Raw genomic sequence first — 56588 nt, 5'->3', positions numbered from 1 at the left:
CGGACGTAATGGATATTCGGCATTATTTGCTGCAAATTACGCAACAGTCTGTGTCCAGGGGGGCCGCCATATCGGATCGATTGTCCGCGTTGCCTGCTGTGAATATTGGAATTCAATCTGACAGGCTGCTCAGGTGCCGGGCCGGCGCCGTTGCCCTGCCGGGCCTCAATCCCGGCCAGCCGCCAGGTATGCGCGCGGCGTCATTCCGGTATAGCGGCGGAACAAGGCGATAAAACTGCTGACGCTGGCGTAGCCGAGGCCGAGCGCCACGGCGGTGACGCTTTCCCCGGCGGCCAGGCGTTCCATGGCCGTGAGCATGCGCAGTTGCTGGCGCCATTGCGTCAGGCTCCAGCCAGTGTCGGCCTGGAAGCGGCGGGTCAGGGTGCGGCGGGCCATGCCGATGCGCCCGGCCCAGCCGTCCAGGCCGGTGTTGTCGTCGGGGGTGGCGAGCAGCGCAGTGGCCATGCGCAGCAGCCGGGGTTCCTGCGGCATGGGCAGGAACAGCGTCTGCGCCGGCTGGCGGGTGAAGTCGTCGGCAAAGACCGCCAGGTAGTGCTCGCGCGCCGGCCCGGCGGGCGGCTCGGCCCGGGCCAGCGTATCGAGCAAGGCGGCCAGCAACGGCGACAGGCGCACCACCTTGAGAGCGGCCGGCATCGAGGCGCGGCTCCACGTTTCGGTGAAGTACAGGCTCATGCCGGCCATCGATCCGTGCATGTGGGCACCGTGGGCTTCGTACGGTGGGACCCAGCCGATGCAGCCGGTCGGCATCAGCCAGCGGCCGCCGCCGGCCTCGATGCTGACCACGCCGGATTTCACCGTGAACAGCTGCCCCTGCGCATGCTGGTGCGGCACTTGTTCGCGCGAGGCGGGATGCGCGATCGGGCGGATTTCCAGTAGCGACATCGGGATGGCCCATTTGAATCATAAATTGGCATTCTATCGTTAGCAGGCAATCGGGCACATGCATAGACTGGCTACACCCATCACCCCAGGAGCGATCCATCGTGAATGCCAGATCAGATACCCCGACCCTCCCGGCCCGCTTCGGGCAGCCGCTGGCCGCCGTGCTCGACACGCTGACCGCCCTGCTTGCCGAACAGGGAGGACGGTTGCGCGCGCAGCAGCCGCGCAGCGCGCCGGCCGATTTCGAGGCGCTGCGCGTTGGCTTCGACCACCACAGCGGCGCCGTGGGCAAGGTACTGAAACAGACCCTGCTGGAGCGCTGGCCGGAGATCCCGTTTTCCGACAAGGAACTGGAGAGCGGCACGCGGCAGGCCTCGGAATACGCGGACGCCTACTGGGTTTGCGACCCGATCGACGGCGCGCTGCATTACCTCAGCGGCATGCCGGGCTGGACCATTGCGCTGTGCCTGGTGGTGCAGGGCAAGCCGGCGCTGTCGCTGGTGCACGACCCGGCCACCGGGCGCACCTATCGCGCGGTGGCCGGCCAGGGCGCCGATTGCGATGGGCAGCCACTGCGGGTCAATGCGCGCGGCAGGCTGGCATCGGCAATGATTGCCACCGCTCACCCGAACTGGCCGGGCCAGGTGCGCGAGGACACCGCGGACTTTCTCAGCCGCTTTGGGCGCCTGCTGCCGCAGGTGTTCGGGCTGCGCGTCCATGGGCCCACGTCCCTGTTGCTGGCGCTGGTGGCCGGCGGTGCGATCGATGGCTACTGGGAATGCGCACAGGACTATTACGACTGGCTGCCGGGCGCGCTGCTGGTGAGCGAGGCCGGCGGCACCGTGACGGCGCTCGACGGCAAGCCGTTTGGCTGGGGCTGCCAGGGCATTGTCGCGGCCGGTCCGGCCATGCATGGTGTGCTCGGTGCCGCGCTGAAGGGAGAGGATGCATGAAGCCGGAAGCCTTGTTGCCCGATGGCGTCGATACTGTCCAGGCCAACGGACTGGCCGTGCGCAAAGGCAGCGTCGGCGCGCTGCTGGCGAGCTGGCGCGTGCTGAGCGATGCACGGCACGACGACGCCAGCCGCGCGGCGGCCGAAGCGGATTTGCTGGCCTTGTTGCCGGGCCTGGCCGCGCTCGGGCTGTTCGATGTGTTCGCAGCGCGCGATCCACGCCTGGCGGCACTGATTGCGCGGCAGCAAGCCGGCAAGCTGGAATCGTGACCGTGACCGTGACCGTGACCGGCTGGCGCAGCGCAGCCGAAGCAAGGCGGTGCTGATCAGGCTGCCGGCAATGCGCCTGGCACCGGCACCACCTGGCCCGACCAGCGGCCCGCTTCGCGCGTTGCCTTCACCAGCACATTGCCGGGACCGGGCGCGGCCACCACGGCGCGCCCGCCTTCGGCCCAGATGGCGCTGCGTCCGACCGCTTCCCAGCCGCCGGTGGCGCCGCCATGATTCGCCATCAGCACCGCCATATCGTGATCGGCCGCATATCCCGCGAGCAACCCGGTCTCCGGCGCATGGCCGGCTTCGGTGAGCAGCATCCCCGCCGCATAGATCCCGGCGCCGGCTTGCGCGGCCATGCGTGCATGGTCCGGTTGCGTGATTTCGGCGCAAATTGCCAGCGCGGCCTGATGTCCCGCGACGTTGACGGCCTGGCCGCCGCGACCAGGCACAAATGCGGCTTCCTCTCCTGGATGCAGATGCTGCTTTGTGTAGGTGCCGATCTCGCCGTTGGTTTGCAGCACAAGCGCGCCGATGTATACGCCGGCGCCGTTATCGGCGCGCACCGGTATACCCACCACCGCGATCATGCCGCTATGCTGTGCGAATTCGCGCAAGGGGTGCAGCACCGCGTCGTCCGGCCGGATGGCCAGCGCGCGCGCCAGCGTTCGCTCGTAGCCGGTCAGCGACAGTTCGGGAAACACCAGGAACTGTACGCCATGATCCGCCGCGGTCTGCATGAAGCGAAGATGCCGGGCGATATTTGCCTGGATATCGCCGGCAATGGAAGTGGTCTGTGCTGCGGCTATGGTCAGGGTTGTCATGGCGTCGGGGAGGGCGGGGAGTGCTTGCGTAGTGCGCAGTGTGACATGGGGTTGCTGCGACATGGCGATCCCTGTCGCGGGGGCGCGCGGATGCTACGCAGAAACGGGTACGCTTTGTCGCGCCCCTGTCCTGGAACCGGCCGTGGCTCGACCTGCTCTTCGGCCACCCCGAGGCGATGCCCGGCTGGCCGCGCCGATCGCCGGGCACGATGGCGGCTTGTTCCCGCCGGCTTGAGCAGGTACTGCCGCAAGCACTGCCGCCCCGGCTGGCTCAGGCGGCCCCGCCGTCGCGATAGCGGTCGCGCAATCCGCGCCGGTTCAGCTTGCCCACCGCGGTCTTGGGCAGCTCCGTGGCAAACAGCACGTGGCGCGGCTTCTTGTATGAGGCCAGCCGCGCAGCCAGGTGTTCGACCAGCTCGGCCGCCAGCGCATCGCTCGCCGCCTGCCCGGCGTGCAGCACGATCACGGCGGTGACTGCCTCGACCCACTTCTCGTCGGGCAGGCCGATCACCGCGCATTCGCGCACGGCTGGATGCGTCAGCAGCGCGTTCTCGACTTCGCCGGGATACACGTTGTAGCCGCCGCTGACGATCATGTCGGAGGTGCGGTCCTTCAGGTGCAGGAAGCCGTCGGCATCGAACACGCCGATATCGCGCGTGCGCACCCAGCCGTCGGGCAGGAAGGTCTGCGCGGTGAGTTCGGGGGCGTCGTGATAGCCGGCCACGCTGGACGGCGCGCGTACCGCGATCTCGCCCGGCTGGCCGGGCGGCACGTCGTTGCCGGCTTCGTCCAGCAGACGCAGTTCCACGTCCAGCGCCACCTGGCCGCAAGCGCCGAGCCGCTCGCCGTGATGGTCCTCCGGGCGCAGGACGGCGAGGCACAGGGGCACCTCGGTCTGGCCGTAGTACTGCCAGAAACGGTGCTGGCCCCAGATCGCCATGGCGCGCTCGATCACCGGGCGTGGCATCGGCGACGCGCCGTAGATGACGTAGCGCAGCGCGTCGGCCTTGCAGGTAGCCATGGCCGGCAAGCTCACCAGCATCTGCAGCATGGTCGGCACCAGGTTGATGGCGGTGACGCGTTCGCGCTCGATCGCCGCGAGGAAGCTCGCGGGCTCGAAGCCGGGCAGGATCACGGTCTTGCCGCCGCGCAGCCAGAACGGCAGCACGAACACGCCGCTGGCATGGATCAGCGAGGCGGCATGCAGCATCGCGTCGTCGGGCGCGGCGGGCAGCAGGTTGAGCAGCACGTTGCGGCAGATCGCCGCGTAGGAGGCTTGCGTATGCCGGGCGGCCTTGAGGGTGCCGGTGGTGCCCGAGGTAAACAAGGTCAGGATGACGTCGTCCTCGGCGACCTGCACCGGAGGATCGGTGGCGGGCCGCGACTGCGCCGCGGCGAGCAGATCGATGCCGCCATCCAGGCTCGCACCCAGGCCATGGCAGGCGAGTTCCGGCAAAGCCTGGCGCAGCGCTTGTGCACGCTCGGCGAGATCGGGGCCGAATACCAGCATCCGGCAGCCGGTGTCCAGCAACATGCGCTGGTGCTCGGCCAATGACAGGCGCGCGTTCAGCGGCACGCGGTTGAGCGCGGCCTTGACGCAGGCGAAGTCCAGCGGGATGCTGTGCAGGCCGTTATTGAGCAGCAGCGCGACGCGCTCGCCCGGGCCAGCGCCGGCCGCCTGCAGCGCGTGGGCAAGGCGCGCGCTAAGCGCATCGACTTCGCCAAAGGTCAGGCTTTGCCCGCCGAAGACGATGGCGGTGCGGGGGCCGTGCTGGGCCGCGCCGCGGCGGATCAACGCAAGCGTGGTGGGTGCCATGGTGCTGTCTCTCCCTGGTTTTTTCTTACGCAGAAACGGGTACGCTTTGATGGTCCGGGGTGCGTTCGCCCCGGATTGGCGCGAGCTCCGGCGAGCGCTTCAGCCGGAGAAATCGCCATGCCGCCCGGCGCCGCCGACAAAGCGGGCGGCGCCCTGGATGCCTTCCTCGAACACGACCGGGGTGCCATTGGCGCCCTCGGCGCGCAGGGCGTCGGCCAGCGGCAGGTCCCACTGCCCGTAGGCGGAGGCACGGTCGGCCAGCATGCAACGCTGGGGAAACGCCGCCAGCTCATGCGCCAGCGCCTCGGCGGCAGCGCGGGCCTGGCCCGGCTCGACCACGCGGTTGGCCAGGCCCATCGCCAGCGCCTCTCCGGCGGCTACCGCGCGGCCGCTCAGGATCATGTCGAGCGCACGGCTCATGCCGACGATGCGCGGCAACCGTACCGTGCCGCCGTCGATCAGCGGCACGCCCCAGCGCCGGCAGAAGACCCCGAACACCGCGTCGCGCTCGGCCACGCGCAGGTCCGCCAGCAGCGCCAGTTCCAGCCCGCCCGCCACCGCATAGCCGCTGACCGCGGCAATCAGCGGCTTGGACAAGGCCATCCGGCTAGGCCCCATCGGCCCCGCGCCGCCGCCTTGCGGATCGAGTTCGTGGCGGCGCGCGGGGTCGCCCACCGCTGACAGGTCCGCGCCGCCGCAGAAGTGCCCGCCAGCGCCCCACAGCACTGCCACTCGCAGCGCGGGGTCGGACTCGAACTGCGTAAAGGCCGTCCGCAGCGCCAGCGCCATGGGGCCGTCCACGGCGTTGCGCTTGTCGGCGCGGTCCAGAATGATGGTATATACCGGGCCGGTGGTTTCGGTCCTGACATATGGGTTGGGCAGATTGTCCATGATCGTGGTCGCGTCGTTGGTGGGCAGGCTGGTTTCGGTTTGCCTGGGGTTGCCCTGGCTCACCGGGGTGTTCGCCTAGGTGTTCGCCTAGGTGTTTCTCCAAATACCGGAATATTTCACCAAATGATATATATGTGTCATGAAAAGAAATATTTCTCGTTTACCCTTCACCGAACTGACTGGACGCCCCGCGTCGTTTCCCGTTCCCAGGCTGCCCACGGTGCCCCCCGGCGTCACCCATGCACGACATTGAGATCCGCGAGCCTTCCGCCACCGACCTGGTGCTCGACCTGCTCTTCGGCCACCCCGAGCGAGCCCTGCCGGTGCAACTGCTGGCGCGCGGTGCCGAGGTGATGGGCATCGGCACGCCGAGCGTGCGCGTGGCCCTGACGCGGCTGCAGCGGCAAGGCCGCATCGTCAAGACCGAGCGCGGCTGCTACGCGGTGGTGCCGGAAGGCAATCCGGTCTACGACGAAGTCGAGCACTGGTTCGAAAAGGAAAGCCGGCTGGAGCAGTGGAGCGGAAACTGGCTGGTGGTGCAGGACGCCGCCGTGGCGCGCAGCGCAAAGACCGCATGGCGGCACCATGAGCGCGCGCTGGCGCTGTCCGGCTTTCGCCCGCTCGCGGCCGGCATCAATGTCCGCCCCGACAATCTCGCCGGCGGTGCCCCGGCCATGCGCGCGACGCTGTCCCGGCTCGGCATGGCCGGCGCGAGCCTGCTCTTCGTCGGGCGCGAGTTCGATGCGGATACCGCCGCGCGCATGGCGCGGCTATGGGACGTGCCGACGCTGCAATCGACCTATCGCCGCGCGCTGGCCCAGCTCGAGCGCAGCCGCGCAAAAGTGGCGCGCATGGCGCCGGACGCCGGCGCGCGCGAAACCATGCTGGTGGTGCGCGCCATCATCCGCGCCATTGTGCGCGATCCGCTGCTGCCCGAGGCCATCATGGACCCGGCGCCCCGCCGCGCCCTGATCGAGGCCACCCGTGCCTATCAGCTGCAGGCGCGCACGCTGTGGGTGGGGCTGCTCGGCGGCTAGTCCCTGCACGGGAGCAGGCGCCCGTTCGCCGCCGGCTGGTGCCGGCCACGCCTCGCCAAGCGGCGGCGACTCACGTAAACTGGCTGGAACTTATGCGACGCATCGCGCCCTCAGTAGAGTGACGCGCGCCGGTTGATTCGGGGCCCTCCGGGACCTTGCGCCGTATTCACGCTGGCCAAGACAAGGAGTACAGGGTGAGCATGCCCGATTTCGACATGGTGCTGTTCGGCGGCACCGGGGACCTGGCGCGGCGCAAGCTGCTGCCGGCGCTGTTCGATGCGCATCGCGCGGGATTGCTGCACCCCGCCGCCCGCATTCTTGCCACCGGCAGCCATCCGCTTTCCACCGGGGACTATGTCGGCTCGCTGGAGCAAAGCGTGCGTCCCGGCCTCGAGCATGCGCCGCCGGAGGCCTGGGCCAGCTTCCTGGCCCGCGTCAGCTACGTGCAGGCCGATGCGCGCGAGCCTGCGCATTTCGACGCGCTGGCGCGCAAGGTGCTGGAGCGGGCGCCCGCGGTGGTCGTCTGCTATCTCGCCACCGCGCCGCATATTTTTGTGCCCATCTGCGAGCAACTGGCGCGTACGGGCCTCAATCATCCCAATGTCCGCATCGTGCTGGAAAAGCCGCTGGGGCATGACCTGCCTTCTTCCGACGCGATCAACTCGGCCGTGGCCCAGTTCTTCGCGGAAGACCAGATCTACCGGATCGATCACTATCTCGGCAAGGAGTCGGTGCAGAACCTGATGGCGATCCGCTTCGGCAATGCGCTGTTCGAGCCGCTCTGGCGCCGCGAATGGGTGCAGGATGTGCAGATCACCATCGCCGAGGAACTCGGCGTGGAAACGCGCGGCGACTTCTACGACCGCACCGGCGCGCTGCGCGACATGGTGCAGAACCACCTGCTGCAACTGCTGTGCATGGTGGCGATGGAGCCGCCCACCAGCCTGTCCGAAGACGCCATCCGCGACGAGAAGATCAAGATACTGAAGGCGCTCAAGCCCATCACGCCGCAGGACGTGGCCGAGAAGACCGTGCGTGGCCAGTATCGCGCCGGCGCCGTGGGCGGCAAGCCGGTGCCGGGCTACCTGGACGAGAAGGGTATTGCGGCCGACAGCCATACCGAGACCTTCGTCGCGATCAAGGCCGAGATCGCCAACTGGCGCTGGTCGGGCGTGCCGTTCTACCTGCGCACGGGCAAGCGCATGCAGTCGCGCGTGGCGGAGATCGTGATCCACTTCCGCGATGTGCCGCATGCGATCTTCCCGCGCCCGCTGACGCTGTCGCCGCAGAACCGCCTGGTGATCCGGCTGCAGCCCGAGGAGAGCATCCGCCTGTACTTCCTGGTCAAGCAGCCGGGCGACACCGTGGCGCTCGCGCCCACTTCGCTCGACCTGGACTTCGCCAACTCCTTCAAGGTGCGCCGCGCGGGCGCCTACGAGCGCCTGCTGCTCGACGTCATCCGCGGCCGGCTCGGCTTGTTCGTGCGCCGGGACGAGCAGGCGCAGGCCTGGCGCTGGGTGGAGCCCATCCTCGACACCTGGGGCCAGAGCACCGTGCCGCCCAAGCCGTACACCGCCGGCACCTGGGGGCCGGCCGCATCGTCCGCGCTGATGTCGCGCGACGGTTCGCTCTGGCACGAAGAGGTGTAGGCCGCGCCGGCGCAGGATTTCCTGGCAACCCTTGCCACCTATCACCCTACCCTTACCCTGACAGGAGACAGAGCCATGCGACGCTACGAACATACCTCCGAGGCGGAACTGGCCGAAGCGATGGCGATCTCGGTGGGCCATGCGCTCGCGCTTGCCATCGGCGTGAACGGCTGGGCCGTGCTGGCGGTGTCCGGCGGCCGCTCGCCGGTGGCGTTGTTCGAGCGCCTGCGCCACCGCACTGTTCGCTGGGAGGCCGTCACCATCACGCTGGTCGACGAGCGCGTGGTGCCGCCGGACCATGAGGACAGCAACGGCGCGCTGGTGCGCCGGCACCTGCTGCGCGACGCCGCAGCCAAGGCGGCCTTTGTGCCGCTGGTGGCCGATGCCGCCGAGGTGGCCGATCCGGCCGGCGCCGTCGCGCGGCTGAACGCGGCCTGGCGCCAGCCCGACGTGGTGGTGCTCGGCATGGGCGAGGACGGCCACACCGCCTCGCTGTTCCCGGAGGCGCCGGAGCTGGAGCGGGCCCTGTCCGATACGCAGCCAGGCTACCTGGTGACGCATCCGCGAGAGGCGCCGCATGCGCGCGTCACGCTCAACCTGGCGGCGCTGCTGGCTGCCGATCGCGTCTTCCTGTCGTTCGCGGGCGCGGTCAAGGCCGCGGTGTTCGCGCGCGCCTGCAAGGGCCCGACCCCGGCGTTGCCGGTCAGCCTGGTGATGAGCCGCCATCGCCACGGCACCGATGTCTTCTCGGCCTGACGCCATGCCTGGCTATCCACGCTTGCTTGGCGACGTCGGCGGCACCAATGTGCGCTTTGCACTGGAAACCGCGCCGCAGCGCATCGGGCCGGTCACCGCGTTCAAGGTGGCCGACTACCCTTCGCTGGAGGCCGCCATTCGCCATTACCTGGCGGCGCTGCCGAGCGGCGGCGCGCGGCCGCGCTACGCGGCGGTGGGGCTTGCCAATCCGGTGACCGGCGACCGCGTGAAGCTGACCAACCACGCCTGGGCCTTTTCCATCTCGGAGATGCAGCGCGCGCTCGGGCTGGACCTGCTGCTGGCCATCAACGATTTCACCGCGCTGGCGCTGGGTTTGCCGCATCTCGGCAAAGGCGGCCTGACGCTGCTGCGCGAAGGTACCGCCGTGGCCGGCGCGCCGATGGCGCTGGTCGGGCCCGGCACCGGGCTGGGCGTGTCCGGCCTGGTGCCGGCACGCAGCGGCCCGGCGGTGGCGCTGGCCGGCGAGGGCGGCCATATCGAGCTGATGCCCGACACCGACGATGAATGGATTGCCTGGCGCGCGGCGCACAAGGCCTTTGGCCGGGTCTCGGCCGAGCGTCTTCTGTCGGGCATGGGACTATCGCTGATCCACGCGGCGCTGCACGCAGAAACGGGTACGCCCCTGGCGCGGCCGCTTGCGCCGGCGCAGGTCACCGAGGGTGCCATCCGGGACGCCGACCCGATATGCCAGCGCGCGTTCGCCGTATTCTGTGGCCTGCTCGGCTCCGTGGCGGCCGATATTGCATTGGTGCTGGGCGCGCGCGGTGGCGTTTACCTGGGCGGCGGCATCGTGCCGCGCTTCGTGCCCGCGCTGCAGGCCTCCGCATTCAACGCGCGGTTTACGGCGAAGGGCCGTATGGCCGCCTACCTGGAAAGCTTGCCCGTCCATGTCATCACGGCGCAGTTCCCCTCCCTGCCCGGGCTGGCGCAGGCGCTGGCCGAAGCGCTCGCCCACGGCGGGCAAAACCGCTACGTTTCACCCTTCTCCACTTAACCGCTTAACCATCAAGCTGACCCCGGACCTGACCATGCGAGTATTGCTGGTGGAAGACGACGCCATGATCGGCGATAGCGTGAAGACCGCGCTGCGCCAGGAGGGCTTTGCAGTCGACTGGGTGCAGGACGGCGAGGCTGGCCTGGCGGCCGCCACCCCGTCCGGCGGCCCGGACGGCGAGCCCTGCTACGCGCTGATCCTGCTCGATCTCGGTTTGCCGCGCCGCTCGGGGCTGGAGGTGCTGGCCGCGCTGCGCGCGCGCGGCGTGAACACGCCAGTGCTGATCCTGACCGCGCGCGACGCCGTGGCCGATCGCGTGGCGGGCCTCAACGCCGGTGCCGACGATTACCTGGTCAAGCCTTTCGACCTGCAGGAGCTGGCGGCGCGCATGCACGCGCTGGCGCGCCGCGCCGAAGGGCGTGCCGAGCCGCTGCTGCGCTACGGCGCCATCGTGATCAATCCGGCCACGCGCGAGGTCGCCCTCGACGGCGAGCCGGTGAAACTCTCCGCGCGCGAGTTCGGCCTGCTGTCGGCGCTGCTGGCGCGGCCCGGCAAGGTGTGGTCGGTGCCGCAACTGGAAGAGCGCCTGTACGGCTGGGGCGACGAAGTGGGCAGCAATACGGTGGAGGTGTATATCCATGCGCTGCGCAAGAAGTTCGGCGCGCCGCTGATCCGCAATATCCGCGGCGTGGGTTATGTCGTGCCCAAGCTGGACGATAGCGCGCCTGCCTCGCCCGGGAGTGCGGGCTGATGCGTTCGATCCAGAGAACCCTGCTGTGGTGGCTGGCGCTGGGTTTGCTGGCCGGCATCGCCATCGCCACCGCGCTGATCTTCGGCCAGGCCCGGCAGGAAGCCAATGCGCTGTTCGACTACCAGATGAAGCAGGTGGCGGCGGCGCTGCCCAGCCAGTTCGCCAATCCGGTCATGCCGTCGTTCGGGCCGGTGGAGCCGCCAGGCGCAGCAGTGGCGCCGGGCGACAGCTTGTTCCATTCCGACGAAGACGTGGTGATCCATATCTGGGACGGATCGGGCCGCAGCCTTTACCTTTCGCACGCGCATCCGTCGCTGCCGCCGCGCGCCGAGCTGGGCTTCTCCAATGTCAGGACCGACGAGGGCGAATGGCGCATCTACAGCGTGCAGCTCGGCCCGGCCGTGGTGCAGATCGCGCAGCCCATGTCGGCGCGCAACGAGTTGGCCGCGCGCATGGCGATGCGCACCGTGGCGCCCTTGCTGCTGCTGCTGCCACTGATCGGCTGGCTGGTGTGGATTGCGGTGGGGAGGGGCTTGCGGCCCCTGCGCGAGATCGCGGCCGAGGTGCGCGAGCGCGACGCCAATGCGCTCGCGCCACTGGCCGTCAGCCGCATGCCGGACGAGATTGCGCCGCTGACGCTGGCGCTCAACCAGTTGTTGGCGCGGCTGTCGCATGCCATCGATACCCAGCGCGCCTTCGTGGCCGATGCCGCGCATGCGCTGCGCACGCCGCTGGCCGCGCTGCAGTTGCAGGTCCAGCTGGTGGAGCGCGCCGATAGCGCCGAGGCGCGCCAGGAGGCGGTGGGCAAGCTGCGCCAGGGTCTGGAGCGGCTCACCCATATGGTGGCCCAGTTGCTGACGCTGGCGCGCCAGGAGCCCGGTGCCGCGCTGCCGTCCCACGAGGCGGTGGACCTGCGCGTGCTGGCCGGCAATGTGGTGGCGGAGATGACCCAGGCAGCGCTCGATCGCCACATCGACCTCGGCCTGGATGCCGGCCCGGGCCCGGTCGCGGTGTGCGGCGATGTGGATGCGCTGCGCATCCTCCTGACCAACCTGATCGACAACGCGCTGCGCTACGTGCCGGCCGGTGGCAGGGTCGACGTGCAGGCCTGCCGTATTCCGGCCGCCCAGGGCAGGGCCGGCGCGGACACGGTGGAACTCGTGGTACGCGACGATGGCCCCGGGATTCCGGCCGCCGAGCGCGAGCGCGTGTTCGACCGTTTCTACCGCGTGCCGGAAGCCCCCACCGGCGGCAGCGGCCTGGGCCTGGCCATCGTCGCCGAGATCGCGCAAACGCACGGCGCGCGCGTCTCGCTGGAAGATGCGGCGCCGGGGCTGCGTGTGCGGGTGGTGTTTCCGGCGGGCTAGGGGGCTCGCCCGCGCAGCCGGCAGGCTCCGCTCAGCCTACCGGTGTGAGCACCGGCTCGCCGGCGAAGTGCAGGCGGCTGTTCTCCAGGAACTGTTGTACCGAGGCATTGATGGCTTCCGGCGACCAGCCGGCCACGTGGGGTGTCAGGACCACGTTGGGGCAATCGAACAGCTCGGTGGGCGGCTCGGGTTCGGTCTCGTACACATCGAGGCCGGCGCCGCCGAGCGTGCCGGCACGCAGGGCGGCGGCCAGCGCCGCCGTGTCGAGCACGCTGCCGCGCGCGATATTCACCACGAACCCGCCCGGCCCGAGTTGGGCCAGCACCTTGGCACTGACCAGGTGGCGGGTGCCGCCGCCGCCCGGCGTGGCGATCACCAGGTAATCGGCCCATTCGGCCAGCGCACCCAGGCTGTCGAAGTAACGGTACGGCACGTCGTCGCGCGGCGAGCGGTTGTGATAGCCCACTTCCAGGTCGAAGCCCAGCCCGCGCTGCGCGATGCGCCGCCCGATGGTGCCGAGGCCGAGGATGCCCAGGCGCTTGCCCGAGACATTGGGCCGCAGCGGCAGCACGGTGCGCCACTTGCCGGCGCGCGTGGCCTGGTCCAGCGTCGGGATGGCGCGCACGGTGGCCAGCAGCAGCGCCATGGCATGGTCCGCCACACAGCTGTCGTTGGTGCCGGCGCCGTTGGCGACCGTGACGCCGCGCGCCCGGGCATGAGCCACGGCGATATTCTCGTAGCCGGCACCCAGTGCGCACACCAGCTCCAGCGCGGGCATGGCGTCGATCTCGGCGGCGCTCAGCCCGACCGAGCCGATCGTCAGCACGGCGCGCACGCGTTCGCCGCATGCTTTGACCTGCGCGGCCCGGCCGGCGCTGTCCGGCGCGTAGCGCACCTCGTATTGTTCGGCAATCCAGGAAAGGTGTTCGGCGCTGACGTGGCTGAGGACAAGCAGGAGCGGCTTCATGGTCGGGCAGGGTGGAGTGGGAGGGAGGTCCCGGGGTGGGACGCAAGCTGCACCGCAGCATTGTAGCGGTGGCGCGGCGCGCTTGCTGGCGCCGCCGCCGTCGCAGCGACCGCCGCCGATTATCAAATTCCTGCCAACAGTGCTTCCAATCCAGAGTGGATGATCGACCGGCCACGCATGGCCATAATCGTTGGCATGGGCGGTGCTCCTGCTTCCTGCCGCTCCTGTCTTCCCTCATGGGTCAATGCACTCGCCAGTGCATTCAAGCATTCAAGCATTCAAGGAGTCTTGCCATGTTCCCCGATTTCAAAGACGCCAGGGTCCTGGTGGTCGGCGGTAGTTCCGGCATCGGCCTGGCCGCTGCCGCTGGGTTTGCCGCCCGCGGCGCGAGCGTCACCATTGCCTCGCGCTCCCGGGAGAAGGTCGACGCCGCCGTGCGCGGGCTGGCCGGCAGCGCGGGCGCCGTCACCGGCGCGACGCTGGACGTCACCGACGACGCCAGCGTGGCGCGATTCATGGATGGTGCGCAGCCGTGGGACCACGTGGTGATTTCCGCCGCGCAAACGCCCACCGGGCAGGTGCGCCAGCTGCCGCTGGCCGATGCCTACGCCGCCATGGACAGCAAGTTCTGGGGTGCCTATCGCGTGGCGCGGCTGGTCCCGGTTCGCGCAGGCGGCTCGCTGACGCTGGTGTCCGGATTTCTGGGCATGCGGCCAAGCAAGACCTCGGTGCTGCAGGGTGCCATCAATGCCGCGCTCGAATCGCTGGGCCGCGGACTGGCGCTGGAACTGTCGCCGGTGCGGGTCAATACCGTGTCGCCCGGCCTGATCGCCACGCCGCTGTGGGACAAGCTGGACGCAGCCACGCGCCAGTCGATGTACGAGAGCGTGGCCGCGCGGCTGCCGGCGCAGCGCATCGGCCAGCCCGAGGACGTGGCCAACGCTATCCTCTACCTGGCGGGCACAGGCTACGCCACGGGTTCGACCGTACTGGTCGATGGCGGCGGCGCCATTGCGTGACCGGCCGGATGCGCATTGCCGCGCATCGTCTTCCCCCTTTTCTTGATTGAATCGTCGTCCATTCGACATTGGAGTCTCACATGCAGATCGATCTCTCGGACAAGACCGCGCTGGTCACCGCTTCCACCGCCGGCATCGGGCTGGCCATCGCTACCGGGCTGGCGCGGGCCGGCGCCAGCGTGGTCATCAACGGCCGCAGCCAGGAAAGCGTGGAGCGCGCCATCGGCGCGATCGGCGTGCAGGTGCCGGGCGCGCGCCTGCGCGGCGTGCCGGCCGACGTCGGCACCGCCGCAGGCTGCGCCGCGCTGGTGGCGGCCGTGCCGGCCGTGGACATCCTCGTCAACAACGCCGGCGTCTATGGCCTGAAGGACTTCTTCGACCTCGGCGACGAGGACTGGACCCACATCTTCGAGATGAACGTCATGTCCGGCGTGCGCCTGTCGCGTGCTTATCTGCCGGGGATGACGCGGCAGCAGTGGGGCCGCGTGGTCTTTATCTCGTCGGAATCGGCGCTCAATGTGCCGGAAGACATGATCCACTACGGCTTCTCCAAGACCTCGCAGCTGTCCATATCGCGCGGGCTGGCCAAGCGCCTGCGCGCCACCGGGGTCACCGTCAATGCCGTGTTGCCGGGCCCGACACTCTCGGATGGCCTGCGCGGCATGCTGGAGGGCCCCGCGGCAGAGGCGGGGGTCAGCGTGGAAGCCGTGGCGGCGGATTTCATCAAGGCGCATCGCCCCAGCTCGATCCTGCAGCGCGCGGCCACCGTGGAAGAGGTGGCCAATATGGTGGTGTACGTCTGCTCCCGACAGGCGTCGGCCACCACCGGGGCGGCATTGCGGGTGGACGGCGGCGTGGTCGATACCATCGCCTGAGCTGCAAAAGAGGGGAAAAAAGGGCGCCGGCATTCACGCAGAAACGGGTACGCTTTGCGCCCGCGGCAGGGGATCGCGCACCACGCGAGGCTTGAAGCGGAACGCAAATGCCGTTCTAATGCAGCGGATACGACTGACCTATCCTTGCCAATGAAACCTGCTTTCCTGTCTTCCCTGCTACTGTCCGCCGCGCTGGCGGTTTCCGCCGCTTCCGCCAGCGCCGCCCCGCCGCCGGCTGCCACGCAGGCCGAAGTCAGCCATCTTCTTGCCTACCTCGCCGGCTCGAACTGCCAGTTCAACCGCAACGGCAGCTGGTATCCGGCACCCGACGCGGCCGCCCACCTGAAGAAGAAGTACGACTACCTCGTCGACAAGGGGGCGATCGGCTCCAGCGAGGCCTTTATCGAACTGGGCGCGAGCAAGAGCAGCGTCAGCGGCAAGCCCTATCTGGTCAAATGCGGGCAGGCCCAGCCGGTGGAGAGCGCGCCGTGGCTGGGCGCCGAACTGGCGCGCTATCGCCAGAAGGCGCCCGGGAAATAAGCCCGGCCGAGGGCACGCAGAAACGGGTACGCATGGCCGCCCGGTACCGCACCGGCAAGCCATGACATCCGCGCGACGCCGGCGGTCTGCGCCGCCCTCGCGGCGCCGGGCCGGATCTGCCGGCGGCCGGCCGGAAGCCGGCCAAGCCCGTCCTCCCGGCAGACGGCATGCCTGCGGCGAGCGCGCCGACCTCGCCTGCCAGGGAGATCATCCCTCCAGCCCATCTCATCATCCGCCAACTGATCGATTGCGGTGTGCGTCTTGCGCGACCAAGAATGGAAGCGGAAGAACGGGGAACCGATCGCGGCGCATTTTGGTGGAGCGTCATCGCAAGCGGATAGCACGGTATCGCCGCGCCCGGTCGACAAGTGGGGCGCTGGACGTGACCGATGATAGAGGCGCGCCAGTCTGATCACTACAACCGCGACGGTGAGTGCCGCGTGTGCTACGCGCAAGCCGATCGCTCGAGCGCTCGGGTGAGCGCAAATGCGCCGCTGCCGGGGGGTGGCGGGCGCGGTGTCCCATCGCCGTATGCACTGGGCGATCGGGCATGGATGTACTTTCGGGAGGGGGTATGAAAAACCAAAGGGAAAAGGGCGCTGCTGCTGTGGAGTTCGCCCTGGTGTTACCGACCTTTCTGGTGCTCACATTCGGCATCGTCGAGTACAGCATCGCACTCTACGACAAAGCCGTCATCACCAATGCGAGCCGCGAAGCTGCGAGAGCCGGCATTGTCCTGAAGAATCCGAAATTGACCACCAGTGACATCCAGAATGTTGCATTGAATTATTGCCAGGCCAACCTGATCACGTTTGGAAAATCGTCCACTCCTACGGTAAGCGTTCCGGCTGGAAGCGGCGGGAGTTTCGGATCCGCCCTCACTGTTTCCGTGTCTTATAGCTACTCGGGACTTGCGCTGGGGAAAATGATCAGTGCCTTCACTGGTCCTTTCAATTTAACGGCAACGACCAGCATGAACAACGAGTGAGCCTATCCGGCGCGAGGCATATCATGCAAAATCGACACGACACGAGATATCTCCCGAGCCGCATCCAACGGCGCCACGCTCCGTCCCAAAGATGCAATCGCCGCGGCAAACAAAAGGGTTCGATAGCCGTATTGGCCGCACTTTCCTTGACTGCGCTGCTGGGCTTCGCTGCGCTGGCCGTCGACGTGGCTGATCTATACCTGGTGCGCAATGAGCTGCAGAATGCGGCAGACGCCGCAGCTTTAGCCGGCGCGCCATGTATTTACGCTCGAGCGCAATGCCTGAATACAAAAAACACCGCTCCCGACTGGAGTACCGCGCAACAAAAGTCGAGCGCCGCGATTGCCATGAATAGATCGACCGGCGCCGCGCTGACCAATGGCCTGGTGGAGTATGGCTATTGGAATATTACCGGTTCCCCGGCTGGATTGCAGGCACTTCCGATGAAACCCGGAAGCAACGATCTGCCTGCGGTGAAGGTCACCATCAGCAGGTCGACAGGCAATAATGGTGGTGTTGTGCCGACCTTCTTTGCAAGAATGTTTGGTGTCAAAGGCACACCGGTGTCTGCGAGCGCAGTTGCGGTCATTTCATACCCTGGCTATGCAGGACCAGGCAGCCTTTTCCCGGTGGCCATCACGAAGTGCATGTACGACAATTACTGGAATTCCACCACCGGAGCGCCATATACTGCGACCTCCACCAACCCAAGCGGATTCGATTTGCCGCAAACGGTCGGCCAGCCCTATATTTTCAAAGTCACATCGTCCTATCATGCCGGCCCTTGCGAGGCGGGCCAATGGACGTCTTTGGACATCGATAGCAACAATGTGCCGACCATTCGCAATCTCATCAGCAATGGCAATTCAGCCGGGGTTCTGATTGACGGCAGTACAAATGGTAGCGTCTGGATTCAGCCCGGAACGAAAACGACGCTGTATTCCAGCGTTGACGCCTGTAGCGCGGAAGGCAATAAATCCTGCGAGTATGTGACGGTCCCCGTTGTGCAGGACATCTCCACTCATGCATACAATGCCGTGGTGGCGTTCGCCTGCCTGCATATACTATCGGCAACGGGAGGGAGCGGAAAATATATCGTAGTCCAGATGAGCAACAACCCGGATTATTGCCAGGCCTCGAATTCCGGCGGTATTGGGCCAGCATATGGCTCGCTCACACCGCCAAGATTGGCGCACTAGCGTCGCACCACTACGCCGGTTGGACTCCCTTTGGACTTCCTTCCGCATCGTCCCAGGCCGGCATGCAGCCAAGCATCCAACAACGCCTTTTCTGCGCTTGACCCGGCGGGCAGGAGCCCGGGCCAGGCCCAGGATCCGCCACGACCGCAGCCGGCGCCACCACCAAACGGCACAGCAGCCCATGGTTGCCGCCGCAGCAAATAATCCTATTCTTCTCATCCTGGATTCGGGCCAGGCGCGGTCGGGAAGCTGGATGCATGGCTGCGGGTGCTTGTGAGCATCCCAAGCCCATGAATGCGCCCCGGCGTTCGCGAAGAAACGGTTCTGCCCCATAAAGGGAGCGGCACGGCCGCGATGACCGACCCGTGGCTGGTGCGAGCCCGTGGCGTTATCGGACGTCACGGCGTGAGCCCGCATCTGAGCACGCTGCGGGAATCGCCGGCGAGCGTGGCGAGCGGCGCGAGCCGCATCCCGTTTGAGAGATCGAGCCGAATTCGACGCTTCCCATGGCGCCGCCGTTCGTCGACGATGGTGGAGCAGGCCAGGGCAATGCGCAAGCGAGACGACGAGATGTTCCCGAACGTGGCGGGGATCGGGGTGGCGCCTGCCTGCCGGAGATTTCCGCCGATGCCGCCGACATAAAGCCGCCCGATGTACCCGTCGCCGTTGCAGTCGAGCGGCGTGACGGACGAGGGAATCGAGCGGGTCAGGCCCGGTAGCGTAAAACAGGTGCCGCTCACGCCGCTGCAATTGCGTCGGGCGCTCCGCAGGAGCGCACCGATGACGGCATCGAAGGTCACGATGCAGCGTTCGATGGAGGCTACGCCGAACGATGGGGCGCTGTCTTCTGCCGGGTCCTAGCCGGCACCCATCGCCACCGGCGGGTTGGCGCAGCCGCACGCGCATCGCCTTCAGCTGGGTCCAGGTCCGGCCGCGTTGGGCGACGTCGGCGCTACTGGCTTGCCACAGGAAGCGCGGATTGACAGGGGGGCAGCCACGTCGAGGGCCGCTTCAATTTCGCCCCCAGTGGCTTCCGTGCCCATGGCTCGTCTCCATCATGCCAAGCGTACTGTGTACCGGAAGCCGGAGAGGCGGTGCTTCGGGTTGCGCTACGCGCCGATTTGCCCGCTTCGGCTGCCGATTGGATTTCGCCGCTTTCCGGTCACCGGCTTGGGATCCGAGAGCCGGATCAGGTCACCACGCACCAAAGCAAAAAGGCCCGGAACGGAGCCGGGCAATGGGTTGTTCTTCAGCCATTTCTGCCATAGCGGCTGAAGAACCTCCCGGGGTCGTGCCATCCTTCAGCCTCCTTGGCCCGTCATCGTAGGCAGCAGCACGCGGTAGATCTGGATGAACGCGGGTCCGAGCAACACCAGCAGCAACGTCGGGAAGATAAAAAAGATCAGAGGAAACAGGAGCTTCAACGCGATCTTCGCGGCTTGTTCCTCGGCCCTCATGCGGCGCTTGGTGCGCAACGTGTCCGACAGTACCCTGAGGGACTCCCCGAGGCTGGTGCCGAATCGATCCGCCTGGATCAGCATGGAGGCGAACTTGTCGACATCTTCAACGCCGGTGCGCAGCGCAAGATTGCTCAGTGCCTTGTCCTTGGCGAAGCCAGAGCGCAGTTCCAGCAGCATCAGTTCGAGTTCTTCGGCCAGGACGGGGCAGCGCAGGTCCAGCTCTCCCGCCACGCGCATCAGTGCGGCATCGAGCCCCAGGCCGGCTTCAACGCAGACGGTGAGCAGGTCGATGGTGTCGGGAAACTCCTCGAATACCGCGCGCTTGCGGTTCTCGGCCTTGCGCGACAGCACGCCATTGGGCAGGTAGTAGCCGACCGCGCCCAGCAAGGCGAGCGTGGCAATCATTTCATACTGATCGGTGATGACCTGGGTACTGCTCAACACGCTCAAGGCAAGCAGGGGCAATGCAATCGCGAGCATTGTCTTTGCCGCGAAGTACACGGTGGGGGCGGAGGCGGCGCGCCAGCCGGCGTTCATGAAGCGTACGCGTAGTTGCGAATTCTCCCAGCCCTCCTTGGGCAGCGACAAGCGCGACACTGGCTTGGCCAGGTCCAGCAGCGTCTCCAGCCACGCATGCTGCTGTCCGTTGCCGGGAACCGACCCGGAGGCTTCGCGTGCGATCTGCTCGACGCGCCCCCGGCTGCGGCTTGGCGAGAACACCAGCAGCAAGCCGAAAACCGCGCCGAAGGCCGTCACGAAGACGAGGGCCAGCAGCAGGAATTGTCCGTTGTAGATGCCTTGCATGATTGCTTCCCCTGAATAAGAACTCCGGTCTCCCCTGCATTTGCGCGGACCGCATTCAGACCCGGATCCGGATGATGCTGCGCATCCAGATGACGCCGAGCATCATGGCAGCGAGCGCGATCCCGATCATCTTGAGCCCCATCGGGTCTTGCCACAGGACATTCATGAATCCCGGGTTCACCACGAGAATCAGCGCGGCGGTGCCGAAAGGCAGCAGGCCCAGTATCCATGCGGAGAGCCGTCCTTCGGCGGAGAGCACGCGGATCTTGTCGAACAGCTTGAGACGTTCGCGTACGAGCGAGCTGATGGTGTCGAGTATTTCGGCCAGATTGCCCCCGCTCTCGCGCTGGATCAGTACGGCAATCACGAAATAGCGCAGATCGCTGACGGGGACGCGCATGGCGAGGTTGGTCAATGCCTCGTCGAGTGCGACGCCATAATTGATTTCATCGAACGTCGTGCGGAATTCCTGGCCCATCGGGTCTTTCAGTTCCTGTCCCACCGTGCCGACCGCACCGGAAAAGGAGTGCCCGGCGCGCAGCGCGCGGCTGATCATGTCGACCGCGTCGGGCAACTGGACTTCCAGGCGCTTCAGCCGCTTGTGGCGCAGCGATACCACGCGCCAGACGGGCAGGAAGCCGGCCAGCAACGCCACCGCCGCCACGATCAGCAGGGGGATGGGAAGGAACAGTCCGACCGCTCCGGTGCACAATATCATCAAGCCGCAGTAGCCCAACAGCTGGCCGACCGACCAATTGCTGCCGGCTTGCTCCAGCCAGCGGTCCAGGGCACCGATGCGGGGCAGGCCCATCAGCCACCGCTGCATCAGCGGTGAATTGCTGAGCATGCGCTCCTTCAGGATCGAGAGTCGCTCCCGGCCAACCTGGCCACCCGCGGACAGTGCACGTATCCGGGCCTCGATCCGCTTGGCTGACGGCCCGTGGTAGTTGTTCCACCACAGGTAAGCGCCCTCCACGCAAAGTACCACCGCGGCAAAGAGCAAGATGATGAAAGCATAGAAGATGAAGTTCATTTTTCCGGCTCCGTAGTGTGATCGGCATCCGTTGGGCGGCGCATGGTTTCAAACGTCGTAACGCTTGCCGGGGTCGTAGGTTTCGTCAGGCAGCCCGACTCCGAACACGCGCAGGCGCTCGGCGAACTTCGGGTAGACGCCGGTTGCGCGGAAGTGTCCCGTTACGGTGCCGTCCTGCGCTACGCCGGTACGCTGGAAGGTGAAGATCTCCTGCATGTTGATGATCTCGCCCTCCATGCCCGTGATCTCCTGGATGCTGACGATCTTCCTGCGGCCGTCGGTCATGCGGGCAGCCTGGACGATCACGGTAATGGCCGAGGAGATCTGCTGCCGGATGGCCTTGGCGGGCATGTTCAGTCCAGCCATGCTCACCATGTTCTCGAGCCGGGTCAGCGCGTCGCGTGGCGTGTTGGCATGGATGGTGGTCAGCGAGCCTTCGTGGCCAGTGTTCATCGCATTGAGCATGTCGAGTGCCTCGCCGCCCCGCACCTCGCCCAGGATGATGCGATCGGGCCGCATGCGCAGGGCATTGCGCACCAGCGAGCGCTGGGTGATCTCGCCCTTGCCTTCGATATTGGGCGGACGGGTTTCCAGCCGCAGTACGTGAGGCTGGCGCAACTGGAGTTCCGCCGCATCCTCGATGGTGACGATGCGCTCGTCTTCCGGGATAAAGCCGGAAAGGATGTTCAGCAAGGTGGTCTTGCCGCTGCCCGTACCGCCCGAAACCAGGACATTGACCTTGGCGTGCGCCAGCGCCTGGAGCAACTGCGCCATCGGCGCCGTCAGGCTCTTGAGCGCAACCAGGTCCGACACCTGCAGCGGATTCACCGCGAAGCGGCGGATGGAGAGCAGCGGGCCATCGATCGCCGACGGCGGGATGATCGCGTTGACCCGCGAGCCGTCCGGGAGCCGGGCGTCCACCATGGGGCTCAGTTCGTCGATGCGGCGGCCGACCCGGGAGACGATCTTCTCGATCACCTTCATCAGATGCACATCATCGTAGAACGTGATGTCGGTGAGCTCGAGCTTGCCGCGGCGTTCCACATAGGTCTGTCTTGCCGTGTTCACCAGGATGTCCGATACGGTCGGGTCCTGCAGCAGCGGCTCCAGCGGACCGAAGCCGAACATCTCGTCATAGATATCGCTGGAGACCTGCCTGCGCTCGGCATCGTTGAGCAGGATGCGCTCTTCGTCGATGATGGTGTTGACCAGCAGGCCTATCTCACGCTTGACCTGTTCCAGCGGATAGCGTGCCAGGCGCTCCAGTTCAACGCGGTCCAGTACCATCTCGTGAACGCTCTTCTTCACGTCCCGGTAAGCGGACTGGGCATTCTGCGGCCGCATCGCCGCGTGGCCATTCATGGCGATGGGGGGATGCTCCGGCAACGAAAGTTGTTCGCGGATTGACATGATGGGCTCCGGTTCCGATAGGAGGGTCAGGCTGCATTGGCGGGCGATGGCTTCGCGCGCAGGAATAGCTTGCGCAGCGGCGAGGTGCTGGCGGGCTGCGCATTGCGCCCGGCGCCGGGCGTTCCCGCAAGCGCCGTGCAGAACGCGAGCAAGGCACGGGCGATGGTGCTGCGCTTGTGTTCCCTGGCGACAGGTACGCCATGGCTGATCGCTTCGTCAACCACCGTGGGCTCGTCCGGGAGCATGTGGAATATCTTCGCGCCGAGTATGCTCTCCAGCGTGACCCGGGTGAGCTCGTCGCGGCGTCCATGGCGATTGACGACGAGGCGGATCTTCTCGTTGCTGTAGTGCAGCGCGCGCAGGATATCGAGCAGGCGCCGGCCGGTTCGCGCATAGGCAATGCTGGGCTGGACGATCACGCAGATGCTGTCGCTCCGGTCGAGTGCGGCGATGGATAGCGGATTGACCGATTGCCCGATGTCGAGCAGGATGAAATCGTAGCGTGGAGACACGACGGAAAGGATGTACTCGAGCTGCTCCTTCCTGACTTCATTCGCCTTGATGGGATCGTTCGGGCCGGCGAGGATATCGAAGCCTTCGTTGACGCGCGTGAGGCAAGCCTCCAGGAACGCATCGTCCATGCGTTCGATCTGCGCGCAGACCTCGGGCAAGGTGGCCGGCGGCGTCTTGTCGCTGACGAGAAAGCTGGTATCGCTGAACTGGTTGTTCAGGTCGATCAGCAAGACGCGCTTGCCCTCGTGGGCGCTCAAGGCGTAGCCGAGATTGCTGGCAATGAAGCTGGTGCCCGCGCCGCCCTTGCAGGAAAGAAAGGACACGATGCGGGCAGAGTTCTGTGCCTGCAGTACCTGGTTCGCTTCCAGCCGCGCCACGGCACTGCTGAGCTGCACCTTGTCCAGCGGCCAGGCGAGCACGTCGCGCACACCGGCTCGCAATGCGCGGATCAATATCTCGGGCTGCTGTGCCGACGTGACCAGGATGCAGGGCAGGTCGGGGTACTGTTCCCGCAAGGCCTCCACGCCTTGCATCGGCGCCGAGCTCCCCGCGGGGAGGTCGACGATCAGCGCGTCGACGCCGCGCAGGCAACTGGCCTGCGCGACCAGGCCGGCCGGGGAAATCTGCTGGCGCATGAGCTGGTAGTAGCCGCAGGCGGCCGTCAGGCGCGAGATCTCCGCGAGTCTTTCTGCGTTCTCGGAGGCTATCAGGATCTTGAGCATGGCAATGACTCCGGAATCAGTCGTCTAGCTGCACATGGTCCCGCCCGTCGCGCTATTCAGGCTTTCGCGCGGGAGGGTGGTGGTGAATGGGGGCATGGTCAGCGTAAGCGGAACGAACGGTATGACGGTTTTAACCGAGACATTGGTCACGGTGATGGTGACGAGATCGCAAGTGCTGCGCGCGGTTGCCGCGTCGGAGTCACAGCCGGAAGGGCCGTAGGAGACCTGGACGTTGGCGGATTTGAGCATGGGAAGCATGCTCGTCATGCGTGACTTGATGGTGCTGGCGTTGACGTCGCAAACGACCGCGATGCGCGCACCGAGCCGGGTCGCCTCGCCTGCGGTATTCCAGTAGAACAGCACGCGGGCGAATTCGACGACGCCCAGCAGCAGGGTGAGGAACACCGCGCAGACCAATGCGAATTCGACCGCGGCGGCGCCGCGTTGACGGCGTGGCATGGACCAGCGATCGGTTTTCATAGTACCTGCCTCATCACGGTTGCAATATCCGAGAAAGTGATGCCGCTCGCCCTGATAAATGACTGGACCGGCGAGTACGCAAAGCCGGTGATCTTCACCTCCACCAGGTTGATGGTGCCGGCCGGGGTGGACGAGCCGTCGTAGGTGGTGACATTGCCATATTGCCCACCGGGGCAGCCTGAGGAATTCACGCGATCGCATACCACCACCATGCTGGTGGTGAGACCGCTGACCAGGGCGGTGCCCGAACATGCGGTGTTGCCATAGACCGCCAGGCACTGCGCCTGGGCCGTGGGATAGGTTGGATCGTCCGGCGCGTACTGGGAGAGATAGCGGGCGGAATCGCGGGTGGCCTTGGTCATGATGTCGTACTGATAGATCGCGCGCCCGAACTCCGCCACGCCACAGACCAGCAGCAGAAGTGGAACTAGCACGAGCCCGAACTCCACGGCAACCACCCCGCGCGCGTTTCGCTTCGAATGCAGATGGGTCATCATCATCGGCTCCTACTGGACCAGCACCGGAACCAGCGGCCCGGCCCCATTGCTCGCCCCCGGCACGCCTTGCGTCGCGCACGGGCTGCCCAGCTGGTTTGCCTGCCCGCGGTATTCAAGGAATACGTCATTGATATTGCCGCCTTGCTGCATCGGATCGAGCATCAGGACGCAGGCCCACGAGACCACGGAAACCTGGTGCACACCTGATGTGGCAAAGCCGGAGCAGTCCACCATCGGCGCCAGCACGACGCGGCGATCGGCCCCGGCGGCATAAGTGCTGGACGAGGCCGGGTTTCCCTTGGTTTTCAGGCCAGTCGCCTGGTCGCCCTGGTATGGCGCGAACGTCTTGCGCTGGTTGATGAAATCCGGGAAGGCATTGAATTGGGGAGCGTAGGTCGTTGGCGTATAGGCGTACCCGGTAAAGTCGGTGACGCCTTTTGTCCCGGAGGGCGGAATGATGCCGAAGCGGCTGTTCCAGTCGTCCGCCAGGGAGGAGATATTGCCGGGTGAACCGATCTGGGCGCCGACCGCCGGCAGATTGCATTGACCGGCCCCATCCAGCTGCGCCGCGAGTGCGGATGCGCCGCCCTTGCCACCGGGATTCAGGTTGGCCCAGCCGAAATTCCCGCCGCCATAGGTGCCGTTACTTGCCGAACTGACCTTCGACGTCAGCCACTGCCCAACGGGGTAGGAGGCTACCGAGGGGCTTGCCGACGCCGGCGTGCAGACGAACACCGGGATCGCACAGGCCGTCTGGGCCGAAGTAGTGGTAGCGACGGCAACCGATGACACCGTGGCGGCACCGATGTTGACACCGGGCAGCAGGTTCAATGCCTGGATGAACCAGTTGGCGATACCGGACCGCGTCACCGAGCATTTGACGTAGTTGATCGCGCTCAGGGGATAGCTCACGGTGCTCTTGTCATAGAACGGATCGGTGAGGGAGTCGCTGTAGGTAACGCTGTGGTTAGGCGTCAGCACTACGGCTTCATGCTGGAACATCACCATGTTCAGCTGCCCCGCGGCCATCCCCGCCGCCTCGGAAACCGAGAGCGGCGTGGCGCCGGTGATGTCGCGCGAGGCGGCAAGGGCGCAGGCGTCGGCGCTGTTCTGCAGCTCGCTCTTCGCCACGTAGAGCTTGCCCAGGTCGAGCGCCAGCCCGACAAAACCGATCAGCATCGCGAGAGACAGTCCTACCAGGATGGCGATGGCGCCGCGTTGATTGCGCGAACGCCGTCTTGCCCCGGCATGCCTGTGCGGCCGTCGTTGACATAGGGTAGTCATGATGCCTCCCGCCGATTCGTCCAGATCAGAGTCCGTTACCGCGTGCTGCCGCCAAGCATGGGCGCACCGCCGTAACCGGCGCTGCCGAAGTCCACGCCGGTGGCACCATTCCCTGAGGCCGCAGCCGGGCGTGACATCGCACGGTCGTAATTGCCCATGGCCGCGACCGCTGCCTTGCCGCTGCCGCCGCCCATGGGAGGCAGGCCCGCCGGCGCATCGGGATTGATGATCTGGGCCCGGCTGGCGGCGCGCATGGCCTGGCCGGCCTGCTTGTCCCAGACCGGCGAGGTCGAGACGCAGGCGCTCAGCACGAGGCTGGCCATCGCGCAGAGACCGATGGCCGCGCAGCAACGCGAAGGATTCAGGTTTGTCTTCATGGCAGTTCTCCGCTGGATCAGTTAGAAGCCGAAACATCCGCCGCCTTGGACGGCAAGGCAGGCGTCGCCGGGCGTGTCCGGCCACGTTCGCTTTGCGCCAGGGCCAGGCGAGCGGCCGTTGCCTCGATTCGCGCGATGCGCGCGGCGGTGTCGTCGGTCGATGGCGCGGCTGCGGCCGTCGGCGCGGCGGGTGGGGCGGACGGGACTTCGTGTGCGGGCCGGGAAACGGCGGCCGCATCTTGCGCCGGCCTGGCCGGCGGCTCCGGTGGCAGCGGCGCGCTGGCCGCCTGCTTGGCCGGAGCGGTGGGGGCCTGTGCCGCGGGCTCCTGAGTCGCGGGAGTCTTGCCCGGTCCTGAACTGACTGGCTGCGCCGGGACGGCAGGCTGCGCGGGGACGGCGGTGTCCGCACCCGGGGCGGCCTTGGCTGGCTGGCCGCCGCCCTCCATATTGCCGTTCAGGTACACGGACCACGGGTTGGGCGTCGAGAAGCTGTCGGTAGGCAGCGGATACGATGCCGCCATCTGGGGCTTGACCAGGTGCGGGGTGACGACGAAGACCAGCTCGGTCAGGTCATGCTGGAACGACGTGCTGCGGAACAGCGTGCCCAGCACGGGTAGTTCGCCGACGCCCGGCAACGCCTTGAGCGATCCGAGGACGTTGTCCTGCATCAAGCCACCGATGGCAAAGCTCTCGCCATCGCGCATCTGCACCGTGGTCGACGCGCGCCGGGTGTTGATGAGCGGCAGAATGGTCTGGTTGTTGCTCCCGCCGCCGACTGCGCTGCTCACGGTTGCGCCGGTCGGGGAAAGCTCGGAGACTTCGGGCATGACCTTGAGGTTGATCTGGCCGTTGGCCGTGACCGTCGGCGTGAACTTGAGCCCGACGCCGAACTCTTCTTCCTTTAGCGTAATGGTGGGCAAGCCACCCGCGCTGCTCTGCGCGACCGGAATGAAGATCTTGCCGCCAACCAGGAAGCTGGCTTCCTGGCCACTGAGCGTGACGAGGTTCGGTTCGGCAAGGATCTTCACCAGCGAATCGTTTGCCTGCGCGTCGAATTGCGCCCGGAACGGCAGCTTGTTTGCCTTGTTGAAGAACAGGGTATTGGCGCCGCCGCTCAGCAGATTGCCCACCAGGCCGCCGGTCCACGAGCCGAACCCGCCTTGCAGGTTGAAGGCCGCGCCAAGCTGGTTCAGCAGGGTCTTCGAGACTTCCGCGACCTTGACCTCGAGCATCACCTGTTGCGGCGCATCCACGGTCATCATGTTCAGCACGCCGCCGCCCTTTTTCTCGCCATCGCCCTGGCCGCTTCCCGCATAGGCCCGCGCGATTTCCATCGCCTGTTGCGCGGCCTGGGCATTGGACACATTGCCGGCAAGCACGAGGTTATCGGCCGCGGTCATCACGCGGATCTGCCGCTCGCCCGGCATCAGTTGTGCCAGCGAGGTCTGCAGGCCCCCCGCGTCGGCGTTCACCACCACGTTGATGACGCTGCAGGCGCCGCTGCGTCCCTGCACGATCATATTGGTAGTGCCGACACTCAGGCCCAGGACATAGAGCGTCTGCGGCGAAACCAGGGTGGCCTGCACCACTGCCGGATTGCCAAGCGTGCGGTTGCGGACAGGCTCGGGCAACGGGATCAGGGATGACTTGCCCAGCGGTACGACCACATTGCTCTCGCTGCCGATCACGCCGGTGCAGTTTGGACCGCGGGCCGCCGCCGGGGCGGCTGCCGCCGGCACGGGCGCCATGCTGATCGTCATCTGCACCGGGCCGCCGGGCGCGTTGCGCGCGGCAGCGCCGGGACCGGCCGTGGTGGCCTTGGCGATGGCACCGGCTTCCGCCGCGGTCTGCGCCGCTGCGGCGATCGGTGCGCAGAGCATGGTTCCGGCCATGCCAGCCAGGATGACCGCACGCACTCTGAGTTGCGTCTCATCCACCTTGGTTATCGTTTTCATTTCTTCCCCCCGGGAGAATCAGCACGACACATCAGGAACAGTGATCCAGATGCCTTCCTTGAAACCTAGAAACCTAGAAACCACGACCAGTGAATCGCATGCGCACCTGACGCTGCAAGTCAGAAGCACTCAAGGCTGCCGTGGATGCCGGAAAGCACCCCGACACAATCTCCATGCCGCACCGGCGCTGCCGCGATAGTCCTGATCCGCGTCTGGATGCGAGGCGGCGCAGCTTCCTGCTTGACGGGTACGACCGGTGCCGGCTTGCCCAGCAAGGTCACCTTGGTAGCGCCGCCGGTTGCGACCTGCGCCACATCGACCTGATTGCGCAGCACCAGCGACAGCGTGCCAACGCTGCGCGCCACGTCGAGCTTCTCGGCCTGATCGGGCGTGACCTCCAGCGTGACCGCATTGACGACCTTGGGCTGGGTGTCGTCCCGGCTCACTTGTTGTGCCACGGCCAGCACCAGGATCTTCTCGAGCACGATCTTCGAGATGCTGCCGCTGGCGGCATCCTTTGCCTCCGGCTCATTGGTGTTGACGATGACATCCACCAGGTTGCCGGGCAGGGCGAAGCCGGCCACGCCGACGACATCGTTGACCCGGACCGTGATGGCCCGCTTGCCCTCCCCGATGACGGCAGAGAGTCCGCCTTTGGTGCCCAGTGGCGCGAGCTTGGCTTCCAGGATGGGTTCGCCGCGCAGCAGGCTGGTCCGCACGACCCGGCCTTCGAGCGACTTCAGGTCTTCGAACGCGCCCGGCGGCACGCTCGCGGTTGGCCAGCTCACCAGGCGTACCTGGTCTGCCGCCAGCGGCTGGCCGAGATTCAGGTCGTTGGTTGCGACCGCCACTTGCTTGACGGAACTGGAAGACTGCTGGAGCAGCCATCGGGACGCGGACACCACGGCGGCGATCCCCGCCACCAGGGCCACGACCAGCATCAGAACAGCGCGTATGTTTTTCATGATGAAATCTCCCTACCGTTGTCTATCGAAGCAGCGTGCGGCGCTCAGGTGGCCGCCAGCGGTTTCCCTTTCCATCCCATCGCCACGGTGGGCGGGTACTCCGCGCCGGTGTCGGCGTAGCTGCCGAAGTAGCTGTGCCAGGCCTGGCGCAAGGCTTCTTCGGTGACCACCGGCGGGTCGCCGTGGTAGTGAACCTTGGACGCCACCAGCAGTAGCAGGTCACGCGGAATGCAGGCGAGCAGGGGCATGCCGCCGGCCGGATGGAGGCTCTCGACCAGGTAGTCGGCGACCGCTGGCGGCGTATGCAGCCCGAGGTCGTGGCCGGCGCGTGCGTAGACTTCGCGATAGTCCTCGGTGCTCAAGGGGCCAACAAACAATTTGCAGCCCAGGCGGCGCAGGAATGCGTCGTCGCATAGCTGGCCCGGTTCCAGATTGGTGGAGAACACCGGCCAGACGTCGAACGGCACCGTAAAGCGAACGCCTGTCTGCAGGGTGAACATGTCCACGCCGCGGTCCAGCGGTACGATCCACCGGTTGAGCAGTTCGGTCACGCCAACTATCTGGCGCCCGAGGTCATCGACGATGTAGATGCCGTTGTTGGCCTTCATATGCGGTGGCGCCTGATAAAAGCCGGACGCGGGGTCGTAGCGCAAGTCCAGCATGGGCAGCGTCAGCTCGCCACCGGAGAGAACCGCCGGGCGATGGCAGATGGTCCAGCGCCGATCGAGCGGCCGCCTTGCCATCTGGCCCTCGCTGGCCTCGAAGGGGACGTGAACCATCGGATCGAAGACCTGGATGATCTCGCCGGCCACGGCGATCGCATGCGGCACCGGCACCGCGCCCGGCAACAGCGAGCCGAGCCGCTGTGCGAGATAGGTCTTGCCGCTGCCCGCGGGGCCATACATCATCAGCGCCCGGCCGGCATTGAGTGCAACGCCAGCCTCATCGAGCAGCGAGGGCGGAATGGTCAGGTCGCGCAATGCCGCGGTGACATCGGCCTTGGAAACGCTGGTGTGCTTGATCGAGTGCTGCTGTACGGCCTCGACGTACGCCTGGAGCGTGACCGGCGCGGGGCCGACGTAGCTGCAACGCGCGACGAACTCGGCAGCGCGCGCGTAGCCGCCGTCGGTCAGCCGAAAACGCACGTCGAGGTCATTGGCGCCGCGATGGGCAACTTCCATCATGCGTTCGCGTACTGCGAGTGCCGCGATCTCATTCAGCACTGCGGCAGGCAGCCTGAGCGTCTCGGCCAACTGCGTGAGCGTGACGTTGCGATGCAGGTAGGCGGCCTTCATGGCCAGCGCCACCAGTATCGATGTGTCGATCCCGGTGTCGGCGACGGTCTTGGGGGCGGCGTGCCAGGCATGGATGCCGCCGCGCTCCGGCGCATCGGCGTGCGCCGGTGCCGCGACCGGTGTAAGGATCCGGTGAGCCGGACTCATCGAGGCGTTCTCAGTCATCATTTCCCCCGTCTCCGTGTTGAAAGTCCCGTCTAACAGTTCGCGGCCCGGCCGTGCGCTAGACCGACGCGAACAGAACGCCTATCGTCCCCGCGGCGATCGCCGCGCCGTAGGGCAGCGTTCCTACCGACCACGCTGACGGCCCATCATTCGCGTCGACTTCTTGCTCGCCATCCATGCGGCCGCGATTGAACAGCATGAACTGCAGGTTGCCGCGCAGGCGCGCCAGGCGCCCCCGCCGGATGGTCATGGCGAGCGCCCAGACTCCACCCAGGACGAAAGTCAGAAGGGCGACCTCGAATGCCATGCCGGCACCGAGCAAGGCGCCGACGGCAGCCATCAGCTTCACGTCGCCGGCGGCCATGCCGCGCAGCAGGTAGAAAGGGAGAAAGCAGGCAAAGCCGGTCAGCCAGCCACTCGTCCAGCCGAGTGCCCCGTGGGCCGGGCCATGCAGCGTCATCTGCAGCGGCAGCGCCAGCACCCATGCACCCAGCGTCAGCCAGTTCGGGATGCGCCGGCTCTTCAGGTCCAGCGCGGCCGCAGCCAGCACCAGCACGATGGCGCAGGGGCCGATCAGCGGGGGCAGTGCGAGTTCGCTTGCCATGATCTACTCCAGGTTGGTGCGGGCGCGTTCGGCCTGGGCCTGCGGCGCATGGAAAGTCAGCGGCATTGCCGCGAAAAAAACCAGGCAAGCTCTGGCCAGCCGGGCCGACCGCGGGAATGACGACCCGGGCGATGCGTGATCGATGGAGGTCTCTGCGGGATCCTGGCGAGGCAGGCTATTCGCGGCTTTGATCAGATTCTGCATAACGCCCATCTTGTGTCTGAGTATCCGGTCGATGAAATTGCTTGCCATGGGTGACCGCGAAAGCTATCGGCGTTCCCAGCGCAGTATCGAAGGCCCAGTCGCCTTGGCGGTATCCCCTGGGGCGCTTGGCTTTCGAAAATGCTTAGAAATCGGTCGCGATGTTGTTGAAGATCGTGCTGAGGTTGGTGCCCACCGCCTGGACTGCGAGGATGATGACGACGGCGATAAGCGAGGCGATCAGCGCGTACTCGATCGCGGTGACGCCGTTCTCGTCGCAGGCAAACTGCCTGGCCTTCGCAATGAGTTTCTTCATGGCAATCTCCATAAGTTGGCAACGAACGTGAAGCAGCTACACAACAGCCCGGCTCGGGGACCCAACGGCAAGGAGGGGCCGCCGGCCACCGTGATTTGCCGCGAGCGGCAAGGCAGTGGCCGGCGGGTTCCTGGTGCCGCCTGCTCAGAGCTCGAGGGCGATGTTGTTGAACGTGGTGCTCAGGTTGGTGCCGACGGCCTTGACCGCAGCGATGATGACGACGGCGATGAGCGCGGCGATCAGGCCGTACTCGATGGCGGTTACGCCGTTTTCGTCACGGATGAATTGCTTGGTCTTTGCGATGAGGTTTTGCATGACAGACTCCTTGGGTTGGCAATAACGGTGAGGCGGCGTGAAAACGCATGGGCGGCCCGCATGCTGCGCATGCATGGAAGGGCCATTGACAGCGCTGATCCTTGTGCGATATGCGACGGAGATGACGGCCTGCGAGAACTTGAAGCCTGGCGGAATGCTGCCGGCACGTGGTGTCCGTTGCCGTCGCCACCCGGTATGCACGAGTGCGATGGCCCGTCCGGGCCGACACGGCACTCCGGCGGCCGGGCGCGTTGCGGCAAGCGGTCAAGACTTGGTGTCGGGTTGATGGCATGGCATTCCGTCGTTCGGCGTGTCTTTCGTCTTTCGTAAAGGGCCATCGCATCGTGTCTTTGGCGCTGGCCCCACTACCTCGTTTCATTGACTGCGAGCGTTTGTGCCCGGCGTGTCTGTCAGGCAATAGGCAAAAGCTGGGCCACCCCCACGCACAGCCTTGAATATCAAGGGATTCCGCTGAGCACCACCGATTCCGGCGACTTCGCCACAGGCTGCTTTCCATGCGGTGTTGCCGGCTGGAAACGTGGGGATAAGAGCGCATGCGGGCCCGATAACCGTATGGGCTAGGCGGGTGAATGCGCCCTCGGTAAAAGGGATGAGGACATACGGCTGATTCGCTCGTTCGTGAAAACGTCTAACCAGGTTCGTCCAATGGCGTGCTTTGGCCGGTTTCGGGCAACTGACTAGATAGCTTGGCCGAGGCGCGCTCTCTGCCCGTTCCGCAGGGCGACGTTTCAAGGCAGAAACGTAACGCCTCCTGATCCCGGCTCGTTCGCGATCCCACCAGGTCCGGAGATCCAGCCTGGGCTTGCAGTTCGCGGAAAAGGGATCGTGATTCAGATCGGAAACGTTACATCTGTCGTGGCGGAGATTGGCCCTCTCCGGCGGGATCTCCGTCGGCGCAGTGGCTTGTTTATCGCCGGGAAATTGACAAAAATCGATCGTAGATAGATCGCGCGGAATCAATGGCGGGGATCTGGGTAGCGGCAGTGCGCACACACAACTGGCGCGACTTGCCGATCTGCCTTGCAGGTGCGCCGGCAGCGGAGCGCACGAACACATCGGGAGAACGCGTCATGGGACCGAACGAGAGAACCGTGGAGCAATCCACCAGCGCTCCTTCACCGCATTGGCTGGATCGGGAGCGCATCCAGGTCTATAGCATCGCGATGCTGATCGTCTATGCCGTGGTGATCGTGATCTGGGCCTGGATGACCAAGGGCTTCACATCGGATCACATGGTTCGCCCGGGATCGGATTTCTCCGTGTTCTGGAGCACATCCTATGTGACGCTGAAAGCGGGCGCCATCAAGGCCTACGACTTCGCAGCGCTGCAACCGGTCATCGCGGCGCAGGGCTCTCTGCCGGCCAACAGCCACTTTTTCCTGCCATGGCTCTATCCGCCCACGTTCCTGCTCTTCGTGATTCCGTTGTCGCTGCTCCCTTATGCCGTGAGCTACGTGGTCTTCATCGGCCTGACCGGCGCGGCGTATGTCGTTTCGCTGGTGCGCCTTGTCGGGCTGCGCAACGGGGCGGGCCGTGTTGTCTGGCTGGCGATCATCGCCTTTCCTGCCATCTACTTCGCGGCGTCGATCGGACAGAATTCCATGCTGACCGCCGCGCTGGCCGCCTTCGCCATCCCAAGGCTGAAGACGCAGCCGGTCCTGGCCGGCGTGTTGATCGCCTTGCTGACCGTCAAGCCGCAGCTTGCGGCGCTGTTTCCACTCGCGCTGCTTGCCGCGAGGGCGTGGAAACCACTGGTGGTCGCTAGCGTAGCCGCAGCGCTGTTGTTGCTCGCCGGCATCGCCGTTTTCGGATGGGAAACGGTGCCGGCCTTTTTCGCCAACACGAAGTTCGCCAAGCAATCGATGCTCGATAACGGGTCGGTGATGTGGTACGCCATGCCGACGGTGCTGTCGGCCTTGCTGCTGGCTGGCGCATCGTTCGCGACAGCGGCGGTGGCGCACGGCGCGGTGGCCGTGCTGGCCGCGCTGGGTCTGTTTCTGGTTTGGCGCAGGGATACCTCCACCGGCCTGCGCGCCGCTTCCCTGGCGGTGGCGACGCTGATGGCGAGTCCATACCTCTGGTTCTATGAAGTGACCTGGGTCGGCATCGCGATAGCCGGCCTGACCGCCGATGGGCTGCGCCGGGGGTGGCTGCGCTGGGAGCGCGAATTGCTGGTCGTGGCATGGCTTCTGCCGCTCTACCTGGGCTTGAACCGGGTGACTTTCTTCCCGCAGATCGGGCCGCTTGTGCTGGCGTTGCTGATGCTGGCCATCTTGCGGCGGGTACACGTGATTACCCGGGGAAACCCGGACTGGCTGCCGTGAGGGCGATGGGGTCGCGCTTCGCGCGTTCGGCCGAGCTTGTGGAGCACGCGGCATAGCCGTGGCGATGCACGGCCTTCCCGGCGCGGGCCGCGCAGAACGGGAAAGCCGCATCCGGCGTCGAGCGGCTCGATGCGGGCACGCACCCGGAACATACGAAGGAGTGGGTCATGTTGGGTCAACAGGATGTCAAGCTGCTTTCCGTGGTGGTACCGTGCTTTAACGAGTCCGAAGTCATCGGGCGCTTCTTTGCGCGCGTGATTCCGATCCTCGAGTCCATCGATTCCATTCGCTTTGAGATCGTTTGCGTGAACGACGGCAGCGCAGACGACACGCTTGGGCACCTTGTCGACATGTCCAGGCAGGACGGACGCGTGCGGGTCATCGACCTGACGCGCAATTTCGGCAAGGAAGCGGCGCTGACAGCCGGCATAGACGAGGCACTGGGCGATGCGGTCATCCCGATCGACGCCGACCTGCAGGATCCCCCAGAACTGATTCCGGTGCTGGTGGCGCGCTGGCGCGAAGGGGCGGAGGTGGTATTGGCCCAACGTGCCAGCCGGGCGTGCGATTCGTTGCTGAAGCGGCTGTCCGCAGCAGCCTACTACCGGGTGCATAACCACTTGTCGGAGCTGAAGTTGCCGGAGAACGTCGGGGATTTCCGTCTGATGGACCGGGTAGTCGTCAATGCGCTGAAGCATCTGCCGGAACGCCATCGCTTTATGAAGGGCCTGTTCGCGTGGGTAGGCTTCAAGGCTGTGATCGTGCCATATGAGCGCGAGGCGCGTTGCGCGGGGCATTCGAAGTTCTCGGGCTGGCGGCTCTGGAACTTCGCGCTGGAGGGCCTCACCAGCTTCAGTACCCTGCCATTGCGAAGCTGGACGTATATTGGCGGGATCGTCGCCTTCATTGCATTTTGCTACGGCTCGTTCATCATCGCCAGGACGCTGGTGTTTGGCATCGATGTGCCGGGCTACGCTTCCATGTTGTCGTTGCTGCTGTTTTTCGGTGGCATTCAGCTGATTGGCCTCGGCGTGGTCGGCGAGTATGTGGGCCGCATCTACGATGAAGCGAAGGGAAGGCCGATCTATCTCGTGCGGCGGCGCTACCAGGAACGGCGTCCGGTAAGCCAGATGCCGTCTGGCAGGCGCGTGATCGAGCTCAATGGGCTGTCGCGTGTATCCAGAGGGGGGAAATAGGCCTGCGCTGTGTCGCCATGGCGATCCCGGCGCTCAGGCTGTATCGCCTGTCTTCCCTGGAGGGCGCACCAGGGGAAGTCGCGGGCATGTCATTCCTGCGTTGTTTCAATGTCCGCCCCCATACAGTATCTTCAGGTATCGAAGAACGACGGCAAGGCAGGCGTGGCCAAGTCACACGGATACCGGGCCGCCATCGATGCCGGAGGCGATGCGCACTAGCTGCGGCACCCTCGATTCTCATACAGTGACCAACTGCCGGCCGCTTTCAGCAGGATCACGTCGCAACGCCTGTTATCAAGCAATGACGGAGGCACTGGCGTGCCCCGCACGAAGAAATACCTGTATTCCCGGGCACGGTGCGCTTCCCAATCGAACGTCTGCGGGAAGTTTCTCCGCGCCGAGGGATTGAAGGGACCAAGCGCTGGCAGCTGGTCCGGGCTGTAGCGCACGATCTGCGGCGGAAACCAGGCAAAATTGAAATCGACCAGGCCTTTTTTCTCAGCCTGGTACCAGGCCGCGTAGTGAACGTAGGCACCGGGGTGGCTTGCCGCGGCACTGTTGGCATCGTAGATGAGCATCAACGCTCGCTGAGCCGGTTGGGTTGCCGCGAGCAGCGTATCGAACTCCGCGCTTTCCTGCGCGAAATCAAGGAGTCGCTTGGTGTGGGTGGCAAAGAAGGTCAGGCAGATGAGCGCCAGCAGCACCTGGCACAGCCTTGCGCGTTGCCGTGCCCGTGGTGCCGGTTTGGTGCGCGAAGGCGGTTGATGAAACATCAAGGCATAGCATGGGAAGATGAATAGACCGAAGCGCTGATAGAGAAAGGCGGTTTTCATCGCGTACTGCGGCACCAGGCACCAGATCGCCAGCACCGCAAGCATCGGCACGCAGGCAGACGGGTTGCGCCAGTTCGGGCGCAGTCCGAGCAGCCAGGGGACCGCGAGGACGAACAGGCTGTCGATGGCGAAAAGAGCCTGTTGCGGCCAGGAGCTCCAAGGTGCCAGAAAGAACATGAATACGCGGGTCCAGTCCCATTCCCACAGGATGCCGGGAGACGCGTAGACGATAGACGTCTCCAGCTTCCGCGCATTCGCGGCATAGAGCAGGCACAGCATCGCGAGCAGGCCGTATGGCAGCAGTGCCAGAAGGCAGCGCCGCAGGTTTGCCGCTTTGAGGGCCAGGAAGGAAGCCCCGACCAGGGCGGCAAAGAGAAACACCAGGCCGTGCGAGAAGAATAGGATCACGCCCGCCAGCAGCAATGTGGTGGCGGTCGCCGGCGTGGGTCTCTCCGCATAGCGATCCGCCAGCAGGAGGAAGAGCAGGCCGAGCGGGGCAGCAACGAGAAACGTGAAGAAGCCCCACTCGTAGGCAAAGCCGAAATAAGCTGGAACGAACAGCCAGTCGAGCCGCTCGTCCGCACCGAAGCGGCGGCGAAGAAGCAGGCATGCGCCCACGAAGCCGTAGTAGCCGAGCGTCAGCAGGAGCTTGAACGCGGCTGCGACGGGCATGAAGAAGGACAAAAGCAGGGCGAGTCCGTAGCCGGTCAGATAGGGCGTGAAGAGGTTGATGCGCAGGACTTCATGCCAGGGCGATTCCCCGGTCAGCAGATCGTGCAGGACGGCGACCTGACCTGCATGCTGTGGCAGGTCGACCATCGGCGGATGGGGCGCCAGCCAGATCATGGCGCCGCCGTAGGCCACCAGGCAGAGAAAGAGCAGGCGGCCATCCAGTCTGCGCGGGAGGGATCGTTGCGCGAACCAGGCAAGGGGGGATTGTGCCTGCATGGGTTCCTCCTGTGCGCAAGGCCTGGCGGATGGCTTCATGGGTCCGGTTACAGCATTTCCTCGATGATGAACCTGGGGCGCTGCTTGGTCTCGGAGTAGATCTTCGAGATATAGCCGCCGATCACACCCAGGAACAGCATCTGAAGCCCGCCGAGGAAGTACATCGGTACGACGGTGGAGGCCCAGCCCGGAACCGACATGTCGGTGAAGAGGCGGATAACGAGGGCCCACAGGCCGATGAGCAGCGATAACAGCGAGATGGCGGCTCCCACATGCGTGCTCCACAGCAAGGGCTTTGAGGAAAAGGATGCAATGCCGTCGAAAGCGAGCGCGAGCATCTTCGGCAGCGGATACTTGCTGCAGCCGGCGAAACGAGCGTGCCGCTCGTACATGACAACCGCGGTGCGGAATCCAAGCAGGGGGATGATGCCTCGCAGGAACAGATTGACCTCGCGAAAATCCCGCAAGGCGTCGATTGCGCGCCGGCTCATCAGGCGGAAGTCGGCATGGTGCGGAAGCACTTCCACGCCGAAGCGCTGCAGCAGGCGGTAGTAGGCGTGTGCCGTGGCGCGCTTGAAGAACGTATCGGTATCGCGGCACGAGCGTACGCCGAATACGATCTCCGCGCCCTGCCGGTACGCCGCCAGCATCCTGGGTATGGCATCCAGATCATCCTGGAGATCGGCATCGAGACTGACCAGGACATCGCCGGGCGCGGTGAGCAGCCCTGCCAGCAACGCGCTCTGGTGGCCCTGGTTGCGCGAAAGCTTGATGCCGCGAACCCGGGCGTCGCCGGCATGCAGGCCTTCGATCAGCGACCAGGTCCGGTCGCGCGAACCGTCATCGATGAACGTGACGGCGCTCTCCGGATGGATCTCCTCGCGCTGGACGAGCTGGTCCAGCAGTGCCAGCAATCGCTTGCCGGTCTCGGGCAGTACTTCTTCCTCGTCAAAGCACGGAACCACAAGATTCAGCGTCATCATGGTCTTTCTCCCTATCCTTGCGCGGTGCGGGCCTCAATCCTTTGCCGCGCGCAAATCGTCGGGGAAGGCATAGATGCGCATCCCCGCGTAGGCAAGCGTCGTGTATGTCGCGATGCCGCAAGCCTGGGCAGGCAGGCTGCCGTGGCCGAAGCGAGAGCTCAACCAGATCACCGTGGCAAGGTTGGCCGCGTATGCCACGCCGCACACCAGCGCATAGCGGCGCAGGGCTGTCCCGACCGGTCCACGGTGGCGGAATGTCCAGGTGCGGTTGAGCATGAAGCCCCACAGGAACCCCGCGGCGTAGCCCGCGGCATTGGCGGCCGCATCGCCAAGTCCGAACGTCCGCAGTGCGATCCAGATGACGCCGAAGCCGACGACGGAGTTGGAAGCGCCGACCAGCAGGAAAGGCAGCGCCGTTTGCCGGAAGGCCTTCATATCCGCGCTGCCGATACAAAATACTGCGCTGCGAGCGGAACCCTTCCCATCCATCGCTCCAGTGGCCGGGCAAAGGCGAGCGCATGCGGAAAGAATATGCGGAAAGTCACCTTGCTCTGCCGCCACCCGGCCGCAAGGGTGCGGTGCCGGAGCGTTCTGGCGCTGACCAGTCGGGCGTTGGCGTCAAAGGGACAATTGCGTACTGCGGAAACCGTCAGGAAGTTGAGCGGATTATGCTCGAATACGATCAGTACCCCGCCGTGGCGGGTGACGCGTCGCATCTCGGCAAGCCATGACACATGTTCTTCCTCCGGGACATGGTGAAATACGCAGGCGGAGAACACCAGATCGAACTGCTCATCCGGGAATGGCAGCCGGTTGCCGGTGATTTCCGCATAGGTCACGTCGGCGTTCGGGAAGCGAAGACGGCTGATCTCGAGGCTGCGGCGCGAGATGTCGGCGCATGTCAGTTCCGCTAGCGGAAATCTCTCGAGGAAGAACGGCACGGCGTTGCCCACGCCGGAGCCGAAATCCAGGATGTTCACCGCGTCGAGCCGGCGGGAGCGCGTCTCCCGCAGGGCGTCGGCTACCTTGTAGCTCGCGAAGAACTCCGGCGCCTCTCCGGATGCACGGATATTTGCCGCGTGCAGGGAGAGGTATTCGTTGGCGAACTGGTCGAATTCGGCTTTGTCCATGGCAGCGCACGCGTGATGGTTTTATTGGTGCCGCAAAGCTGGCCTGGTTCCAACGCTGGCAGGGATGCGGAATGCTACGGGCTTGATGAAATGCGTGGCAGGGAAGCGCCTGGATGCAGGCGGCCTGCCGCCAGCCGTCACCCCTGCAGGCAAACCATCCCCAGCTCGCCCTTCCTGACCTGCAGCTTGTGCTCTCGCATCATGCGGAACAAGGTGACCCGCGAGATGCCCAGCTCTTCCGCAACGTCCATGAGCCGCTCGTGATGCCGCTGCAAGGCTTCCTTGAGGGCATCCCGCTCCGCGGATTCCCTGATTTCCGCGAGCGTGAGGGGGCGGGTCTCGGCAGGCGGTTCCAGGTCCAGGTCGGCCGGGTTGACGACGCCGTTCTCGCACATCGCGGCGGCATGCCGGATGCGGTTGATCAGTTCGCGGACGTTGCCGGGCCAGCCATGCGCGCTGATCGCGCGGATTGCCGCGGGCGAGAAGCCCTTGATGCGGTCCGGCGACTGCTTTCTGATGTCGTTCAGGATATGCTCGGCCAGGAGTATGACGTCGCTGCCGCGCTCGCGCAGCGGTGGTTGCTTGACGCGCAGCACGCATAGGCGATGATAAAGGTCGCTACGGAAACGCTCCGCCGCGACAGCGGCTTCCAGGTTGACATGGGTGGCCGAGATGATGCGGGCCTTGACCGTGACGGATTCCGTGCCACCAAGACGCTCGATGCGGCCCGTCTCAAGGAAACGCAGCAGGCTGGTCTGGCTCTCGATCGGCATATCGCCGATTTCGTCGAGGAAAAGCGTGCCGCCATCCGCCATCTCGATACGGCCCGGTTTGCGCTTGAGCGCCCCGGTAAAAGCGCCACGTTCATAGCCGAACAGCTCCGAGAGGAGGAGGGTCGGCGGGATGGCGGCGCAGTTGACTGCGATAAACGGGCCGTTGCAATGCCGTGACGCCTTGTGGATGGCTTGCGCGGCGATTTCCTTCCCGGACCCGGATTCGCCTGCGATCAGAACGGGCGCATCCCATTTCGCCACCTTGCCGATGGCGCGGAAAAGGCTGTGCATCGCTGGACAGTTGCCGATCATGCCTTCCGGCGACGGGGCATGCGAAGCTGCCGGCATATTGCTGGTGCGGAGCTGGGCCATGCCGAGGGCGTGTCCCACGGCATGGGAAATGGACTCGGGATCGGACGGCTGAGTCCGGTAGTCGGCGAAATAGGTGCCCAGTATCCTGCGCGCGCTATCCGACAAGGCTTCGGTCCTGGATACCGAGCCAATCCAGCCAATATGGTCCAGGGCGAACCAAGGCTCGAACGACTCCACGTCGTCATCCTCGAACCCGCTGTGCAGGTCGAATAGCCCGGCCATTGGTTGGGCATTCAACTGCTGGTCGTCGAGATCCCGGCGGTTTGAGGCGAAAACGATTTTCCACCCCGCCTGCGACAGGAACCTGCAGAGGGCGGCATCATGTTGCCGTGAAAGGTACAGCAGCGGACGATTGGCGTACGTACTCATGGATTCCCCCGGGTCTTCTTATTTTTAGCAAGCGGGGGAGGCTTTGATTTCTCCCGCGTGCTCGCTGGCGCTACTCTGCAAAATGTGATGCCTTCGCAGCGAGTGCAGCGACTACCATCAAAACAGGGGGCAAATGAACCGTGCAGATCAGATCAAATGTTCCCCGGACTCAACGCCAGCGCATGCCCTGGCCCTCCTGCCCTGCAGCATTGCGCCGGCCGGATAGCCAATGCGCACGCACCTTGGACGTCGCCGCTCGCGGCGGTTTGCGTATGACAAGGTGCGGCGGATCGATCCTGCTCTACCTCCCCGCAGAGGAGTCGATCCGCGCCTGAAAGCACTGCAACTACTAGTTATCGGCAGAATGGCAGGTGGCGCCTGACACTCCGCCGCGGGCCTTGCTTGTTGTCCAGGCCGGCCCTCCGCCTGTCCCCCCTGAATGACCCCGTAAAACGCTATTTCCCTGTTAGTGGCGCAGTCGAGTCCGATGGATCTTCTTCGTACGCCCTGGCGTGCCTGCGGCCGCTCCTTTTATCTTGTAACCAGCATGAGAGCGACGAGCGTGCCAGTCTGGGTAAGTATTTGATTTATAAGGTGATCGTTTTGGAGCACATGTTTGAATTTCCGGATTCATGTAACAAGATGTTTCTTTCCTGTGATGAGTGGCGATCCGGATTTCGGGCTGCGGCATTTTGCTGACGCAATGCCTATGCCTGAATGCGCACTTATTCAGGGGGGAGGTGCGGTAGCAGGCATTGCGGCGACGGCGCGGATGATTCGAGCAGCGGTGGCCGCAAGATACGTGAAGGAAGCACGGGGCCGCGCACCGGTTCAAAATGGTTGCATTCCTGGAACAGGATTTATTTGGGAATGCCGGCAGCCTTGCGCGGTGCGCGTCGGGATTTCTTCTCCTGATGTGCTGTAATCCGCGCTGTCTCCATCTATCCAGAAAAAATGGCCTAGTGCATTGTGGCGTCGATGTCGTGCCGGCGCCGAAAACGGAAGGCTCAACCCATCTTTTTGGATGAGATGGACATTGGACGCCGCTTGTTTCCAAAAGCTGCCGATCTGTTGCAAGCCTGAAACAAGCGATGCCTGGCGCGGCGCCATGGCGTCTGACCGATCAGGGGATGGCGCATCGCCGTCGGCACGCGGAAGAGGGGAGTAGCGCACGCTGGCGGGCGCGTGTCTTCTTCTGGTGCGGCATATGGAGCGCTTTTCAAGACTTAGGTGCCGGCCGCGTGCCTCAATACTGTAAGCCACGTGTCGTTACATCAGCGAGGTGGTAGCGCATTCGATACTTGGTAGCGTGCCGGCGCGCGCGAGCGCCGATGCGGCAACGGCACACCAACCGGTGATCGCGCTGCCGTCGGCATGGTGTCGTCAGAGTCAGCGATCCGGCAAGCCTGCCCGCTACCGGAAACACAGTGACTACGAACGGAACCTTCAAAATACCGTGTCGCCGGGTCCCGCCGTCACGGTGCAGATTCCGCCAGCGGGGGGAAGCGGTGCGCGTCAGTCGATCCGTGCGCCCGAACTGATGACCACGGGCTTCCATGTCTGGTATTCGGCCACCACGAACTTGCCGAATGCCTCGGGTGCCAGTTGCATGGCCTCGGCGCCTTGCTGGGACAGCTTGGCACGCACCTCCGGTTTGGCGAGCGCGTCGCCGACGGCCTTGTTCAGCGTGGCGACGATCTCCCTGGGCGTGCCCTTCGGTGCAAACAGGCCGAACCACGCGCCAGTGACCAGGTTGGGCACGCCGGCTTCCGCCATCGTCGGCGCATCGGGCAAGGCGGCCGAGCGTTTGCGCGAGGTGACGGCCAGCACGCGCAGGTTGCCGCCGCGGATCTGCGAGATCACCGAGGGAATCGTCGCAAACATGAACTGCACGCGCCCCGCCAGCAGGTCGTTGAGCGCATCGGCCCCCTTGTACGGGACATGGGTCGTCCGCACCCCCGTACGCTCGTTGAACAGGACGCCGGAGAGGTGCGCGGCCGTCCCCACCCCGGTGGAGCCGAAATTCAGGGTATTCGGGTGCGCCTTGGCGTAGGCGATCAGATCCTGCACGTTCTTGACCGGCAGGCTGGGATTCACTACCAGCACGTTCGGCACGTCGGCAATCGGGGCGACCGGCGTCAGCTCCGTTTGCGGATTGACCTTGAGCTTGCGGTAGAGCGTGGGGTTGATGGCCACGGGGCCGACGGAGGTGGCCAGCAGGGTATAGCCATCGGGATCGCTGCGGCCAACGAAATCCGTGCCGATATTGCCGCCGGCGCCGGGGCGGTTTTCCACGACCACGCTCTGACCGAGTGTTTGCCCGATCTGCTGGGCGACTTCGCGCGCGAGGATGTCGGTAGTGCCTCCCGCGGTGAACGCCACCACGACGCGGACCGGCTTGGAGGGGTAGGGTTGCTGGGCGCTGGCCGTTGCGGCGCAGCATAGCAGCAGGCCGGCGGCCGTGCGCCGCAGGATCTTGTTCATGGCTGTCTCCGATGTGATCGTTATCGTCGTGCGGCCCCGCCAGGAGAACGCACCCGTCCAGCACATCTTAGAAAGCCCGTCGGCCCCAGCTTTGAAAAAAGAGCAACGCAGCCTTCATGGCGCGCAAAGCGGAGAACCCGGCGCAACAACATCTCCCGTATTGAAAGCGCCCAGAGCGCAAGCCCCGGAAACCCGGGCAAAACCCCTACCTGGGTCTCTGGAAATGCTGCTCCATGGCCGCGCAGCGGCTCAGGTATTCCAGCAGGTGCGCCACGCCGCCCGGCAGGCTTTCCTTGTCTCGCACGCAGACGTAGAAGTCCCGCACCGCCCACGCATCGGTCAGCGTCAGCAGCGACAGCCCCATCATCGACAGATAGTTCTTGGCAATGCCCTCGGGCACCATGGCGATGCCCAGCCCCTCGCGCACCATGCGGCAGCGCGCCTCGAAGTTGGATACCTGCGTTTTCACCGTCAGTGGCCGCGAGATCGTGCCGGAGACCAGCGTCAGGAACGCATCGAAGGTATGGCGAGGGAAGTAGCCGAGGAAGTCGTAGTCCAGCGCCTCCTCCAGCCGCAGCGATCCCTTGGCCTCCAGCGGATGTCCGCGCGGCACCACCAGCCCCACGCGGTCCTGGCGGTACGGCAGCGAGTGCACGCCAGGGCTGGGCGTTCCGGCGTGATAGATGCCGATGTCGGCATCGCCGTTGGAGACCAGGCGCGGGACATCGAAGCTGAATGCCTCCACCAGGTCGATCCGCGCCTCGGGGGCGTGCTTGAGGAAGCCGCTGATATCGGTCGGCAGGAACTGCAGGATCGTCGAGGCATTGGAGGCCAGCCGGATCTTGGCGATGCCGTCGGCGGAGTAGGCCGCCAGCGCGTCCTGCGCCAGTTGCACGCTGCGCACGATGGCCTTGGCGCGCTGGTATAGCATCGCGCCCGCCGGCGTCGGCTCCACGCCGCGGCCGTGGCGGCGCAGCAGCGCGGTGCCGGCGCGCCGCTCCAGCTCGGCAATGCGCTTGCTGGCCGCGGAGGTCACCAGGTTCTCGCGTTCGGCCGCACGCGAAAGGCTTTTTTCCTCGACGGCGGCAATCAGGATGGCAAGCGAGGGAATGTCCATGTCCATGGGTGCGGGCTTTCTCCAAAGCGGAACGGGCAAGGCGGCAGCCGTTGTCGACGGCCCGCGCGAAGTGCGGGTTTTCCCGAGCCGACAGGCCTGGCGTACAGGGTGCGCCTGCGGAGTATGCACCGCCGCTCCGTTGACCGGAATAGGCATGCGGGTTTGGGAGCTTTCACCAAATGTCAAAGCTCGCCGGCGTGCCATCCCTACCATGTGATGCATTCCCGAACGAGATGTGGCAAGAGGAGACCTCGCATGATCATCGACGAATTCGCCGCCTACGCTGGCCGAGCGGCCACCGCACCGTTGCCGGACCCCGTCCTGCACCATGCGCGCCGCGCGGTGATCGACTGGTTCGCGGCGTTGCTGGCCGGCTTGCAGATGGCGCCCGGCCAGCAGCTGGTGGCCGCGCATCGCGCGGAACTGGGCGTTGGCAAATCCACCATCATCGGTCACGCCACGCCGGCCTTCCCGGCCACGGCGGCCTGGATCAACGGCAGCACCTCGCACGCGGCGGAATTCGACGATATTTTCCGCGATGCCGTCTACCATCCCGGCTGCCCGACGATCGCGGCCGCGCTGGCATTGGCCGAGCAGGTGGACGCCACCGGCATCGACCTGCTGCGCGCGGTGATCGCGGGCTACGAGGTGTCCACGCGCATCGGCGCGGCCGTCCAGCCGGCGCACTACCGCTTCTTCCACACCACGGGCACGGTCGGCTGCTTTGGCGCGGCGGCGGCCGGCGCGCTGCTGTTGTCCCCCGGCGATGTCCGTGCCGCGGCCGATGCACTGGCCACGGCAGCGACATTCGCGTCGGGGCTGCAACAGGCGTTCCGCTCCGATGCGATGACCAAGGCACTCCACGCCGGCCATGCCGCGCAGGTAGGTGTGCAGGCCGCCCAGGCTGCAGCGCATGGCGTCAACGGCGTGCACGACATCCTGGAGGGCGATGCCGGCTTTGGTGCCGCGCTCTGCGGCAAGCCGGACTGGCATGGCGTGACCGATGGCCTGGGCACCGATTACCACATCATGCGCATCACGCAGAAGAACCATGGTTGTTGCGGCCACACCTTTGCCGCCATCGACGCCGCCATGCGGATCGTGCGCGACCATCGGCTCGACCCGGCCCGCATCGCCGCCATCCGCGTGGCGACGTACCAGGCGGCGCTTGACGTCACAGGCAATTTTCGGCCCGCCACCGCGTTTGAGGCGCGTTTCAGCCTGCCGTACGTCGTCGCGCACGGCCTCCTGCACGGCGCGGTGCGGCTCGATGCATTCCAGCCAGACCGGCTGGCGGACCCGGCCATCCGCGCGCTGATGACGAAGGTCGCGCTGAGCGCCGATCCCGATCTGACCGCCGCCTTCCCGCGGCAGCGGGCTGCGCGCGTGGAAATCGAGACGGCCGACGGCAGCCGCCATGCGCACTTTGCCCCGTATCGGCACGGCGACCCCGAATCCCCGCTCGACGACGCGACGTTGGCTGACAAGTTCATGGAACTGGGCGGCCCGGTACTCGGAGCCAGTCCGGCTGCACGGCTGCTCGAGGCGCTGTGGCAGCTCGATCATCGCCCGGTGCGTGCGCTGGGGCTGTCCACGCTCAGGGCCGGCTGAGCCGGATCAGATCCATCGTCAAGACGAGAAACATTGATGACGCAAGTCAACGAACAAGGTGGCCCCGAAACGGGCGCCACGGGCCGCACACTCGCCAAGGCACTGTTCACGCCGGGCGCCGTCGCGCTGGTCGGTGCCTCGGCCGATGAAAGCAAGAACACCGCGCGGCCGCTGCGCTTCATGCGCAAGCATGGCTATGCGGGCCGGGTGTTCCCGATCAACGCCGGCCGCGCCGAGGTGATGGGGCTGCAGGCGTATCCGAGCGTCGCGGCCTTGCCGGACACCATCGATCATGCTTTTGTGATGGTGCCCGGCCGGCAGGTGGCAGAGGTGCTGGAGCAGTGCGCCGCGCGTGGCGCCAGCGTGGTGACGGTGTTCTCGGACGGCTTCGCGGAACTGGGCGAGGCCGGCATGGCCGCACAGCGGGCGCTCGCCGCCCGGGCGAAGGAACTGGGCGTGCGGCTGTTGGGTCCCAACAGCATCGGCGTGGTGGACGTCCACAGCGGCGCCATCCTTTCCGTCAATGCCGTGCTGGAGGCGGACACCCTGCGCGCGGGTGGCATCAGCGTGGTCTCGCAAAGCGGATCGATGCTCGGCGCGCTGCTGTCGCGCGGCGCGGCACGCGGATTCGGCTTTGCCAAGCTGGTCTCCGTGGGCAACGAGAGCGATATCGGCGTCGGCGAACTGGTCGACCTGCTGGTCGACGACGACGCCACCGAGGTGATTCTGCTGTTCCTGGAAACGATCCGGGATGCGGCGGTGCTGGGCCCGGCCCTGCGCCGCGCCCGTGCTGCGGGCAAGCCGGTGCTGGTCTACAAGCTGGGCCGCTCCGCGCAGGGCGAGGCGCTGGCCCAGTCGCATACCGGCGCGTTGGCCGGCAACGACGCGGCGGTGGACGCGTTCCTGCGCAAGCACGGCGCGATACGCGTGGAAATGCTGGAGACGCTGTTCGAAGCCGCGCCGCTGGCCCGCCGCTATGCCGCCGACATCCCGGCGCTGCCGCGCAATCCGCGCATTGCCGTGGTGACGACCACGGGCGGTGGCGCCGCGACGGTGGTGGATCGCCTTGGCCTGGCCAATGTGGAGGCCGTGGCACCGCCCACCGAGTTCATCGCCCACATGGCCGCGCGCGGCGTGCGGATCCGCCAGACGCCGATCATCGACCTGACGCTGGCAGCGACGAGCGCCCAGTACCGGGACCTGGTCGAGCAGATGATCCAGAGCCAATGGTGTGACGCCGTGCTCTGCGTCGTCGGGTCGTCTGCGCAGTTTCACCCCCAGCTTGCCGTGCGCCCGATCGTGGAAGCGTCCGCGCAGCGCGGCAAGCCACTGTTGTCGTTCCTGGCGCCGGAAGCCACGCAATCGCTGGAACTGCTGCAGGCGGCTGGTGTGCCCGCGTTTCGCACCCCGGAGGCCTGCGCGGATGCGTTGGCCTGCCTGTTCCGCGCGGCGAGGACCCGCAACGACCCGGTGGAGGCTCCCGCGCCGGCAAGGTGGCCATCCGCGCTGCCGACGCAAGGTGACTTGTCTGAATTCGAGGCCGCCGTCGCCTTTGCGGAACTGGGTGTGCCGATCGCGCCGATGGCGCTGGTGCGCGAAGGCGCGCTGCAGCACGCCGTGCCCTATCCCATCGTTGCCAAGATCTGTTCGCGAGACATCCTCCACAAGACCGAGATCGGCGGGGTAGAGGTGGGCGTGCGCGATAACGAGGAACTGGCGCGCGCCGCGGCGCGGTTGCTGGAGAACGCGCGGCAGTCCGCTCCGGCGGCGCGCGTCGACGGCATCCTGGTGCAGCGCATGGAAAGCCGCCTGCTGGAGCTGATGCTCGGCTATCGCCACGATCCGCAGGTGGGTCCGATGGTCATGCTGAGCGCGGGAGGCATCACAGCGGAATTGCATCGCGACGTCAGCCTGCGCCCTGCGCCGGTCAGTGTGGCGGAGGCGCACGACATGATCGGCGAGGTTCGCTCGACGCAGCTGATCCGCGGCTTCCGCGGCCTGCCGCGTGGCGACGTGGACGCGCTGGCACACGCCATCGTCGGCTTTTCGCGCCTGGCGGTCATGCAGGGCGCCGACATCGCCGAAGCGGAGATCAATCCCCTGTTCGTGTGTGCCGAAGGCGTGGTCGGTGTCGACTGCCTGCTGCGGCTGGCCGCACCCCAACATGCATTCTGAGAATCAGACTAGGAGACGCTCATGCAATTCAAACTCACGCCGGAACAACAGGCGTTCCAGGACGCCGTCAGCCGGTTTGCCGAAAAGGAACTGAAGCCGGGCGCCCGCCAGCGCGCCCACACCGACGAATATCCATGGGACGTGGCCAGGAAGATGGCTGCGCAGGGCCTGCTTGGCATCACGATCGCCGAAGCGGACGGCGGGCAGGGCGGCACGCTGATGGACGCGATCATCGCCATTCAGGCCGTCGCCGCGCAATGCCCGCGCAGCGCGGACGTCATCCAGGCCGGCAATTTCGGTGCCATCCGCGTGCTGGCCGAGTATGGATCCGCCGGCCAGAAGGCCAAATGGCTGACGCCGCTGCTGCAGGGCGAGGCGCTGATTTCCGTCGGCATGACCGAGCCGGAAGCCGGCTCTGCCGTGACCGAACTGAAGACCACCGCCACGCCGGACGGCGAAGGCTTCCGCATCCAGGGGAGCAAGATCTTCACGACCCACGGCCCGCACGCCGATGTGATCCTGACCTATGTGCGCTTTGGTCCCGGTGTGGGCGGCATCGGGTCGGTGCTGATCGACACCAAGGCGCCGGGCGTGCGCATCGGCCAGCGCTCGCGCTTCATGTCGGGCGAGGAATGGGCGCAGATCTATTTCGAGGATGTCTACGCAAGACCGGAGGACGTGCTGCTCGGCGAGGGCGGCTTCAAGAAGCAGATTGCCGGCTTCAATGTGGAGCGCATGGGCAACACGGCGCGCTCCCTGGCGCTCGGCCGCTATGCCTATGAGGTGGCGCGCCAATGGGCGATGCAGCGCAAGCAGTTCGGCCGGCTGCTCTGCGAGTTCCAGGGGCTGCAATGGAAGTTCGCCGAGATGAAGATGAAGCTGGATGCGGGACAGCTGCTGCTGTACCGCGCTGCCGCCAACGCGGACAGCGGCATTCCGTCCGCCGAGGAAACGGCCATCGCCAAGGCATTCTGCAACCAGGCCGGTTTCGACATCGCCAATGAAGCGTTGCAGGTGATGGGCGGCATGGGCTACAGCCAGGAGGAATTGGTGGAGTACTGCCAGCGCCGCTGCCGCGGCTGGATGATCGCGGGCGGATCGATCGAGATCCTGAAGAACCGCATTGCAGAATCGGTGTTCGAGCGGACATTCTCGCAGCGGCCGGCGGATGCGCGGGCCTGACGGCCGCAAGCGCGATGTCGGCGACACTGCGGAGCCCTCAGCGAACCTGGGCATGATTGAACTGACCGACGTCCCGCTGTTCATGCCGGCTGGCATGCCAAGCCGCCATTTAGGACACTTTGCTCCGTCGTCGCCCAGTCTCAAGAGGCACTGTTGGATACGAGCGCCCAGCCGCTCGTCCCCATCAGGAATCGTGATGCCCCCATGCCGGACGAGGGCTTAGCGGCCCGCCGCCCGCCGGCTACAGTTCCGGACGGACTCCGAATGCCTGAAAACGCCGTGTCCGTTCCCCCAAGAATTTCCCGCCTGTCGCGCCGGCATCTTCGACCGCACGGCGCTGGATGACCGCCGCCCCGAGGGCGCGACGCGCCAGGCTGGCGACCCGGCCCCCGGCTCGGATCAAGACGAGACTCGCCCCGGCGCCCCAATACCGCTGAATCCAAAGGAGACCCATCATGACGAAACCCGGTGTGTTGAACATTCCATCGATGCGCAACCAATGCAGCGAGGCGGAGTGGCAGGCCCGCGTGGACCTGGCCGCCTGCTACCGGCTGGTGGCGCTGTACGGCATGGCGGACATGATGGCCAACCACATCTCCGTGCGCGTGCCGGATGAGGAAGATGCCTTCCTGATCAATGCCTACGGCATGATGTATGAGGAAATCACCGCGTCCAGCCTGATCAAGGTGGACCACGACGGCAAGATTCTTTCCAAGCCGGATTTCGGCGCGCTCAGCTACGGCATCAACAAGGCCGGCTACGTGATCCACAGCGCCGTGCACCACGCCCGCCCCGAGGTGGCCTGCGTGATCCACACGCACAGTTGGGCGTCGATGGCTGTGTCCGGGCTCGATTGCGGCCTGATGCCGATCACGCAGACCGCCATGCGCTTCCTGAAGATCGGCTATCACGATTACCAGGGCGTGGTGCTCGATACCGCCGAGCAGGCGTCGCTGATCGAGGACCTTGGCAAGGGCGAGGCGCTGATCCTGCGCAACCACGGCGCGCTGACCGTTGGCAACACCGTCGGCGAGGCCTTCAACTGGATGCACCGGCTGGAGCTGGCCTGCCGCTCACAGGTGGCGGCGATGTCCTGCAATACGCCGCTGCGTGAGGTGGCGCCGGAGATCCTGCAGGAAACGTGGAACAACTACCAGCCTGGCACGCGCCGTCCATATGGCGTGATGGAATGGCCGGCGCTCTTGCGCAAGCTCGATCGCCTGGATCCCGGCTACCGCGACTAAAGCGTGATGAAGGCCTCCGGCGCCACCGTCGATTGCGCTGAGAACATGGGAAAGCCTGAATCCATATCCGACGCGACGCTGCGCGTCCTGTTGTCCGGGGCGTCGCTGCGCCAGAACCGCGAGGCAATCGGCGCGGCGCTGGGCACGCGCGCGTGGGCGCCGGTGTTGCCGCCCGCCCCGGACGATCCGCATGGCGTCGATGCTGACATCGCGTTTGTTTCGCGCGATGTCACCGGGCTTTCCACCAAGCATGAAATCCTGCCGGCCACCCAGCGTTTCTATGCCGCGATGCGCGAAGCGCCGTCGCTGCGATGGGTGCATACGCATTCCGCGGGCGCGGACCGCACGGTATTCAGTCAGTTGCGGCAGCGCGGCGTGGCGGTCACCACATCGTCGGGCGCCAACGCCGGGGTCGTGGCCCAGACCGCGCTGGCGGGACTATTGGCGCTGGCGCGGCACGTTCCGCAGATGCTCGCCGCCCAGCGGGAACGTCGCTGGGCACCCCTGATCGGCACCGGGCTGCCACGCGACCTGCACGGCCAGACGGCCACCATCGTCGGCTGGGGCCCGATCGGGCAGCAGCTGGGCGCAGTGCTGAAGCTGCTCGGGATGTCGGTGGTGGTGGTGCGCCACCGTGCGACGCCAGCCGGCGATGGCTACGAGACCATGACCTTCGAGGCGCTGCCGACGGTATTGCCGCGCACGGACTGGCTGATCCTGGCCTGCCCGTTGTCCGATCGGACGCGCGGACTGGTGAACGCCGCCGCCCTGGCCAGCCTGCCGGCGGGCTCGCGGCTGATCAACGTGGCCCGCGGGGAAGTCGTCGACGAGCCCGCGCTGGTCGACGCGCTGCGGGAGGGCAGGCTGGCAGGTGCCTATCTGGATGTGTTCGCCCACGAGCCACTGCCCGCCGATTCGCCAGTCTGGGCACTGCCCAACGTCATCGCCACGCCGCATAGCGCCGGATTCTCGGACGGCAACGCCGCGCGCGTGGTCGATATCTTCCTGGACAACCTGCGTCGCTGGGTGCGGGGCGACGCTCTGCGCAACCCGGTCGCATAGCGCCGAGTCGCGACGGATAGCGGCACATCACGTGGACCAGGCCGCTCGCGACGCCCCTCTTCGAGCGCTCATTTTTCGGGTCCGCCCTGGTCTGGCCGACGGCAACTGACGCTCGGCCAACTGGTCAACTGGCCATGCGTCGGCCGCCCGTCGATTCGCAAGGGCAGCTCGTTCTTCCAGACGCTGGCGGACCTGACGTCCGTATCGCCGATTCTGCCACTTGCGGCGATGCCATTTACCGGGTCCGGGACGGAGGCGGCCCGGCATTCCCATGTAGATACATTACATGCGAGGCCCACAGCAGCCGGCGGTGGGGGGAGGAAGCTGCAAAGCTATCCCTGCTTTGGAAGGGGGAGGGTTCCCGGGAGGCGCGGAAACTGGCAGGCTGGCGGTGCCCGCGCAGGGGGGCCCAAGCCTGGCCGGGGAACCCGGGCAAATGGCGCACGGATGGCGGAACGCAGTTTTTTGGCCGATCCCCCCGCCTTGTCCGGCTTTCCGCGCACGGGTTCCCCGTGGTGGATTGCTGTGGCGACGGAACACGCTGAACCAGCGATCTAATGTTGCGCGTAAAGCATTTGCCCAGACCCCCGGGTTGGGAAGAAAATACGCGCACAACCATAAGAATTATCTTAAGCAGGCGATTAAACAGGATATCGGGGTGAATCAAGCGATTCTGCAGTATCTCACTGAGCGCCATTGCTCCTCGCAATGGCGCGACATGCTGGCGGCCCTCGGGGAGGAGCTGGCCGCATCCATGGACGTGGCGGGCTTGCGTGCCGTCATGTGGCGGGTTGGCGTGCGTTTTGCCCAACGTTTCGATACGGGAGCCTGCGCGACCCTCGCGGAACTGGAACGCGCGATTGCCCAGATCTGGCTGGATGTCGACTGGGGCTGGGCCAGCATCGAGGACGCCGGCGGCGCCCTGGTGATCCGCCACTATTGCGCGCCGTTGAGGGCGGCGCTGGGAGACGCCGCTGACGACTGGTCGCCGGCGTTCCTGGAGGGGGCGTACCAGCACTGGTTCCACAAGCTAGGCTCGTCCGAGACCTTGCGGGTCAGCCAGAGTACGCCGATCGATGCGACCGGGTGCCTGGAATTCCGGTTTGGGCGCTGAGGCGTCGCGGCAGCCCGGTGCTGCTGCCCAGTGTCCCCCCTCCGTGAGCGAGATGCCATGAGTCAGTCCGACGATTTGTCCAAGCTGTTCCAGCGCTTTGGCGGCAAGACGGAATCCTACCAAGAGATCGTGCGCGAAGACGCCGCGACGCAAGCGCGCGAGCGCTGGCCGCTGCTGTCCGCCGTGCGGGTCGACCGTGCCGCCACGGTGCCGTCGGTGCAGCCGGCACCGCATGGGTTTGAGGCGGCCGCCCCGCAAGGCGTAGCGCCCGAGCCGCTGTGGCGCGGCGCGCAGCCCGTCAGCCAGCCGCCGGCCGAGCCCGTTGCCATTGCCATGGTGCCCCCGTCCGTGGCCTTCGCGGCGCCCGCAACGGCCCCGGCCGCTCCACCCGCCTCGGCGATGGCGCCGCGTTTCCGGACGCCGGAAGGCATGCCGCCGGCGCCCCCGGCCGCGCCGGCCAGGGCGGTGGCAGCGGCGGCATCGACGGCATCGACGGCATCGGCCGTAGCGCCGGCATCGTCACTGCCGGTGTCTGGCCCGATGTCCGCCCCCGCACCCCACCAGGCCAGCATCTGGGCTCCCGCGACGCCGTCGACCGAACTCGCCGGCCATGCCGCCAGCACCGAGTTGTCTCAAGTGTTCGCACGGCTCGAGGGCAGGCCGGAGCCGGTAACCACCAGCGAGCGCGTTCCCGCGCGCCGTTCCTTTCTTGATCGGTTGAAGCGCTCGTGAAGATTATTGCTGTTGTGTCGGCCAAGGGCGGCGTGGGCAAGACCACCCTGTCAGCCAACCTGGCCGAAGCGCTCGCCCTTGCCGGCGAACATGTGGTGGCGGTCGACCTGGATCCGCAAAACGCGCTGCGCTTGCATTTCGGCATGCCGCCCCAGGAAGTCTCGGGCCATGCGCGGGCCACGCTGGCCGGCGAAGCGTGGCAGGAGAGCATCTACCAGGGGCGTTCGCGCGTGCTGGTGGTGCCGTTCGGCTCGCTCAACGAAACCGACCGCTCGGCCTTCGAGACCCACCTGGCTACGCATCCCGGCTGGCTGCGCACCCAGCTTGCCGCGCTGGGCCTGGGTCCCGACGATGTGGTGGTGATCGATACCCCACCGGGGCCGTCGCCTTATATGCGGCAGGCGCTGTCGTGCGCGCAACTGTGCCTGACGGTGTCGCTGCCGGATGCGGCGTCCTACGCCACCATGCCCCTGATGGAGGACCTGATCCGCACCTACTGCGAGGGCCGGCCCGACTATCTCGGCCACGTGCTGGTGATCAACCAGGTGGACGTGAGCCGTCAGCTCGGCAAGGACGTGGTGCAGGTGCTGCGTGCCCAGCTGGGCGAGCGCGTGCTCGGCGTGATCCATCAGGACCAGGCTGTCGCCGAGGCGCTCGCCTACGACCGCAGCGTGCTGGAATACAACCCGCACAGCCAGGCCACGCACGACCTGCAGCGCTGCGCTGCATGGGTACGGCAGGCCCTGGTCGCACATGGAGGCGCCGCGTGAAGCCAGCCAATTTGACCCGCACTGCCGCTCAGGCAGGCGCTGGCCCCACGCCAAAGGGCGAATCCGGCGGCAAGCCCGGCAGGCTTTCGTCCCTGCTGCAGCGTTTCGGCAATGGCTTCGTGGAACTGCCCCTGTGGGACAGTGCTCCGGTACGGGCGATCGCGCTGGTGCTCGCGCTGGTCATGTTCGCGCTGGTGATCTCGGTGCCGCTGGATTTCTGGCAGCAGATCGGGTTTGCCTCGGTGTGCTTCGCCCTGGCGGCGTGGCTGAACCGGGTCAAGGGGCGTCTTGCCACGTTGATGATGGTGGTGCTGTCGATCGCGGCATCCAGCCGGTATATGTACTGGCGCCTGACCGAAACCGTGGGCCTGGGCGGCTGGTTCGACGCCGCCTTCGGGATCGGCCTGGTGCTGGCCGAGCTGTACGCCTTCGTGGTGTTGATGCTGGGCTATTTCCAGACCGCGTGGCCGCTCCAGCGCCGCCCGGTGCCGATGCCGCCGGACAGCGCGAACTGGCCCACGGTCGACATCTTCATCCCGACCTACAACGAGCCGCTCTCGGTGGTGAAGCCGACGGTGTTCGCCGCCATGTCGCTGGACTGGCCGCGCGACAAGATCAATGTCTATGTGCTCGACGACGGCCGGCGGGAGGAATTCCGCGAGTTCTGCGAGCGGGTCGGCGTCACCCACGTCACGCGCAACCACAATCGCCACGCCAAGGCCGGCAATATCAACGAGGCGCTCAAGAACACGTATGGCGAGTACGTGGCGATCTTCGACTGCGACCACATTCCCACCCGCTCCTTCCTGCAGATCTGCATGGGCTGGTTCCTCAAGGACGGCAAGCTGGCCATGCTGCAGACGCCGCACTATTTCTTCTCGCCGGATCCGTTCGAGAAAAACCTGCGCACCTTCCAGGAAGTGCCCAACGAGGGCGAACTGTTCTACGGCCTGGTGCAAGACGGCAACGATCTGTGGGACGCAACGTTCTTCTGCGGCTCGTGCGCCATCATCCGCCGCGCCCCGTTGCTGGAGGTCGGCGGCATCGCGGTGGAAACCGTGACCGAGGACGCGCACACCGCGCTCAAGCTGCACCGCAAGGGCTACGGCACCGCCTACCTGGCGATTCCGCAGGCGGCGGGGCTGGCCACGGAAAGCCTTTCGGGCCACGTGGGCCAGCGTATCCGCTGGGCGCGCGGCATGGCGCAGATCTGCCGGGTGGACAATCCGCTACTCGGGCCGGGCCTGTCGCTCCCGCAGCGGCTGTGCTACCTCAATGCCATGCTGCATTTCTTCTATGGCCTGCCGCGGCTGGTGTTCCTGACCGCGCCGCTGGCCTACCTGCTGTTCGGCGCCCACGTGATCCAGGCCTCCGCGTTGACCATTGCCATCTTCGCGCTGCCCCACCTGCTGCACGCGAACATGAGCAACTCGCGCATCCAGGGCAAGTTCCGGCATTCGTTCTGGAACGAGGTCTACGAATCGGTGCTGGCGTGGTACATCATGCGGCCGGTGCTGGTGGCCTTCGTCAACCCCGCGGCCGGCAAGTTCAACGTGACGCCCAAGGGCGGGGTGATCGAGGAAGCCTACTTCGACTGGGTGATCTCGCGGCCCTACCTGGTGCTGCTGCTGTTCAACCTGCTGGGCGTGGTGGTGGGCTTCCTGCGGCTGTTCCTGTGGAACCAGTTCGAGGCCACCACGGTGGTGCTGAACCTGATCTGGACCTTCTACAACCTGATCATTCTCGGCGCTTCCATTGCTGTGGCCAGCGAGACGCGGCAGATCCGCGTGGCGCACCGGGTGGCGATGAAGCTGCCTGCCACGTTGCATTTCGCCGATGGCCGTGCCGTGGTGTGCGAGACCATCGACTTCGCCGAGGGCGGCATCGGCATGCGGCTGCCGCCGGGCATGAAGGCGACCGTAGGCGACGC

53 protein-coding genes are annotated in these 56588 nt (G+C 66.0%); 25 read left to right on the top strand and 28 right to left on the bottom strand.

Features of this window, described 5'->3' with window-relative positions:
• Positions 1–165: 165 nt before the first annotated feature.
• On the bottom strand, positions 166–903 hold the full coding sequence (locus AC3FOF_RS17295) for a helix-turn-helix domain-containing protein (protein ID WP_488727255.1): 738 nt from the start codon (positions 901–903) through the stop codon (positions 166–168).
• A 101-nt stretch (positions 904–1004) separates the two neighbouring features.
• On the opposite strand from AC3FOF_RS17295, the gene AC3FOF_RS17290 reads away from it, so the two are divergent.
• Both AC3FOF_RS17290 and AC3FOF_RS17285 read left to right on the top strand, forming a co-directional pair.
• Positions 1005–1856, top strand: coding sequence for an inositol monophosphatase family protein (locus AC3FOF_RS17290; protein WP_488727254.1), 852 nt, complete (start codon positions 1005–1007; stop codon positions 1854–1856).
• Positions 1853–2125, top strand: a complete 273-nt coding sequence (locus AC3FOF_RS17285; RefSeq protein WP_017230409.1) for a hypothetical protein — start codon at positions 1853–1855, stop codon at positions 2123–2125. Before AC3FOF_RS17290 ends, AC3FOF_RS17285 begins: the two co-directional genes overlap by 4 nt.
• 56 nt (positions 2126–2181) lie before the next feature.
• Here AC3FOF_RS17285 and AC3FOF_RS17280 read toward each other — a convergent pair whose 3' ends face one another.
• The 3 genes from AC3FOF_RS17280 to AC3FOF_RS17270 form a co-directional block, all read right to left on the bottom strand.
• Positions 2182–3015, bottom strand: coding sequence for a carbon-nitrogen hydrolase family protein (locus AC3FOF_RS17280; protein WP_488727253.1), 834 nt, complete (start codon positions 3013–3015; stop codon positions 2182–2184).
• A gap of 208 nt (positions 3016–3223) precedes the next feature.
• A complete protein-coding gene (locus AC3FOF_RS17275) occupies positions 3224–4768 on the bottom strand; it encodes a class I adenylate-forming enzyme family protein (RefSeq protein WP_488727252.1) in 1545 nt (514 codons plus the stop codon).
• Between the two features lie 99 nt (positions 4769–4867).
• Complete coding sequence (locus AC3FOF_RS17270) at positions 4868–5659, bottom strand: crotonase/enoyl-CoA hydratase family protein (RefSeq protein WP_488727305.1); 792 nt, start codon at positions 5657–5659, stop codon at positions 4868–4870.
• 239 nt (positions 5660–5898) lie between these two features.
• On the opposite strand from AC3FOF_RS17270, the gene AC3FOF_RS17265 reads away from it, so the two are divergent.
• The 6 genes from AC3FOF_RS17265 to AC3FOF_RS17240 all read left to right on the top strand — a co-directional run bounded on the left by AC3FOF_RS17265 (position 5899) and on the right by AC3FOF_RS17240 (position 12234).
• Positions 5899–6696, top strand: a complete 798-nt coding sequence (locus AC3FOF_RS17265; protein ID WP_276265432.1) for a PaaX family transcriptional regulator C-terminal domain-containing protein — start codon at positions 5899–5901, stop codon at positions 6694–6696.
• 200 nt (positions 6697–6896) lie between these two features.
• Entirely contained in the window at positions 6897–8345 is a 1449-nt protein-coding gene (zwf, locus tag AC3FOF_RS17260) for a glucose-6-phosphate dehydrogenase (protein WP_017230207.1), read from the top strand.
• A gap of 75 nt (positions 8346–8420) precedes the next feature.
• A complete protein-coding gene (gene pgl, locus AC3FOF_RS17255; protein WP_276265433.1) occupies positions 8421–9101 on the top strand; it encodes a 6-phosphogluconolactonase in 681 nt (226 codons plus the stop codon).
• Positions 9102–9105: 4 nt separating this feature from the next.
• On the top strand, positions 9106–10116 hold the full coding sequence (gene glk / locus AC3FOF_RS17250; protein ID WP_276265434.1) for a glucokinase: 1011 nt from the start codon (positions 9106–9108) through the stop codon (positions 10114–10116).
• Between the two features lie 34 nt (positions 10117–10150).
• A complete protein-coding gene (locus AC3FOF_RS17245) occupies positions 10151–10867 on the top strand; it encodes a response regulator transcription factor (RefSeq protein ID WP_276265435.1) in 717 nt (238 codons plus the stop codon).
• Positions 10867–12234 carry a sensor histidine kinase gene (locus AC3FOF_RS17240; RefSeq protein ID WP_488727251.1) on the top strand — a complete coding sequence of 456 codons (1368 nt, stop codon included), beginning with the start codon at positions 10867–10869 and terminating at the stop codon, positions 12232–12234. Before AC3FOF_RS17245 ends, AC3FOF_RS17240 begins: the two co-directional genes overlap by 1 nt.
• A 31-nt stretch (positions 12235–12265) precedes the next feature.
• Here the strand turns inward: AC3FOF_RS17240 and AC3FOF_RS17235 are convergent, their stop codons facing one another.
• Positions 12266–13201 (bottom strand): 2-hydroxyacid dehydrogenase, encoded by a 936-nt coding sequence (locus AC3FOF_RS17235; protein ID WP_488727250.1) that lies wholly within the window; start codon positions 13199–13201, stop codon positions 12266–12268.
• 293 nt (positions 13202–13494) lie between these two features.
• Between AC3FOF_RS17235 and AC3FOF_RS17230 the strand changes: the two genes are divergently transcribed.
• The 5 genes from AC3FOF_RS17230 (at position 13495) to AC3FOF_RS17210 (ending at position 17822) form a co-directional block, all read left to right on the top strand.
• On the top strand, positions 13495–14220 hold the full coding sequence (locus AC3FOF_RS17230) for an SDR family oxidoreductase (protein WP_488727249.1): 726 nt from the start codon (positions 13495–13497) through the stop codon (positions 14218–14220).
• An 80-nt stretch (positions 14221–14300) separates the two neighbouring features.
• Positions 14301–15095: an SDR family NAD(P)-dependent oxidoreductase gene (locus AC3FOF_RS17225; protein WP_488727248.1), complete on the top strand. Its 795-nt coding sequence runs from the start codon at positions 14301–14303 to the stop codon at positions 15093–15095.
• Between the two features lie 150 nt (positions 15096–15245).
• Positions 15246–15635 carry a YfeK family protein gene (locus AC3FOF_RS17220; RefSeq protein ID WP_488727247.1) on the top strand — a complete coding sequence of 130 codons (390 nt, stop codon included), beginning with the start codon at positions 15246–15248 and terminating at the stop codon, positions 15633–15635.
• Positions 15636–16185: 550 nt separating this feature from the next.
• Positions 16186–16623: a TadE/TadG family type IV pilus assembly protein gene (locus tag AC3FOF_RS17215; RefSeq protein ID WP_488727246.1), complete on the top strand. Its 438-nt coding sequence runs from the start codon at positions 16186–16188 to the stop codon at positions 16621–16623.
• Positions 16624–16685: 62 nt separating this feature from the next.
• The gene (locus tag AC3FOF_RS17210) at positions 16686–17822 is read left to right on the top strand and encodes a TadG family pilus assembly protein (protein ID WP_488727304.1); all 1137 of its coding nucleotides are present in this window, start codon (positions 16686–16688) and stop codon (positions 17820–17822) included.
• Between the two features lie 398 nt (positions 17823–18220).
• Here AC3FOF_RS17210 and AC3FOF_RS17205 read toward each other — a convergent pair whose 3' ends face one another.
• The 16 genes from AC3FOF_RS17205 to AC3FOF_RS17130 all read right to left on the bottom strand — a co-directional run bounded on the left by AC3FOF_RS17205 (position 18221) and on the right by AC3FOF_RS17130 (position 32218).
• A complete protein-coding gene (locus AC3FOF_RS17205; protein ID WP_488727245.1) occupies positions 18221–18622 on the bottom strand; it encodes a hypothetical protein in 402 nt (133 codons plus the stop codon).
• Between the two features lie 501 nt (positions 18623–19123).
• Positions 19124–20086, bottom strand: coding sequence for a type II secretion system F family protein (locus tag AC3FOF_RS17200; protein ID WP_488727244.1), 963 nt, complete (start codon positions 20084–20086; stop codon positions 19124–19126).
• A gap of 55 nt (positions 20087–20141) precedes the next feature.
• Entirely contained in the window at positions 20142–21119 is a 978-nt protein-coding gene (locus AC3FOF_RS17195; RefSeq protein WP_488727243.1) for a type II secretion system F family protein, read from the bottom strand.
• Positions 21120–21167: 48 nt separating this feature from the next.
• On the bottom strand, positions 21168–22529 hold the full coding sequence (locus AC3FOF_RS17190; protein WP_488727242.1) for a TadA family conjugal transfer-associated ATPase: 1362 nt from the start codon (positions 22527–22529) through the stop codon (positions 21168–21170).
• A 26-nt stretch (positions 22530–22555) separates the two neighbouring features.
• Complete coding sequence (locus AC3FOF_RS17185) at positions 22556–23764, bottom strand: CpaE/TadZ family protein (protein ID WP_488727241.1); 1209 nt, start codon at positions 23762–23764, stop codon at positions 22556–22558.
• A gap of 24 nt (positions 23765–23788) precedes the next feature.
• Positions 23789–24244 carry a TadE family protein gene (locus tag AC3FOF_RS17180; RefSeq protein ID WP_017228216.1) on the bottom strand — a complete coding sequence of 152 codons (456 nt, stop codon included), beginning with the start codon at positions 24242–24244 and terminating at the stop codon, positions 23789–23791.
• Entirely contained in the window at positions 24241–24738 is a 498-nt protein-coding gene (locus tag AC3FOF_RS17175) for a TadE/TadG family type IV pilus assembly protein (protein ID WP_035813458.1), read from the bottom strand. The genes AC3FOF_RS17180 and AC3FOF_RS17175 overlap by 4 nt, the downstream gene beginning before the upstream one ends.
• A 12-nt stretch (positions 24739–24750) precedes the next feature.
• The gene (locus AC3FOF_RS17170; protein WP_488727240.1) at positions 24751–26025 is read right to left on the bottom strand and encodes a pilus assembly protein TadG-related protein; all 1275 of its coding nucleotides are present in this window, start codon (positions 26023–26025) and stop codon (positions 24751–24753) included.
• 35 nt (positions 26026–26060) lie between these two features.
• On the bottom strand, positions 26061–26402 hold the full coding sequence (locus tag AC3FOF_RS17165; RefSeq protein ID WP_017228219.1) for a hypothetical protein: 342 nt from the start codon (positions 26400–26402) through the stop codon (positions 26061–26063).
• Positions 26403–26419: 17 nt separating this feature from the next.
• Positions 26420–28357: a type II and III secretion system protein family protein gene (locus AC3FOF_RS17160; RefSeq protein WP_488727239.1), complete on the bottom strand. Its 1938-nt coding sequence runs from the start codon at positions 28355–28357 to the stop codon at positions 26420–26422.
• A gap of 119 nt (positions 28358–28476) precedes the next feature.
• Positions 28477–29322: a Flp pilus assembly protein CpaB gene (cpaB, locus tag AC3FOF_RS17155; protein WP_276266001.1), complete on the bottom strand. Its 846-nt coding sequence runs from the start codon at positions 29320–29322 to the stop codon at positions 28477–28479.
• 44 nt (positions 29323–29366) lie between these two features.
• Positions 29367–30782 carry a DUF8689 domain-containing protein gene (locus AC3FOF_RS17150; protein WP_488727303.1) on the bottom strand — a complete coding sequence of 472 codons (1416 nt, stop codon included), beginning with the start codon at positions 30780–30782 and terminating at the stop codon, positions 29367–29369.
• Positions 30783–30840: 58 nt separating this feature from the next.
• Positions 30841–31386, bottom strand: coding sequence for an A24 family peptidase (locus AC3FOF_RS17145; RefSeq protein WP_276266000.1), 546 nt, complete (start codon positions 31384–31386; stop codon positions 30841–30843).
• Between the two features lie 3 nt (positions 31387–31389).
• On the bottom strand, positions 31390–31638 hold the full coding sequence (locus AC3FOF_RS17140) for a hypothetical protein (RefSeq protein WP_488727238.1): 249 nt from the start codon (positions 31636–31638) through the stop codon (positions 31390–31392).
• Positions 31639–31732: 94 nt separating this feature from the next.
• Entirely contained in the window at positions 31733–31903 is a 171-nt protein-coding gene (locus AC3FOF_RS17135; RefSeq protein WP_488727237.1) for a Flp family type IVb pilin, read from the bottom strand.
• 144 nt (positions 31904–32047) lie between these two features.
• Positions 32048–32218 (bottom strand): Flp family type IVb pilin, encoded by a 171-nt coding sequence (locus AC3FOF_RS17130; protein ID WP_488727236.1) that lies wholly within the window; start codon positions 32216–32218, stop codon positions 32048–32050.
• 1091 nt (positions 32219–33309) lie between these two features.
• Here AC3FOF_RS17130 and AC3FOF_RS17125 point away from each other — a divergent pair.
• Positions 33310–34563, top strand: a complete 1254-nt coding sequence (locus AC3FOF_RS17125; protein ID WP_488727235.1) for a glycosyltransferase family 87 protein — start codon at positions 33310–33312, stop codon at positions 34561–34563.
• Positions 34564–34730: 167 nt separating this feature from the next.
• Complete coding sequence (locus AC3FOF_RS17120) at positions 34731–35759, top strand: glycosyltransferase family 2 protein (RefSeq protein WP_488727234.1); 1029 nt, start codon at positions 34731–34733, stop codon at positions 35757–35759.
• Positions 35760–35974: 215 nt separating this feature from the next.
• Here AC3FOF_RS17120 and AC3FOF_RS17115 read toward each other — a convergent pair whose 3' ends face one another.
• The 5 genes from AC3FOF_RS17115 to AC3FOF_RS17095 form a co-directional block, all read right to left on the bottom strand.
• Positions 35975–37540: a hypothetical protein gene (locus tag AC3FOF_RS17115; RefSeq protein WP_488727233.1), complete on the bottom strand. Its 1566-nt coding sequence runs from the start codon at positions 37538–37540 to the stop codon at positions 35975–35977.
• 47 nt (positions 37541–37587) lie between these two features.
• Positions 37588–38523: a glycosyltransferase family 2 protein gene (locus tag AC3FOF_RS17110; RefSeq protein ID WP_488727232.1), complete on the bottom strand. Its 936-nt coding sequence runs from the start codon at positions 38521–38523 to the stop codon at positions 37588–37590.
• Positions 38524–38556: 33 nt separating this feature from the next.
• Positions 38557–38958 carry a GtrA family protein gene (locus AC3FOF_RS17105; protein WP_276265996.1) on the bottom strand — a complete coding sequence of 134 codons (402 nt, stop codon included), beginning with the start codon at positions 38956–38958 and terminating at the stop codon, positions 38557–38559.
• Positions 38955–39653, bottom strand: coding sequence for a class I SAM-dependent methyltransferase (locus AC3FOF_RS17100; RefSeq protein ID WP_017229954.1), 699 nt, complete (start codon positions 39651–39653; stop codon positions 38955–38957). The genes AC3FOF_RS17105 and AC3FOF_RS17100 overlap by 4 nt, the downstream gene beginning before the upstream one ends.
• A 137-nt stretch (positions 39654–39790) precedes the next feature.
• The gene (locus AC3FOF_RS17095) at positions 39791–41167 is read right to left on the bottom strand and encodes a sigma-54 dependent transcriptional regulator (protein WP_276265994.1); all 1377 of its coding nucleotides are present in this window, start codon (positions 41165–41167) and stop codon (positions 39791–39793) included.
• A gap of 616 nt (positions 41168–41783) precedes the next feature.
• Between AC3FOF_RS17095 and AC3FOF_RS17090 the strand changes: the two genes are divergently transcribed.
• Positions 41784–42092 carry a hypothetical protein gene (locus tag AC3FOF_RS17090; RefSeq protein WP_488727231.1) on the top strand — a complete coding sequence of 103 codons (309 nt, stop codon included), beginning with the start codon at positions 41784–41786 and terminating at the stop codon, positions 42090–42092.
• A gap of 590 nt (positions 42093–42682) precedes the next feature.
• Here the strand turns inward: AC3FOF_RS17090 and AC3FOF_RS17085 are convergent.
• Complete coding sequence (locus tag AC3FOF_RS17085) at positions 42683–43651, bottom strand: Bug family tripartite tricarboxylate transporter substrate binding protein (RefSeq protein ID WP_488727230.1); 969 nt, start codon at positions 43649–43651, stop codon at positions 42683–42685.
• A gap of 205 nt (positions 43652–43856) precedes the next feature.
• Positions 43857–44768, bottom strand: coding sequence for a LysR family transcriptional regulator (locus AC3FOF_RS17080; protein ID WP_035816353.1), 912 nt, complete (start codon positions 44766–44768; stop codon positions 43857–43859).
• A gap of 255 nt (positions 44769–45023) precedes the next feature.
• Between AC3FOF_RS17080 and AC3FOF_RS17075 the strand changes: the two genes are divergently transcribed.
• From AC3FOF_RS17075 to bcsA, 9 genes are all read left to right on the top strand, one after another.
• Entirely contained in the window at positions 45024–46379 is a 1356-nt protein-coding gene (locus tag AC3FOF_RS17075) for an MmgE/PrpD family protein (protein WP_488727229.1), read from the top strand.
• Between the two features lie 36 nt (positions 46380–46415).
• Positions 46416–48554 (top strand): acetate--CoA ligase family protein, encoded by a 2139-nt coding sequence (locus AC3FOF_RS17070; RefSeq protein WP_488727228.1) that lies wholly within the window; start codon positions 46416–46418, stop codon positions 48552–48554.
• Positions 48555–48575: 21 nt separating this feature from the next.
• Positions 48576–49736 carry an acyl-CoA dehydrogenase family protein gene (locus tag AC3FOF_RS17065; RefSeq protein WP_488727227.1) on the top strand — a complete coding sequence of 387 codons (1161 nt, stop codon included), beginning with the start codon at positions 48576–48578 and terminating at the stop codon, positions 49734–49736.
• Positions 49737–50191: 455 nt separating this feature from the next.
• Positions 50192–50980, top strand: a complete 789-nt coding sequence (locus AC3FOF_RS17060) for a class II aldolase/adducin family protein (RefSeq protein WP_276265987.1) — start codon at positions 50192–50194, stop codon at positions 50978–50980.
• A 45-nt stretch (positions 50981–51025) separates the two neighbouring features.
• Positions 51026–52042, top strand: a complete 1017-nt coding sequence (locus tag AC3FOF_RS17055; protein ID WP_488727226.1) for a D-2-hydroxyacid dehydrogenase — start codon at positions 51026–51028, stop codon at positions 52040–52042.
• 658 nt (positions 52043–52700) lie between these two features.
• Entirely contained in the window at positions 52701–53156 is a 456-nt protein-coding gene (gene bcsD / locus AC3FOF_RS17050) for a cellulose biosynthesis protein BcsD (protein WP_017229944.1), read from the top strand.
• Between the two features lie 57 nt (positions 53157–53213).
• Positions 53214–53888, top strand: coding sequence for a cellulose biosynthesis protein BcsP (bcsP, locus tag AC3FOF_RS17045; protein WP_488727225.1), 675 nt, complete (start codon positions 53214–53216; stop codon positions 53886–53888).
• Positions 53885–54658 (top strand): cellulose biosynthesis protein BcsQ, encoded by a 774-nt coding sequence (bcsQ, locus tag AC3FOF_RS17040; RefSeq protein ID WP_017225078.1) that lies wholly within the window; start codon positions 53885–53887, stop codon positions 54656–54658. Before bcsP ends, bcsQ begins: the two co-directional genes overlap by 4 nt.
• Positions 54655–56588 (top strand): UDP-forming cellulose synthase catalytic subunit (gene bcsA / locus AC3FOF_RS17035; protein ID WP_488727224.1); only part of this gene is annotated, 1934 nt, incomplete at its 3' end. The genes bcsQ and bcsA, both read left to right, overlap by 4 nt.

This window comes from Cupriavidus sp. 96C5-1 (genome assembly GCF_057798855.1).
This window is presented reverse-complemented; position numbering and strand designations above follow the sequence as displayed.

Bases quoted from the DNA above. Each gene is read 5' to 3' on its own strand.
- AC3FOF_RS17295 (WP_488727255.1), bottom strand. From the start codon at position 903: ATGTCGCTACTGGAAATCCGCCCGATCGCGCATCCCGCCTCGCGCGAA.
- AC3FOF_RS17285 (WP_017230409.1), top strand. From the start codon at position 1,853: ATGAAGCCGGAAGCCTTGTTGCCCGATGGCGTCGATACTGTCCAGGCC.
- AC3FOF_RS17280 (WP_488727253.1), bottom strand. From the start codon at position 3,015: ATGTCGCAGCAACCCCATGTCACACTGCGCACTACGCAAGCACTCCCC.
- AC3FOF_RS17275 (WP_488727252.1), bottom strand. From the start codon at position 4,768: ATGGCACCCACCACGCTTGCGTTGATCCGCCGCGGCGCGGCCCAGCAC.
- AC3FOF_RS17270 (WP_488727305.1), bottom strand. From the start codon at position 5,659: ATGGACAATCTGCCCAACCCATATGTCAGGACCGAAACCACCGGCCCG.
- AC3FOF_RS17265 (WP_276265432.1), top strand. From the start codon at position 5,899: ATGCACGACATTGAGATCCGCGAGCCTTCCGCCACCGACCTGGTGCTC.
- zwf (WP_017230207.1), top strand. From the start codon at position 6,897: ATGCCCGATTTCGACATGGTGCTGTTCGGCGGCACCGGGGACCTGGCG.
- pgl (WP_276265433.1), top strand. From the start codon at position 8,421: ATGCGACGCTACGAACATACCTCCGAGGCGGAACTGGCCGAAGCGATG.
- glk (WP_276265434.1), top strand. From the start codon at position 9,106: ATGCCTGGCTATCCACGCTTGCTTGGCGACGTCGGCGGCACCAATGTG.
- AC3FOF_RS17245 (WP_276265435.1), top strand. From the start codon at position 10,151: ATGCGAGTATTGCTGGTGGAAGACGACGCCATGATCGGCGATAGCGTG.
- AC3FOF_RS17240 (WP_488727251.1), top strand. From the start codon at position 10,867: ATGCGTTCGATCCAGAGAACCCTGCTGTGGTGGCTGGCGCTGGGTTTG.
- AC3FOF_RS17235 (WP_488727250.1), bottom strand. From the start codon at position 13,201: ATGAAGCCGCTCCTGCTTGTCCTCAGCCACGTCAGCGCCGAACACCTT.
- AC3FOF_RS17230 (WP_488727249.1), top strand. From the start codon at position 13,495: ATGTTCCCCGATTTCAAAGACGCCAGGGTCCTGGTGGTCGGCGGTAGT.
- AC3FOF_RS17225 (WP_488727248.1), top strand. From the start codon at position 14,301: ATGCAGATCGATCTCTCGGACAAGACCGCGCTGGTCACCGCTTCCACC.
- AC3FOF_RS17220 (WP_488727247.1), top strand. From the start codon at position 15,246: ATGAAACCTGCTTTCCTGTCTTCCCTGCTACTGTCCGCCGCGCTGGCG.
- AC3FOF_RS17215 (WP_488727246.1), top strand. From the start codon at position 16,186: ATGGATGTACTTTCGGGAGGGGGTATGAAAAACCAAAGGGAAAAGGGC.
- AC3FOF_RS17200 (WP_488727244.1), bottom strand. From the start codon at position 20,086: ATGCAAGGCATCTACAACGGACAATTCCTGCTGCTGGCCCTCGTCTTC.
- AC3FOF_RS17195 (WP_488727243.1), bottom strand. From the start codon at position 21,119: ATGAACTTCATCTTCTATGCTTTCATCATCTTGCTCTTTGCCGCGGTG.
- AC3FOF_RS17190 (WP_488727242.1), bottom strand. From the start codon at position 22,529: ATGTCAATCCGCGAACAACTTTCGTTGCCGGAGCATCCCCCCATCGCC.
- AC3FOF_RS17185 (WP_488727241.1), bottom strand. From the start codon at position 23,764: ATGCTCAAGATCCTGATAGCCTCCGAGAACGCAGAAAGACTCGCGGAG.
- AC3FOF_RS17180 (WP_017228216.1), bottom strand. From the start codon at position 24,244: ATGAAAACCGATCGCTGGTCCATGCCACGCCGTCAACGCGGCGCCGCC.
- AC3FOF_RS17175 (WP_035813458.1), bottom strand. From the start codon at position 24,738: ATGACCCATCTGCATTCGAAGCGAAACGCGCGCGGGGTGGTTGCCGTG.
- AC3FOF_RS17170 (WP_488727240.1), bottom strand. From the start codon at position 26,025: ATGACTACCCTATGTCAACGACGGCCGCACAGGCATGCCGGGGCAAGA.
- AC3FOF_RS17165 (WP_017228219.1), bottom strand. From the start codon at position 26,402: ATGAAGACAAACCTGAATCCTTCGCGTTGCTGCGCGGCCATCGGTCTC.
- AC3FOF_RS17160 (WP_488727239.1), bottom strand. From the start codon at position 28,357: ATGAAAACGATAACCAAGGTGGATGAGACGCAACTCAGAGTGCGTGCG.
- cpaB (WP_276266001.1), bottom strand. From the start codon at position 29,322: ATGAAAAACATACGCGCTGTTCTGATGCTGGTCGTGGCCCTGGTGGCG.
- AC3FOF_RS17150 (WP_488727303.1), bottom strand. From the start codon at position 30,782: ATGACTGAGAACGCCTCGATGAGTCCGGCTCACCGGATCCTTACACCG.
- AC3FOF_RS17145 (WP_276266000.1), bottom strand. From the start codon at position 31,386: ATGGCAAGCGAACTCGCACTGCCCCCGCTGATCGGCCCCTGCGCCATC.
- AC3FOF_RS17140 (WP_488727238.1), bottom strand. From the start codon at position 31,638: ATGGCAAGCAATTTCATCGACCGGATACTCAGACACAAGATGGGCGTT.
- AC3FOF_RS17135 (WP_488727237.1), bottom strand. From the start codon at position 31,903: ATGAAGAAACTCATTGCGAAGGCCAGGCAGTTTGCCTGCGACGAGAAC.
- AC3FOF_RS17130 (WP_488727236.1), bottom strand. From the start codon at position 32,218: ATGCAAAACCTCATCGCAAAGACCAAGCAATTCATCCGTGACGAAAAC.
- AC3FOF_RS17125 (WP_488727235.1), top strand. From the start codon at position 33,310: ATGGGACCGAACGAGAGAACCGTGGAGCAATCCACCAGCGCTCCTTCA.
- AC3FOF_RS17120 (WP_488727234.1), top strand. From the start codon at position 34,731: ATGTTGGGTCAACAGGATGTCAAGCTGCTTTCCGTGGTGGTACCGTGC.
- AC3FOF_RS17115 (WP_488727233.1), bottom strand. From the start codon at position 37,540: ATGCAGGCACAATCCCCCCTTGCCTGGTTCGCGCAACGATCCCTCCCG.
- AC3FOF_RS17110 (WP_488727232.1), bottom strand. From the start codon at position 38,523: ATGATGACGCTGAATCTTGTGGTTCCGTGCTTTGACGAGGAAGAAGTA.
- AC3FOF_RS17105 (WP_276265996.1), bottom strand. From the start codon at position 38,958: ATGAAGGCCTTCCGGCAAACGGCGCTGCCTTTCCTGCTGGTCGGCGCT.
- AC3FOF_RS17100 (WP_017229954.1), bottom strand. From the start codon at position 39,653: ATGGACAAAGCCGAATTCGACCAGTTCGCCAACGAATACCTCTCCCTG.
- AC3FOF_RS17095 (WP_276265994.1), bottom strand. From the start codon at position 41,167: ATGAGTACGTACGCCAATCGTCCGCTGCTGTACCTTTCACGGCAACAT.
- AC3FOF_RS17085 (WP_488727230.1), bottom strand. From the start codon at position 43,651: ATGAACAAGATCCTGCGGCGCACGGCCGCCGGCCTGCTGCTATGCTGC.
- AC3FOF_RS17080 (WP_035816353.1), bottom strand. From the start codon at position 44,768: ATGGACATTCCCTCGCTTGCCATCCTGATTGCCGCCGTCGAGGAAAAA.
- AC3FOF_RS17075 (WP_488727229.1), top strand. From the start codon at position 45,024: ATGATCATCGACGAATTCGCCGCCTACGCTGGCCGAGCGGCCACCGCA.
- AC3FOF_RS17070 (WP_488727228.1), top strand. From the start codon at position 46,416: ATGACGCAAGTCAACGAACAAGGTGGCCCCGAAACGGGCGCCACGGGC.
- AC3FOF_RS17065 (WP_488727227.1), top strand. From the start codon at position 48,576: ATGCAATTCAAACTCACGCCGGAACAACAGGCGTTCCAGGACGCCGTC.
- AC3FOF_RS17060 (WP_276265987.1), top strand. From the start codon at position 50,192: ATGACGAAACCCGGTGTGTTGAACATTCCATCGATGCGCAACCAATGC.
- AC3FOF_RS17055 (WP_488727226.1), top strand. From the start codon at position 51,026: ATGGGAAAGCCTGAATCCATATCCGACGCGACGCTGCGCGTCCTGTTG.
- bcsP (WP_488727225.1), top strand. From the start codon at position 53,214: ATGAGTCAGTCCGACGATTTGTCCAAGCTGTTCCAGCGCTTTGGCGGC.